Genomic DNA, 55,646 nt, shown 5'->3' on the forward strand with positions numbered 1-55,646 from the left:
CATTTGTAAACCGTTTTCATAAATAGGATCCGGATAATTTTCAATAAAGAAATCTTTCAGAATTCCACTTTTGATGAAATCGTTTTTCTCATAAAATCTGATCTGTTGGAAACCGGTATCCGATGTTCCAACAGTCAGTGTTTTATAATGATTTTCTTTTGCAATTTCTTTTGCTTTATCCATCAGAATCCCTCCAATGCCCTTACTTCGATAACTTTCAATCACTGCAACGTTTTTAATTTCCAGTTCACTATTGCTTTTCTTGTACAATGCCATCACAGCAATATTTTCAGTACCATTCTGCAAAAGATAGATATCAGAATTGAAAATATATTGATTAATCGCTTCCTTGGTTTCATCTGCCAGCAGCAAGAGATGATAAGGGATTTCCGAATCAGAATGTAATAGATTGAAAGTGAAATCTTTCATTTACAGACTCATATGAATAATTGGGTAGTCTTTTCCTGAACCGTCTTTTTCGGATCTCCCAGTCTTTTTGAATCCCATTTTTTCATAAAATCCTATGGCTTGAGGGTTTTGTTCATTCACATCCACTTTGGTTAGTCCGGTTTTCTCTTTCATGAATTGATAAAGCGTTTTTCCATAGCCTTTTCCACGCGTGTCATTATGAATGAAAAGCATTTCCAGATTACCTTCTGCTACGGATGCAAAACCTTTAGATTCATGGTCTTCAGCAATTAAATAAACTTCCAGATGAGGGAGATAGTCTCTTGGAATGGCTTCTTTAAAATAATTGAAGTCTTCCTCGGCAAGAAAATCGTGTGTAGCTTTTACGGCTGATTCCCAAATCTCCATAATTCTCGGGTAATCTTCTGCTGTAGCCAGTCTGATATTTTGTGACATGATTTTTAATTTTGAACAAAAATAGAGAAAATAGAGATGAGATGCTAGCAGGAGCGTAAACTTGAACTATAAACATGATTCGATATTAATCATTCAGATGTTTCATCCATAAGTAAATATCTTCTCCTGGAGGGATATTTAGTTTTTTTCTTATCCTGCTTTTTCTTGTCTGTATAGATTGATGCTGAACAAAAGTATAAGTGGCAATATCTTTAGATGAAAAATTAAGGAAGAGCAATGCACAAAATTTAAGTTCACTGGGTTGCAGCTGGGGATTTATCTTTAGTAATTTTTTAATAATATCCGGATACACTTCCTGGAATCTTGTCAGGAAAACAGAATCATCTTTTTTTGCGAGATCAACTATTTCATCAAAAGCATTATTTACTTTCTGTTTGAGTTCGATAAGTTGAGATTCTTTTTCTACAATTACGTTTTCTTTATGTTGTATTTTTTCTTTTTCCACTTTGTATTTTTTGAATGCTTTATAGCCAAAATAACATAAGAGTACTGATAACAGACAGGTCGCAGCAATGAGAAGGTAGAGTTTATCTTTTTCATTGAGAAAAGTCTCTTCTTTTTCATTGATGATTTTTTGAAAAGATCTATTTTTCAATAACTTGTCAGCCTGGGCCAGGCTGTCATTTAGTTTAGTATATTTAGCGAGATACTCCATCTCTTTTTCTTTGCTTCCTAACTGATGATAGGACTCTTGCATGGTCTGGTATGCAAGTTTTAAAATAACAAGCTGGTTCGTTTTCTTGGAAAGGGGGATTAACGTTTCCAGATAATTGATCGTCTGTTGATAATTTTTCTGTGTAAATGAAGTGTATACTAAACCATTTAATACAACACATTCATTATAGTAATTTTTATCAATTCTGGCCAGATTTAGAGAGATGTTCATGTAATGATAAGCAGAATCAAACATTTTTTTTTCCGCATAAGCAAGCCCTAAATCTGAATAGGCTTTCCCAGAAGAACTATTGCGGGTTTTACTATTTTTAATTTTTGAAAACTCGGTTAATGCATTCTTAACATATTTAAAATAATCCGGAATACGATTGTTAGAATGACCATAATAAGCTATGTCACCTTTAACACTGTATAAATCTCCTCTTGATTCATAGAAATCATCAGGATCAGATATTTTATCAGCAATAGAAAAGGCTTTGGTTAGCATCTCCTGTGCCTCTTCATAAAGCCCCAAGCTATAATAAGAGATTGCAGCCATTCGTAATCCTGTGCAGATGCTTTTATAATCGTTTATATTTGAAGCCTCTTCTTCAGTTTGTTTAGCATATTGAATAGTCTTTTCATAATTACCTCTACTCCAATAATATTTAGAAATGGTAATAAGACTTTTTACCATTCCTTCAGGATAGTTGGCTTTTTGAGAGATTTTGTAGTTTCTATTACTTAATGCAATAACATTATTATCATTTTTTTCAGTATATGCTTTTTCAGTATAACTAATCAAACTATCAATCTGTTTTATTGTATAATTTTGTGCATAACAGAATGGGAAAATCATCACAAAAAAAAGATTAAAAAAGAATTTTTTTTTCATTTTAAAGTAAATATGGATGATCGTTAACACTACTGTAAATATATTGAAATATTTTCATTTTATTTACTATTATGATAGTGAATTACTTCATAATCAATGAAAATGGGATGACTGGAATAATAGTAATGTTGTGTCATTTTGTTGCATTGTGTTTTTTTGCAAAAATAATTAGTTACTTATATATTACCTAATTTCTTAGGTCGAATTAAGTCGAATAAATTACATTTATCATATTCAATTTTTTTATTGCAAATTTGTTTTTAATTTACATATAAAAATAATAAAGGAATAATGAAACAAAAAAAATATACAGGACAGCCTGTAACGACCTTAAATAATGGAGTGGATATTCCTGCTCTAGGCTTTGGAGTATGGCAGATGGAAGATCTGAAAGAATGTGAGAATGCTGTAATCAAAGCTATTCAGACAGGATATAGAATGATTGATACGGCTGCTATTTATCAGAATGAAACAGCAGTAGGTACTGGAGTAAAAAATAGTGGTGTAAACAGAGATGAATTGTTTATCACATCAAAAGTATGGGTTCAGGATCATGGATATGAAAAAACGAAAAGTGCTTTTCAGAGAACATTAGACAGATTGCAGATGGATTATCTTGATATGTATCTTGTCCACTGGCCGTATGGAGATTTTCTGGGTACTTGGAAAGCTTTGGAAGAATTGTATCATGAAGGGAAAATTAAAACTATTGGAGTATGTAATTTTACCGTTGAGAAGCTGGAAGAATTGAAAGCTAATTCAACCGTTTTACCAGTTATCAATCAGATTGAACTGCATCCTGTATTCCAACAGAAAGAATTGCAGGTATACGACAGAGAAAATAATATTGTCACCCAACCATGGAGCCCGCTGGGGAATGGTAATGCCAATCTTTTAAGCAATCCTGATCTGAAAACAATTGCACAAAAATATGGAAAAACAGTAGCACAAATTATTCTGAGATGGCATCTGCAGGAAGGATTTGTAGTGATTCCAAAATCTGTAACACCATCGAGAATTGAAGAAAACTTTAATGTTTTTGATTTTGAACTGACAGAAGATGAAATGAATGTTGTCCGTTCTTTAGATACCGGAAAAAGACTTTTCTTTGATCCTAAGGATCCTGAATGGGAACAAAAAATGTTAAATTCTGTAGCAGATATTTAATTTCAGAACCTAAATAATACTTCCCGCAGCTTTCACAAATTTACAGATCATGAATCTGAACTATTTTGAGATCTGCGGGATTTTTAAATCAATACTATCCCATGACTGCAAAAGAATTTATAGAAACACTTGCATTGTTCAAGAATGAGAAAGAGCTGAGCAAAGTTGACAAGTTTTTCAAAGGAAATGATGGTGTTACCAAGAGTTTTGGAGTGAAATTCGGAGATGTTTTTACTACGGCTAAAGAATTTTCAGAGATGCCTTTGGGTGAAATCAATAAACTTCTTGACAGCGATTTTTATGAAGTAAGAATGGGAGCGGTGAGTATCATGGATTTCCAGGCGGGACATAAAAAAACGTCTGAAGACCATAAAAAAGCCCTTTTTGATTTGTATCTCAACCGCCACGACCGTCTCAATAACTGGGATTTTGTAGACAGGGCAGCCCGTAATATTATTGGGGAATACCTTATCGATAAGCCGAGAGATATTTTATATAAGCTTGCTTATTCTGACAGCCCTTGGGAAAGAAGAACAGCTATTGTAAGTACTCATGCGTTTATCAGGAAAAATGATGTAAAGGATACTTTTGCCATTGCTGAAATCCTTATTCATGATCCTAATGAATTGGTGAATAAAGCAGTTGGAAGCTGGATCAGAGAGGCCGGAAAAAAAGACAAAGAGAAACTACATGATTTTCTCACTACTTATGCTAAAACAATGCCTGCTGCCACATTTTCTTATGCAATAGAAAAGCTTGATGCAGAATCAAAATTATATTATAAACAACTCAGGAAGACAAAATAAATCCTGCTTTGTCCTGTTTGCAAAAGAGGTTTATCTACAACCTTAAACTTTAAACCTTGAATCTTAAACTTTAGTCCACATTCTGAGCAATATCATGTTGTTGAACAAGAAGTATTGCCCGATTCTTTGTAAATTTTAATAAAAATAATTCTTATGTTTTGGCCCGATACAATCAGTAAAAAACTAGGGATAAAATATCCTGTTATTCAGGCTCCGATGTTTGGAGTAAGTACGGTACAGATGGCTGTTGCGGCTGCAAAAGCAGACTGTCTGGGATCACTGGCACTGGCAGATCTGTCAGCTGATCAATCTGTTGAACTGATCAAGGAAATGAAAAAGATGACAGATAAGCCTTTTGCTGCCAATATTTTTGTACATCATATTCCTGAAGTAACTGATGCTTTAAAAGAAAAGTATATAACCACCAAACAGTTTATCGAACAGCTGGCCAGAGAAAACAAGATTGAAGTACAGCTTCCGGATCTTGAAGCAATCAGCGTCCACAGTTATCATGATCAGGTGGATGCTGTCATTGAAGAAAACTGTAAGATATTAAGCTTCACATTCGGAAATCTTGATGATCAGAGTATTCAGAAATTAAAAGAAAATGGAGTTGCTCTTATCGGAACCTGCACTTCTGTGAAGGAAGCTTTATTGCTTGAAAAATCAGGTGTTGATATCATCTGTGTTCAGGGAATAGAAGCCGGCGGACATAGAGGAAGTTTTGAGGTAGAAAATATTCCGCAGATCGGAGGTTTATCTCTTTTGCCACAGATCTATGATCAGGTAAAAGTTCCTTTGATCTATGCCGGTGGAATCTATGGTGCGAAGACATTGCAGGCTGTTAAAGATTTAGGGGCACAGGGTTTTCAGGTAGGTAATCTTTTATTGGCTTCTCAGGAAAGTGCTTTACAGCCTTTTGAAAAGGAAAGACTGAAAAAAGTGAAAGAAGAAGAGATTATTTTAACGAAAAGTTTCTCAGGAAGATATGCCAGAGGAATAAAAAATCAATTTATAGAAGCAGTTGAAGATTCAGAATATATTTTACCCTATCCTTATCAGAATAAACTGACCAATGCATTGCGTAAAGCTGCCAAGAACCTGCGAAATCCAGAATTTGTAGGGATCTGGGTGGGGCAGTCTATTCATCAGTACAGCGATCTTTCTACAGAAGAAATTTTGAAAAAACTGATCAAAGAATGTGAAAGATAGATGAATATACCTTCAATGTGATTGTAATTTTATATTTTCGTGGTCAGGATTATTGGATGTGGTGGAATTTTATTTTTATTGAAAAATTTTTCAGGAACATCTATTTAATACATTATAAAACTAAAATCAACGAAAACATACATGAAATTTTCAGAAGGAATTCAAAGATCACTTCCGTTCGGTTATCTGTTTCTTGTTGTGATGGGAATATTAAAAGAGAGTGTCTTCTATTATCAGATAGGCATTAATATCCTTAAATATTCAACCATCATGGATATCCTGATAAGTCCGATTGCTACCCTAACTTCTCATCCGGTAATACTGATTGCCCTCAGTATCATAGTTGTTTCTTCATTTGCTTTTCCCTCATTTTTGTCAAAACAGGCTAATAAAAATAAGCCTTGGGCATTAAAAATGGCAGCTCTTAAAGAACATGAAACCATGACAAAAGAGGCTATTGAAAATCATTTTACCAATATGTTTGTAAGATTCCTTGCTATGATGTTACTGTCTTTTTTCGTAGGAATAGGATGGGGTGAAGGGATGACTTTGACAAAAAGGATCAAGGAAAACAGACTTAAATATGATTACAAAATAAACTATGGTGATGATAACTCAGATCAGGTACATCTGATAGGATCAAACAGCATGTATTACATCTATCTGGCCAAAGGAAATAAAACAATAAAGATTGCACCGCTAGGCTCCATAAAAAGTATTGAGCTGACCAATAACAAAAAACTGAACGATTAGAAATGAAACACAATAAAAAAGCTTCAGTATATTCTGAAGCTTTTTTTATTTTTTATTCACTGAACTCAATGATAAGCTGGTTCATTGCTGAGCCGGTAAAAGTAGTGGTTGCTCCACTTAAATCATTCCATCTTCTTTCTGCGTTTCCAGCAGTATTGTAAATGTGGGTAGATCCTTCAGTACCACCGGAGTTATTAGGTTCTCCTGTTGCAAACCAGTTTTCTGTGGTTGCAGGGTTGGTAGACCAGTTCATTCTGAACTCTTCTCCGGTAATCCACTGCAGTCTGTCCGGATTACCCGGTCTTTGAATTTTATTAAAGCCAATCCATATATTGTTAGCTAAATTATAGCCTGTTCCTGAAGCTACAATATTGGTTGCAACCCAGATTCTCTCCGCATCATTAGGCATGGTTACCAGATAACCTCCCATTTGCTTTCCAAAGCTGTATGCATTGAACCAGTTGATCCCCTGTGAAAGCTGATATGCGCAATAGGTGTGGTTGTTTCCCGCCCATTGTTTGCACCCGAGCTCAGTAGCTGTACCGCCTCCCGGTACTGCACCTGGTGGCTGTGGCCTTGTAGCTGCTGGTTTTGGATCATATCCCAATATAGAATTATTGAATCCGGATGATGTTCCACCACTAAGATCACTTCTGGCAATCTTTCTTACGTTTCCGTTGGCATCAGTAGAAAGTATATCATCAGCTGCAACGCCCTGGGGTAAAGTACGGGTTCGTAATTCTCCGTTGATGTCAAGTGTTTTTGTAGGAGTATTTGTGTTAATTCCAACCTGAGCACTTGCGAGATAAGGCAAAATAATGAATAGTAAAATTGATTTTTTCATAGGTGATTTTATTATTCATTAAACTCAATAATAAGCTGGTTCATGGAAATACTGGAGTTTGCAGTCAGTGTACCATTTAAATCATTCCATCTTCTTTCAGCATTTACGCTGCCTGCAAATATGTGGGTTGCTCCTTCTACACCTCCTGAGTTGTTGGGTTCTCCGGGATTAAACCAGTTTTCTGTTGTGGCTGGGTTGGTAGACCAGTTGATTCTGAATTCTTCTCCTGTGATCCACTGAAGCTGGTCAGGATTTCCCGGTCTCTGAATTTTATTAAAGCCAATCCATACATTGTTGGCTAAGTTATAGCCAGTTCCTGAAGCTACAATATTGGTGTTGACCCACGTTCTTTCAGCATCATTCGGCATGGTCACCAGATATCCGCCCATCTGTTTTCCAAAACTGAATGCATTGAACCAGTTAATAGCCTGTGAAAGCTGATAAGCACAGTAAGTATGATTGTTTCCAGACCATTTCTTGCATCCAAGCTCAGTGGCCGTGCCTCCTCCCGGCAATGCACCTGGTGGTTGTGGCCTTGTGGCTACCGGTTTCGGATCGTATCCTAGTATGGTATTATTGAAACCGGATGATGATCCTCCGCCAAGGTCACCTCTGGAAACTTTTCTTACATTTCCATTGGCATCAGTAGAGAGAATATCATCAGCTGCTAAGCCAGCTGGCAAAGTACGGATTCGTAATTCTCCGTTGATATCAAGTGTTTTTGCAGGAGTAGTTGTATTAATCCCAACTTGAGCACTCATAGCAGCTGGTAAAACAATAAATAAGATAGCTTTTTTCATTTTTATGCTTTTTTATTCATCTCAAATATATAAAAATATTTGGCGATAATAAATCACAATTTATTGATTATCAGTAAATTAAACGATTGTTTTAAAATGAGATTTATATGTTAATTTATTTATTGATGAATATTTTTTATTAATAATGATTTTATAATAAAATAAATAAAACATATTTAAATTATCGGCTATAAGATATTTTATTCAAAAAACATAAAAACTCCTTTCACTGAAAGGAGTTTTTTATTATGTTGAGAATTTCTTCTGATTAATGAACTTTAAAATCAGTTTGTATGAATGATCATTATTTTGTTAAATCAAGACCCCCAAAATTACCGGAACTCATCATTAAATAAACACCATCTGTTTTATCTAATGTATTCCAATAAGCATGAAGATCTTCAGCATTTGTGAAAACCCTCAAATTTTCATTCTTGAATTTTTCCTTAATAAATTCAGGAGAAATAGGTTCCATTCTCTTGATCTTTAAAGCATCTTCAGAGTAGAAAACAATTGCTTCTTCCAAGCCATCCATAGCGTGGTCATATTGCTCAAGGAAAGCAGGATTTAAACTGGAATACGTATGAAGCTCCAGAAATCCATATTTCTTATCATTTTTAAACTGTTCAGCAAAAGCCTTTACAGCTGCCTTCACTTTACTTGGTGCATGGGCAAAATCTTTATAAAGGGTTCCTTTATCTTCTCTTTCTACTTTTTCAAGACGTTTGGATGCTCCTTTAAAGCTCATAATTGCCTCATAGAAGTCTTCATCCATAATACCAAGCTGTCGGCAGATATGTCTTGCCCCTTCCATATTCAACAGGTTGTGCGCTCCAAAAACAGAAAGTGGAACATCTCCCATCTCAGTTTTTAGATATACTTTACCATTGTTGATTTCATATTCAGGCGTTTTATAAGGAATCTTTCTGAAATAGTTCTCAGCACTTTCCACCACTTTCACTACTTCAGCATCTTCTTCGTTGTATACCAGAACTCCCCCTGCTGTAATGCTTGCTACAAACTTTCTGAATTGATCAATATAATCATCAAACGTTTTGAAAACATTGATATGATCCCAGGCAATCCCACTCATCAAAGCGATATTCGGCTGGTACAGTAAAAACTTTGAACGAAGATCAATAGGGGAAGAAAGGTATTCATCACCTTCCAACACCATAAAATCATTATCCTGAGTCAGTTTTACCATACAGTCGAACCCTTCAAGCTGAGCCCCTACCATGAAGTCCACATCTTTCTGATGGAAATTCAATACATGAAGAATCATTGAAGTAATGGTTGTTTTACCATGTGATCCCGCGATAACCACTCTTGTCTTATTTTTTGACTGTTCGTACAGGAATTCAGGATAAGAATAAATTTTCAGACCCAGTTCTTTTGCTCTTGCCAGCTCAGGATTATCCTGATGTGCATGCATCCCAAGAATAACAGCATCAATATCCGGAGTGATCTTTTCCGGGAACCAGCCCATTTCCTGAGGCAGAATTCCTTTCTTTTCCAGTCGGGATTTTGAAGGCTCGAAAATAGCGTCATCAGAGCCTGTTACCTGATATCCTTTGTCTTTTAATGCAATCGCAAGATTATGCATGGCGCTTCCGCCAATGGCAATGAAGTGGGTTTTCAATTGTATTTACTGTTTTTTAACATTAGTATTTATGATCTGCTGGAAAGCTTCAAGAATGTTGTTCCAGTTAGAATTGTAATTCGGAATAATCATACTGGCATCCGTTTTACTGCCTTCATTAGGACCTTTCTTGATGTTGATGGAAGTTGAAATATTGTCATACAATTTTTTGTGGTCTTCCTGTATTCTTCTGAAATTATTCTGAGAAAGAACCTGATCCAGCTTTTTCAGATCTTCATCAGAAATTTTAAAATCCTGTTTGTATTTTTTGCCCTGCCCTTCAAAAGAGTAGTGTACATTATTGCCTTTTATAAGCATGTTTTCATATACGGGTGCAAAGCCTCCGCTTTTCGAATAACTGATATCAAAATCCGAATATACCTTTTGGCTGTTGCATGAAACTAATACTGTGATTGCGAATAAGATTCCAAGTATTTTGTTCATAATTTTTCTATTTACTTTAATTATTTGAGTCCTTTTGTTCTAATTTTTTAGCTTTAAGTTCTTCATCATAACTGTGTAATAGGTTGAAATCTTCTGTCTGCTCAATGGCAGTCATGATTTTCAATAAAATTTCCGGTGCTTTTTCATTATCATAATCAATATCCAAAGGAGCTTTGAATTCCATCGTAGGTTTTACACCGGTTACCTTTACGCGGAGTCCTTTTTTATCAAAAGCTCTTCTGAATCCGTTTATTTTGATTGGAATTACAATAGGACGCTGATTTTTCACCAATTTGGCTGTTCCTCTTCGTCCTTGTGCAAAAGCTGAAGTAGTTCCTTGAGGGAAAGTCGCTACCCAGCCATTGTCCAATGCTTTCATAATATTATCTACCTCGCTCATGTCTACCATTCTGTTGACATTCTTTCCTTCCGCTCTCCATGTTCTTTTTACGGTTACAGCCCCTGCAATTTTGAAAATTTTAGGAAGAATACCTTTATTCATGGTTTCTTCTGCTGCAACATAGTAAAAATCAATCTTCGGGTTCAGCAGATAGATCGGGTTTTTTATCGTGTTTAGATATCCGTTGTTTACGGCACAGAAGGCATGGTACATTGCTGCCACATCCGCAAAATAGGTCTGATGGTTGGATACAAAAAGTACGTTAGAGTCCGGAAGATCCACAAGGTGTTCTGTACCGGTTATTTTTAACTTATTAAAGCCGTTGAATCTTCTGTATGATACAACTCCTAAAATAAAAATAATAAACCTTTTCAAAAAATAAGGGGTTCCGAATGCATCGGTGAAAATATTTTTCTTCGCCATCTCTCAATTAAACACGGTAGTGCAAAGTTACATTTTTTTCAGCAACTGGCTGAATTCACTTAATATCATCGCTGTAGCACCCCAGATAATGTATCCGTTAAAATTGATCACAGGAACTTCATGCCCGCTTGCGCTGGGCAGAGCCATTAGTTCGGGGGTATCTGACAAATTTAGAAAGGAAGTGATCGGAAATTCTATTGTTTCTACAGCTTCCGTCTGCTGAAGAATGAAGGTAGGATCCTTTTTAGTATAAGAGATATAAGGGTACACATAAAAATTGCTTGGCGGAATATAGATCGGAGACATCTCTCTGATGATCCTTACATAATGTTTGTCTATTCCGATTTCTTCAGAAGTTTCGCGAACTGCGGTTTCAGCAAAATCTCTGTCCATTTCCTCACGTTTTCCTCCAGGCAGTGAGATCTGCCCGCTGTGCCTGTCGTGCTCATTAATCGTTCTTTGGATCAATGGAAAATACCACTCGTTGTCTTTTAAATATAAAACAATATTAACAGCAGCGAATTTGGGATTCTTTGCCAATACTTCATCATAAGTAAAAACAGGTCGGTAAGGAGGTGAGAAAACCCCATGTGCATGTTCACCGGGAAGTTCTACACTTTTTATTTTTCTTAATAAATCTTTTCCAAAATTTTCCATACCTCAAATTTAACAATATATCTTGAAGAAATAAATGCCTTAACATTAATTAACCTATGCAGAAATTAGGATTAAAAGATGGTTGGAATGAGTTATACTTCAAAAACAGATCAGCATGGCCAACGAGAAATAAAATTTATAATCTTAACCTTAAAAACTTAACTCTTTAATTTCAACAGTCAGTTTTACTTCCCGGGTGAATAAAAATGTATGGTGATGGTAAGGAGTTTAAAACCCTGCGCTGTGATGTTTTAATATTATGCTAAAAGTGAAATATTGATTGGTAATAGTGCTTGTAAACCATTTAATATTCACAGTTAACAGACTTACTTTTGGATAATAATTCACTACCGTATTTTCCCGTCACTGAAAACAATGATATCTGTACAACGGCAAATAGTGACCTCTCCAACTATAAACCGTGACTTTTGAAATTTACACTTTGATGGTGGTTTTTCACTTTGGTGTAGAAGCTACCTTTGCCTTACTATTAACCAATTAATTTTTACTAAGATGAAAAATTTACTTACAGGTGTACTTACACTATTCGCCATGAGTTTCGGATTTGCACAATTCAATATTGATGTAACTACCCAAACAGGAAACTTAAACGTTGCTACTGTGGACCAGACTGGTCTTTTGAACATCAATTCTCTTACACAAACAGGGAATCGTAATACTGCAGATATTGATCAGGTTGGAATTTTAAATGTCAATAATGCGCAAAGTATCGGAAACAGAAACTCTATAGATGTGGATCAGGTGGGTATCGGAAACTCAAATGAAGTAATGCAGATGGGTAACAGAAACTCGGCTTCAACATGGCAGCTTGGAGTACTTAACTCTACAGAACAAACTCAGATCGGAAGAAGAAATGATGCTTCTTCGGTACAGATCGGATTAGGAAACTCAGTCGTTCAATATCAGGACGGAAGAAGAAATGATGCTTCGGCTATTCAGGTAGGTAGCGGTAATGAAGCGTATCAGATTCAGCTTGGAAGAAGAAATGATGCCACTGGAGTTCAGGTAGGTGCTAATAATATTCTTGTTCAGTATCAGGATGGTAATGATAACAGCGCTACTCATGCACAGGCAGGAAACGGTAATATCGCCGCTTCAGTTCAGGTAGGAGATGATAATACTTCTGTAGGAGTACAGACTGGTAACGCCAACCAACTTTATCAGTTCCAGATAGGAGATTCTAACACTGCTATTGACCTTCAAATGGGTAACGGTAACTTTACCTGGGTATCTCAGAGCGGTGATTCTCACATCCATGTAGGAACTCAGATGGGTAATGGAAACTCCATGGTTGTGAATCAATCCAATTAAGCCCTATAACACATACTGTAAATCTTAGAAAATTGTAAAGGAGAAACTGCAGTGTTTCTCCTTTTTTACCTTCGCTTTTCTCTGGCTTACATGAATGTATAATACAAAAAAACAGGTTATGTCTACTTTAAAATGGAGTGCATTTGCTCTTTTCGCAATCATGCGATTGCAGGCACAGGAAATAGACTGGGATAAGGTAAACAGTAATACAATCTTTAATCTTATAGCCAGGCAGCAGACAGATCAGAGTTCCTATGGTTCCAATATCATTCAGATGGGTGATTATAATAATGCTGAACTTTCTCTTAACGCCCGAACCAATATTGTAGTAAAACAGCTGGGAGATTTCAATACCCTCTATTTTATCAATTCATTTACAGATAAAGAAACGAAAGCTGCCGTTACTGCACAGGGAAACAACAATATCATTGATGTTACGGGAAGCAACAGTATTTCAGACGGAATTCAGATCAATGTAAAAGGGGATAACAAAACGGTTTTCATGCGAAACTACTAAAACACAAATGATGAAACTTTTATATTCCCTAAGCCTGAGCACTTTTTTTGCCTTCCTGTCTGTATGGGTATATGGGCAGGAAGATAAAAAAGTAAATGCAAGAATAGAGAGCAGCCTCCTTGAAAATCAAATTATACTGAAAGCTATTGTCATGAATAATACTACTGTTTATAAGGAACTGAATTACCTTTTGGTTTCTATTAAAAAAGGAAACGGCGGGAATCTTTCAAACAATCAGCAGAGTGGTAAATTTTCTGTCAACCCGAATGAAGTCAAAATATTATCAGAGATCAGTGTAAACCTTGAGTCAAAAGATGCTTTGAAAGCCTTTCTTTATGTCAGGGATGAAGAAACACAAAAGCTGGTAGCCAAGGACAGCCTGGAACTGAACAGTGATCTTTTTAAAAAGAAAACAGCAAAGATAGAAGAAGATGCTGCCTATGAACTGAGAGGGCTTACTATTGATGAAACCAAAACCAAGGTGGGAAAAGATTTTTATGATCTGTTCTATATGCAGTACAGTCAGCTTCCGGATAAAAGCAGCAGCGCTGTTACCATTACAGAACTTCCTCTTCGCGGGACAAGCGGCCAGATCAATATCCAGATTGAAGATAAAATTATTTACAGTTTTATGACCAATCCCGCTGAAGACTATTTGAAAGAACAGCTGGCCTACAGCTTAAAATATATCAAGGAATTTAATGCTAAGAAAAACCTTATTAAAAATGAATTTATCTACTAAAAATGTCCGCCATGAAAACCTTTATGATTATTTTGACCTTTATCGCGGGTATTTTCTACGGAAAATCTCAGCAGCTCGTCTATAAACCGGTGAATCCGGCTTTCGGAGGAGATACGTTTAATTATCAGTGGCTTTTAAGCTCTGCTAATGCACAAAATCAATTTGATGAAAAAAATGATTACAGCAATTTGCTGGATCGTGTAAACTCTCTTGACAGTTTTACCCAGAGTCTGAACAGACAAATTCTCAGTGAACTTTCAAGAAAACTGTTTGATGAACAGTTTGGTGATGGAAATTTAAAGCCCGGAAACTATCTTTTTGGATCACTTTATTTACAAATTACCAATACTAATCAGGGACTTTTAATCAATATTTTGGATACCAGCAATGGCGATCAGTCCGAGATCGTAATTCCGAAATAGGAAATAACTAAAAATAAACTTACCATGACAACCTACACTTACACCAGAATCTTTTTCTGTAGTTTCCTGCTATGTGTTCTGCAGGCTTGCAGTTCAATATTTGGTTTACCTTCGGATCCCGAAAAACCAACGATGGGAGAGGTTACCTCTTCTACCGCAGAATTGAAAAATCTCCCGCTTCCTAAAGAGAAGATTGTAATAGGAGTCTACAAATTCAGAGATCAAACCGGCCAGTACAAACCTTCCGAAAATGGGAACAACTGGAGCACGGCAGTTCCTCAGGGAACCACTACCATTCTCATTAAAGCATTAGAAGACAGCCATTGGTTTATCCCTATTGAAAGGGAAAACATTGCCAATCTTCTCAACGAAAGACAAATCATCCGCTCCACACGTCAGGAGTATATAAAGGATGCAGACAAAAACAGCCAGGCACTTCCTCCTCTTTTATACGCCGGAATTCTTCTTGAAGGCGGTGTCATTTCCTATGACAGTAATATTCTTACAGGAGGGCTTGGGGCCAGATATTTCGGTATCGGGGCTTCTACACAGTATCGTCAGGACAGAATTACCATTTACCTTCGTGCAGTTTCTACGCTTAATGGGGAGATTCTTAAAACTGTTTATACCTCCAAAACTATTCTTTCAACCAGCGTAAACGGAAGCTTTTTCAGATATATTGATACGGAAAGACTTCTTGAAGCTGAGGTAGGTCTCACTCAGAATGAGCCTGTGCAGCTTGCTGTAACCGAAGCTATTGAAAAAGCGGTGAAATCTTTGATCGTAGAAGGAATCAGAGATAAAATTTGGGGCAAAGCAGTAGATCCTAATGGACCCTACCAAACTTTAATCAATGAATATAACAATGAACAGGAACGAAATGACGGAAGAGTAGTTGGTGGTCGATATCCGGATAATTACAGACAGAAATTTTCCATGTTTGCCAATATTGAAGGACAGAAAGTACGGGATGATTATGTAGGTCCTAAAATGAACGTAGGAGGAAAAGTGGGATTCAAATATTTCCTGACTCCTTACCTGAATGTAGAAATAAATGGCAATTATTTTACTCTTGAAAATTCAAATATTGTAAAAAGAAACTATTACGGTCCTGAAGTGAATCTGGAATATTTGCTTTTTCCAAAATACAGATTCAGTCCATACGTGTACGGTGGAGCAGGAGCGATGTATTCAAAATACAAACCTCAATATAAAGCACAATTTGGAGGAGGGCTGGAATATATGATCAGCAGGAATGTTTCTCTGAGAGCTTCCGCCCAATATGACATGGGCTTCAAAGATAATTGGGAAGGCCTTGTGAACGGAAAAAGAAAAGATCAGGCTTTACGCTTTGGTATAGGAATCAATTTTTACTTCGGAAACAAATAAAAACACGAATTATGAAAACTTTAATTAAAATACTCAGCATATTCATCTTTGCTTTTTGTCTGTTTTCATGCAATGAAGACCTTGTAGAACAGGCTCAAACAGGAATGTTAAAAGGAAAAGTCGTAAAAAGAGGCAGTAATGTGCCGATTCCTAATGTGAAAATTTTCACAAATCCTACGACACAGACGGTATTCAGCGGTACAGATGGTTCATTTGAAATCGCAGCCATGCCGGTGGGAAATTATTCTGTGAAAGCAGAACTTTCAGGATATATCACAAGCTTTCAGTCAGTCAATATACAAAACGAAAACCAGGTGGTAACGGTAGTTTTTGAGATGGATGATGATACGTCATTGAACTCTCCTCCTGCTACACCACAGTTGTTAAGTCCGATAGATAACGCAGTAAATCAACCTTTAAGCGTCGAACTAACCTGGAGCGCAACAGATCCGGATACAGCGGATGTTTTAAAATACAGTTTAACAATTAAAAATAATCTTGACACTAATGTGATTCAGGTTAATGATTTGACAGCTAACCACTATACGCTTTCAAATCTGAAGTTTGGTGTAAGTTACTTCTGGCAGGTGTCTGTTTCGGACGGCATTCACCAGCCAGTTTTAAGCTCTATCAGTAAATTTACCACCAATACAGTTCCCGCCAACAGGTATCATTATACCCAAAAACAGAATGGAAACTTCGTCATTATTTCCAGTGATGATCAGGGAAATAACTTTCAGTTTACTAATTCTTCCTACAACAGCTGGAGGCCACGTAAAAACAATAATGCAGGTCTTATAGCATTCCTTCGTACAGAAGGTGGAAGTACTCATATTTATACAGCCAATCCAGACGGTTCCAATCCTTTTAAAGTAACAACGGTTCCTGTAGCTGGTTTTAACAATTACGAAATGGATTTTTCCTGGAGTACAAATGGTAAGGAGATTATGTATGCTAATTTTAATAAACTGTATAGGATCAATAAAGACGGAAGCGGTCTTACGCTGGTATATACCACTCCGGACGGAAGCATGATCTCCGAATGCGACTGGAGCTATGACGGTAGCAAAATAGCATTGAAAACCAATGATTACAACGGTTATAACACCAAAATTTATGTTATAGATACTACGGGAAATGTTCTTAAAACCGTATTATCCGGTTCTGCCGGAGCGAGTGGCGGCTTGAATTTCTCTGTAGACGGACAGCTTCTTCTCTTTACCCGGGATATTTCAGGATATATGGATGGAAGCGGAAATTACCGTCAGCTGGATTCACATATCTTTATTTATAGCCTGGCTACTGATGTTGTAAGTGATATCTCTTCTCAAAGCGAAAAAGTGATGGGAACCAATGATCTTGATCCAAGGTTTTCACCAAATAATGCGCAGATCATTTTTATGAATACTTCCAATGATAATATTTCGCAAAGAAACGTGATGGTCATTGATTTATCAAGTAGTCTTACAGATCTTACCCGTACCTCGCTTTTCAGTAACGGAGAAATGCCGGATTATGAATAAAGTTGAATGTTTTTAAGTTTAATGTTGTTTATCATTTTCATTGACATTTAATTGATGGACTTTTCAAATAAGACATGATTATTACCACTATAAAGTCCAGGTTTTAAGGTTTAAAGTTCCAGAATGTAAGCTTGAGATTGGAAATTCGGGTTGTTTGCAAATGAAATAATAAGGTCTAAGCAATATACGTTTTTAGTAGTCCGGTTTTCAATCTCTTTGTCTCACTTCCAGCCTTAAATAAAGTTTATTAATGAGTTGTCTGTCTGATTCTGAGTCACAAGACCGAATTCAGGCGCAAAAAAAATTCCAGACTGTAAAGTTTGGAATTTTTTCGAGTTGTTCATGGAAGAATTTCAGTCGATGATATGATTTTCTATAGCATATTTTACAATTCCGACCGAGTTTTTTGCATTGAGTTTCAAAAGAATTCTTTTTCGATGTGTTTCTACCGTATTGATACTTATAAAAAGTTTTTCAGAGATATCTTTACTGCTGTTTCCGTCACATATAAGCTTAAGGATTTCCATTTCGCGGCGGGTAAGAGGTTCTCTGATATGAGGATTGGGTTTTTCCTGTTCGCTGCTGATAAAGCTGATCATTTTTTCCTTGGCATGATCGCAGATATAGATTTCATTAAGGAGTAGGATATTGATGGATTTCAGGAATTCATCATATGTACAGTTTTTGTCCAGATAACCTTTGATGCCTTTGTTGAAGAGTTTCCGGATGTCAATCACATCATAAGAGCTTCCTATGATAATGATTTTCATATTTCCATGTTCAGAAATGATATTTTCTGTCAGTTTGCAGAGTTCCGTCAGCATAAGCATGTTGGAACTCATGATAAGCATTTCCGGAGGTTGATCTTTTAAACGTTTGGTGAGGGGTTCTAAAGAATTACAAATGTCAATAGTGCTAAAAATATTACTTTGTGAAAGTAGTCTTGATAATCCCTCTGTATACAGCATGGGTTCATCAAAAATGGTCAATCTTGGTTTCATCATGGTCTGTTTTGTTTATATAAAAATAGGAAAAAAACTTTACATTTTGAATAAAATTGATAAATATTTTCAAATTATTGTGTTTTTATTGATAGTAAAACATTATTTTTATTGATTTTTCATTAAATAATTCTCTTTTTGTGGAGTTTTTGGGAGTTATTGTTGTTAAAATCTAGTATTAATCATTGTTTTGGAGATGCAATTTGAAATGTGGTACTATATAACTAACGTGGTAGGGATATGCTTTACGGGAAAATTAACCGAGTTGGCAATGAAACAATATTCGTTAGCTTTATGATGAAGCTGTTCTGCTTTTTCTTTCATAGATTCCTCTGCAACGGTTACCGTAGGATGCAAAATTACTTCTGTAAAATACCCGCTTCCATTAGGTGTTTGTGCCATTATACCTGTTGCTTCATCAGTATAATCTGTTACAATAATGCCGGCTTCGGAACAAAAATGCAAATACCAAAGCATATGACATGATGAAAGTGAAGATAACAGCATGTCTTCCGGATTGTGCTTCGTTTTATCACCACGGAATGCGGGATCAGACGAACCCTCAATAATGACTTTATTTTCTGCTGAAATAGTATGGTTTCTTTCGTAATCTCTGTAGCTGCTGGTTCCGGTTCCCTGGTTTCCTGTCCATTGGACGGTGATTTTGTAATGGTGGTTTTTCATAATTAAAATATAAAAGATATTATTAGCGTTCAATAGGGGGGGGGCTTTAGCCCGCCATTAAAAATAAAAAAATCATCAGCTTTAGCCAAAACTTAAATTATAAATCATATTCTATACTTATAAATGCACAATAAAAAAACCTTCAGAAAACTGAAGGTTTTAAATTTTTTAATTAGAGAATTCTATCAATTCTTCTTTTTTGGCATTGTAGATTTTGTATTCTAAATATTTAAAAGAATCCCTTGGTACAATGGTTACCCATTTTTTGTATTTGATAAACCATTTCATCTGGATACTTTTGATGCCTTTTGTAAGGTAGGCTTCCACAAATGGATGTACATGCAGGTAGATTTTTCCTTTTTCTTTCTGCAGGATGTTTCTTAAGGTTTCACCCATTCTTTCCACGATAACAATTGGAGCTACAATTTCTCCGTCTTTGTTCGGGTTTTCTTCTTTGGTGTCGATCTGCTTTTCCGGACGGTTTCTTTGTCTGGTGATCTGGATCAGACCAAATTTACTAGGAGGAAGGATTTTGTGGCGGGCTTTGTCGCGCTTCATTTCCTCTTTTAGATGCTCGTAAAGATCTCTTCTGTGATCAGAATTCGGCATGTCTATGAAATCGATTACAATGATACCTCCCATATCGCGGAGGCGAAGTTGTCTTGCGATTTCAGTAGCAGCCATTTTGTTCACTTTCAGTGCATGCTCTTTGTTGACGGCTGTTCCGGTGGTGATATTATTACCGGAGTTGACATCAACAACGTGAAGGGCTTCTGTGTGTTCAATAACAAGATAGGCTCCTTTAGAACTCGGAATGTTAACGTGTTTTCCGAAGCTCTGTTTAAGCTGTTTTTCAACATTATAATATTCCAGAAGAGGAATATGGGAATCGTAAAACTGGACAATATTTTTCTTTTCAGGGGCAATTACTTCCACGTAATTTGTCATTTCATTTACCATTTGCTCGTCATCGCAGATGATGTTAACGAAATCCTGATTAAAATTGTCTCTTAAAATAGCTGAAGCTTTGTCTTCTTCGCTTAAAACTTTAGACGGAACTTTATTTCTCTGGATGTTTTTAAAAGTGCTTTCCCATTTCTGAACCAGCTGGTTCATATCATTATGAAGGTCTGCTACTTTTTTTCCTTCGGCTACAGTTCTGATAATGACTCCGAAACCTTCAGGCTTAATGCTGTCGATAAGAGTTCTCAGTCTTTCTTTTTCCTCAGTACTTCTGATTTTTTTGGAAATAGAAACTTTATTGTCGAAAGGAATTAAAACCAGAAAACGTCCTGTGAGTGAAATCTGGGTAGAAATTCTTGGACCTTTTGTAGAAATTGGTTCTTTGGTAATTTGTAACAGAACCAGATCATCTTTGGCGATTACTTTATCTACTGTTCCGTTTTTGTCTATTTCGGGTTGTATCTCGAAATTCTTTAAGCTTGAAGTGCTTTGTTTTTTAGAAATAGTGTCTTTTAAAAACTTTCTGTATGTAAGATACTGAGGCCCCAGATCCTGATAATGCAGAAATGCATCCTTGTCATATCCAATATTGACGAATGCCGCATTCAGATTGGGTGCTAGTTTTTTTACTTTTCCTATAAACAGATCTCCAACTATAAAATCGCTTTTGTCCTCTTGCTCATGAAGTTCACATAGTCTTCCGTCTTCCAGCAGTGCAATCTTTGTAAGATCATCTTCATGCGAAACTATTAGTTCTTTCTTCATTTTTATTAAGATAAAATTGTTAAGATTATAGGAAGTGGATGTTTTTCTAGATTAATTCATCTATTAAATATAAGGATTTTGAATGAAAACCATTATATGTTTATTAAAATAATATTTGAAAGTTTCCGTTTTCCGAGGAATCTTATAGTTGCAAACAAAAATATAGTTAGTGAACTTTAAGAATTTAAATCCACCAACTATATTATTATATTGTAAATCTCGAAAAGAGGAGATTATTTTTTCTTATGTCTGTTTGCTCTTCTTCTTTTCTTTCTTTTGTGAGTCGCAACCTTGTGTCTTTTTCTTTTCTTTCCGCTTGGCATAATTTTAATTTTTTAGTAACTAGTTAATATTCAGTTAATGTTCTTATTTTACTGCAACTTTAGTTTTTACTTTCTCTACAAAAGATTTTGAAGGTTTGAAAGCAGGAATGTTATGAGCAGGAATCTCAATTGCAGTGTTTTTAGAAATATTTCTTCCTGTTTTAGCAGCTCTTGTTTTAATGATAAAAGATCCAAAACCTCTTAGATAAACGTTATCCCCATTATACATAGAAGTTCTGATCTCCTGCATAAAAGCTTCTACAACTTTCTGTGTTTCATTCTTTTCTGTTCCCAACTTATTTGAGATGGTGTTTACCAATTCTGCCTTTGTCATTTCCTTATTTTAATTTTAAATTTTAGGTGTGCAAATTTAGTTAAAAAAATTGAATACTAGCAAATTAGTGGCAAAATATTTTTATTCAAATAGTTGAGCTTTTAATGTATATACTATATTAAGGCGGGCTCGCAATAATTTAACAATAAAATAATGTAACGGGATAAAGATACAAAAAATCAATGAACAAAATTTAATAAATACCAGTAGGAGTAGGCTCAGAAGGTTTTTTTCTCTTTTATTTTAAAGTTAACATACCTTTGTATGCCCCATCTCTTACACGAAATTTAAGATCGTAATGTAATAACAGAATTTTTTTACAAGCTGGAGTTGTAATATCCATTTTCTACACAGAAACGGATAAGATGAAGCTTGGTTTTTAGTCCCAGCTTTTCTGTAAGCCGGTTGATATATGTGTCAATAGTTCTTGTGCTCAGGTTCAGTTTTTCTGCAATTTCTTTATTACTGAAGCCTTCATAACAGAATCTCATCAGCTGTATTTCAGCGGGAGAAAGCTCTTCCTGCCCCTTTTTCTGCCTGTCCATATATTCCTGTACAGCAAGCGGCTGCTGCTCCCATTCCTTGGAATAAGCTTGATAATCAAAGTCTTCGGAAACAATGCTTCCTTTAATGATATCCTTTATAATTGTACTTTTTTTCTGGCAGTAATAAATATTGGGAATTTTGGAAAGAATTTCAGCCATATCCTCCTGGTAAGTACCGGAATAGGTGATGATAGGAGTTTCTGTATTGTTTTTTCTGATGTATTTGATAGCCTCAATTCCGCTTAATACCGGCATAAAGAGTTCGATGATGAATACATCTTCCTGTCTTCTGTAGATTCTGTTTACAAGTTCGTGTCCATTGTTACAGTCGTTCAGAAGCATATAAAAAGGGTTTTCCATAAGTGTTTTGATCATTATTTTTTTAAAATAAAAATCACTGTCAGCAATAGAAAAACGCACGGTATTAGATAATATTTTACTCATTCTTAATATCGATTTGGCGAATGATATTTAAAATTTAGAGGTCTAATGTATGAAAAACTTATCAAAGAGGAAATTAATATTAAATTAATCAGGGTTTTCACGAAACAAGCGTAGGGAAATTACGTATTGCGCATAAAATTTTTTTTTTATACTTTCACAGGCCAAACAAATCGCAAATTATGTCTTCTAACAGGGAAAAAAAATTAAACAAATCTGACGTCAGAGTAGGCATTTGGAAGTTTATTCTGTCTTTTGTCGTTTTGTCGGTTGTCACTTTTTCGTGCTTATTTCTCTTCTTTAAGAGTTATGATATACAGCGGGAAGGGATCAGCCGGGAAGCTGAAGCCTATAAAGAACTGATGCTTCGAAGTGACGTACTGAGAGACCACATTGATGATATTTACGACAAAATGAACCAGCTTAGTATTAATAAGGTGGAGAATGACGTGTTCCTCAGAACCAGTATTATGGATAACGTGAGAGATGCTAAAAATATTATGGGAAAAGACAGTGCCCAGAGTTTTAAGCATTATGCTGTATTGATGAAACAGATCGTACCGATGATGACTTTAAAAGCTAAAATCATCGAAGTAGAATACCAGAAGAAAACGGTATTAAGGGATCTGGATGAATGTATGGGTAAAATAAAAGTGACCAACAACGAACTTCGAAAAGACCCTACGAGAAATTTTACAGGAAGTAAAAGAAGAAGATAAAAAAGAAAAGAAATGCAAGGACAAATCACACTATCTAAGAAAGAAAGGCATTATCAGTTTTTTTATTTAATACTGATGCTTGTGACTGCTATGTTATTTTTGGGAGTAATCTTTTTAAAAGGATTTGTATCTCCCTTTTCTGATGAAGATGTAAGAGGAATTCAGAATCTGGAACAGAAAGCTGAATTTGAACAGCATCAAAAAGTTGTTTTACCGATCATGGACAGTACTTATTCCATGATTACCAAGCTTACCAATGATGGCCCACAGCCTTTTGTGGAAAATAATATTCAGCTTGGAGTCAATGACCTTAACAGTTATTTTAATGGCACTGATGTAGTAGACATCCGAAAAGATGCTTACCCTCAGATTGCTAAATTCTATAAAATGTATTTTGATGACAAAAAAGTCATCTCAACAACTTCTGAAGACATTAAAATTTTCCAAAAGCAGGTAGATGAATGCAGAATCGGATTCAAAGACAAGCAGAATAAGCTTTATCAGCGTGAGCAGGATCTGAAAGCGAGAATGCAGTAAGCAAGTAAATACTAGGAACTTTACATAAAACACATCACAATTACTAACTATGAATTATTTTCAAAAGAACAAAAAGAACATTATTATTGGTGTAGTTGCAACGCTGCTCATTGCGGCACTGGTTGCACTATGGCTGCAGAAAAAGGTAATCCATTCTGCCGATGATATTGTTGGAGTGGTTTATCCGTCTTCACTGGCGGTAGGAGACACGCTTTTATTCGAAGATAAGACCCAGTTTGCGAAAACCAAAAGATGGAATTTCGGAGATGGTACTACTTCAGACAAAAACAGCGGAATTCACTTCTATAACAAACCGGGATACTATCAGGTAAGTTTGATCGTAGACAATAAGTACACGAAATCTTTCCCTGTAATGGTAAGCGCAAGAAGCGTTCAGAAAGCAAAAGATACAGCAAAAAGCACCACTACTATCGAAGCGGCTTCTCAGGCTATGCAAAATGAAAACGTACCTTTCCGTGCCGTTTCTGAAGCAAAACAATTTGCATGGAAATTTGGAGAAACAGGAAATACAGATTCTAAAGATAAGTTTACATTCTATTCTTATAAAAAACCTGGTGACTACGTAGTAACTCTATATACTGAAGAAACTCAGGAGCCTATTTACCACCGTATCAAAATTCTTCCGGCTTATGATGCTCTTGCAGAAGAGGAAGTATCCGTAGAAGATTCTTATGCAAAAGTAGATAACGATTTCAAATACCACCTTCAGCAGATTGCCAATGGTAACAGCTTCAATATGCATTACAATTATCTGTTGAAAACCTACCTGTGTAACAATGAAAATACAGTGGTAAAGGTGAATGAAAGCAAAGTGAATAACTTCTACATGTATTGTGCAGGTCTTCAGTTTGACAAAAATACGGTGATTCAGACAGTAAAAGTAAATCTGGATGATACACAGAACTGTGTAACCAAAGTAGAAATCAATCAAAGCAAATAACATCATCCGGTTTTACGGATGCGCCAATCATTAAAGATAAAATAGGATGAAAAATAAATTTCCTCTAGCAGCATATTATATAGGGTTATCAGTATTATTGACGAGTTGCCAGGTAAAACTGCCGTCAAAGAAAACCCCGGAGCCATCACAGTATGGGCAGGTGGACGCTTCCCCTGTCGTTAACGGTTACCCTAAAAAGTCAGTTCCATGGATCGTTATCTCAGACAGATCCAGAAATACGGCTTATTTGGATAAAGATGACGAGAAATCTTACAAAGAAGTGAAATTCCTTGAACCTTTAATGGTTTTAAAACATAGAGACGGAATGGTAAAAGTAGCAGAATATGTACCTGATGCTTTAATGAAAAAAGTTTCGTCAAAATCAATCAAAACATACGGATGGATTCCGGAATCTGATCTTCTTCTTTGGAACAATGCCCTGAAAAGCGAAAAAACAGGGTATCCTGTAAGAGTAGCTGTAGTGCCTAATAACAGTGAAGTGATCAGAAGTGCTGAAAGATATTACAAAAATGACTCTATCATGGTGTTCAATTCACCGAGTCTTATCGAAGCAGCCAATGTAAAGATTCCAAACGGACAAATTGTATATGTCTACAAACAGGCAGAAAATAACAAACGATTCTTAGTAGGTAAAAAACCTTCAATTGATATAGACAGCATTGGCAAAGGACTTTACGGATGGGTAAGTTCTAACGTAATTTCCAGCTGGGGAGAGCGTTCTGCTATCAAACTGAAAAATACTACAGGAATCAATGATTCTGCTTTAGGAATCCATGAAGGACATCCGGGAGGATCTGCGTCAGATGCAGAAAATAAAACAGCTATCCTTCTCACTGAGGTCAACAAAAGAACACCTCTAGAGAATATTTTCCCTGTAAATCTTCCATTAGAAGAAACACCTACTCTGGATACCAAGACAAAATATTTTACCAACATTTTAGATTACAGCAAAAACTTTGTATCCAATGTTTTAGGTGAACCAATTTATTTTGACCGTTACAGAGAAATCACAGAAAGAGATAAAAATATCAATATTGTTTTTGCATTAGACGTAAGTTCTGCCAATGCACCTTATGCACCTATCGTAAAATCATTACTACAGGACCTTCAGCTTAGATTCGAAAAGCCATCTTATTTTAGCAATGTTAAATATGGTGTGGTTTTATACAAAAACAATCCTTGCGGGAATAATGTTTCTGTGTCCAACTTAAGTGCAGACTACAGCAAGATCACTACGTTTATTGATCAGAAAACGAATGAAATGAACTGTGCAAGCAATAACGGTTACCAGCCGGTAGGAGAGGCTCTTACTGCAGCCGGAAACCTTCTTTCAAACGTTGCAGATGAAACCAATATCGTAGTAACAGTAGGTACCTCTGCCAGTCAGAGCGGGAATATGTACAGTGTAATCAGCTCGCTGACGCAGGCTCAGGCAAGACTGATCATGTTCCAGACCAGTGCAAGATCATCTGATAACTATAATGATTATGTATTGATGGCAGAAAATATTGTTACCAATACAGCCAAAAACATTGCAGAACTTAAAAAACAAAAGATCATCAACCAAAATGATGTTCTGACTAAGAATAATTTCAGCTTAGTAGAGGGCGATGAAGGATTCTTCTCATTGGCTTATCCTAAGCAGAGTATGTCTCAGGGATTCGTTATTTTCCCTAAGAAAGGCGATATTACCACTCCTGGGTTCCTGAAAAAATCTGTGGACAGTCTTATTGCCCAGGTTACTTTAGACAATCAGACTGTTGATAAATCACTGAATGAATATTTCCATTCTTCAGTAGGAGCAGGAAGAACAGATGTTGATTTGAAATATAAATATCTGTATCCGGGACTTACCAATCCGGTTTCTGCGGGAATTGCAGCTCAGCTGATCAATTACGGAAGCCCGTTCCTTGTAAAAGGATATATTCCAAAAGATCTGAAAGAATTTACTCCGGGAATAGAAAAAGGAATCCTTATTTCTGAATCTGAATATGATAATCTGAAAGCTTTCTATACTGAAGTTTACAGAAATACTCAGGCGGATCGTCCGGACTTTAATCAGGCAAGAGCAGTGAAAGAGTATGTGAAGCTGCTGAAGAAATATAATCCGACAATAAAATTCTTGGATAAAGGAGCTCTTTATGAATTACCAATGTCTTACGCTATTGGGATGAGTACAGGATTTGACCTTTCTGAAGAAGAATTAATGGCAAAATATAAACTGAAAGGCTGGAAAAAATCAAAAGTCGTTCCTAATGAAACGGTGAAGAATTATTTCCATCACTATAAAAATTTAGCAGACAGATTGCTTGCCAACAGAAACAATCCTGCTGTAAAGATTCAGCAGAACGGGCAGACTTTCTACTGGCTGAATGAATACTTTACGCCATCAAGAATTCCGACAGAACAACCGGAATATACAAAGCATTAAAAATTCTTTTTTATAATATTAAAAAGCAGAAGTACACACTTCTGCTTTTTTTGTGCTGTAAAGTGAGGCTGCATATATTAATCAATTTTAAACCTTAAACTTTGAATTTTTAAACCCTAAACTCTGTTTATTTCTCCTTGCAGTGTAAAATTATTTTTTATCTTAAAAATGGGATTTAATTTAAAATGTTGTTTTGATGGGCTTTACGGAAAGGTATATAAATCTATTATAGTAGAATTACGACAAGAAGTCGTAGAACTACTACAATTTCTCAGATTTGTATTGAAAAGTTTTTTTTAGCGGAAAAGAGCCTCTATATTTGCTGTACAATCACTGAATCACAAAATATTACTAACGATTAAATTTACTAATCATGGCAGAAAGAAATTCAAGAGGAATCTTAAAATTCAACAATGGTGAAGGGCAAAAGCTGTTAAAGATGAATTACAGCGTATCCAGATCTACAGACGTTTCCGGACGTGTAGCATCAGATCCTTCTAACGCACTCATCAAGGTTACAGTAGAAGCGACTGAAAAATCTGATATTCTGGAAAGCTTGCTAAATGGTAAATACAAGCCAACAGTAGGAGAAATTACATTCAATAAGTCTCACGAAGAAGGAACATTGATTACTTTGAACTGGCAGAACGGATATGTAATTCAGCATCAGGTTGATTTTGATGCCATTGATAGCGACAGTATGCTGATCAGTTTCGTAATAAGTGCGGAAACCATCGACTACGGTACTTCTCAGTTTGCAGGACTTTGGCCGTCCACCTAAAATTTATACACATTATCAACATTCATAAGAAAAAAGACTGTCCCTATTTAAGGCGGTCTTTTTTTGCCTGGATAAAAAACTATACATGAGAATTTTATTCTATAACCTATTTATATAATGTCTGTTATGTAAAATATTGTTATCTTTAAAACTAAACACAAACACAAAGTATATGAAAACCGAATCACAGACAAGAGGATCTTCCTTCCGTCCGTCACAGAATGCAGACGGAATATCCGAAAATCATCATGCAGGAATCAATCGGCTGGTAAAGTTGTCACTGGTTGTGGAGGGAAAAATTATTAAGTACTATAAACATTTTACTCTTAAACAAAAAGCTAGTCATCATCACGAATTCAGTCTTATCCTCGCTCACGATGCATTGGGAGACAGACAGACCCATACCCTTGAAGACGCTAATAAGTTTTTAGGAAAACGGCTGACGGCTGTCATTTCTTATAAGGATATTGAGAAAAGTCCTGAGAGAAATTTTGTGGGAATCATTACGAAAGTAGGATTCAGTCAGGAAAAAATGAGCCTTGGAAATATTGTACTTTCCGGATACAGTCCGACCATTTTACTGGATGGAGCTCCACATATCCAAAGCTTTGGGGGTGGACAACCTGTTAATATGGGAATTATTGCTGAAGAAGTAATCAAACAGGGAATTGATAAAGACAGATTCGATATAAGAGTAGATACGAATGATTATTCACAAATTATTTACAGCAGCCAATATAACGAAACCCATTACAATTATCTGGCGAGAATGGCAGAAGCGTATGGAGAGCAATTTTATTATGATGGTGAAGTATTGCATTTCGGGAAGCTTCCGCCACAGAATAAGCCTATAAAACTGCTGTACGGAAGCAATGCAGATAATGTTAGAGTAGAACTGAAAGCTGTACATACAAAACCTCAATATTATGGCTACAACAGCAGTAAAAATGAAAAACTGACTTCAGGAGAAACTCCGGTAAATCATTTAAGTGATCTTGCCCGTACATCATACAGTCATAACGATAAAATATATAAAACTCCAGCCCTTCAAATGGCTCCGATTAAAGCTACTACTCATCTGGATGTAGAGCATTCGCAAAGAAGTACTTCAGGAAGTGAAGCAGTCAATGTGTTTTCAGTTTCCGGATCTACAAGCGTTCCTTTTCTGCATCCGGGATGTATTGTTGATATTCATATGAGAAAACCGGATAGCAATGAAACGTCCTATTTTACGAAGGTAATGATAACAGAAGCTGTTCACGAAATTGATACCATCGGACATTATACCGGAACTTTTGAATCCATTGCCGCAGACACAGGTTTTCTTCCCAAACCTGAATTTACTATACCATCAGCACAGCCACAGATCGCAACTGTAATTTCTAATACAGATCCGGAAGATCAGGGAAGAGTTCAGGTGAGATTCGACTGGCAGATGAATGATACCACGCATTTTGTAAGAGTAATGAGTCCTGATGCCGGGGGAACAGATCAGATTACTCAAAACCGTGGCTATGTAGCCATTCCTGAAATAGGAGATCAGGTGATGGTTAATTTCGTACACAGCCATCCGGACAGACCTTTCGTGATGGGAGGAATGTTTCATGGTGGGATTGGTCTTGGCGGAGGAGCGGACAACCGTGTAAAATCCATTCAAACAAGAAGTGGCCACAGAATTGTTTTCACAGAAGATGAAAGCATTATTATTACAGATAAGAGCGGTAATGAAATTCATCTGGATACCACAGGAAGTAATATTAATATCACAGCACCGGAAACGATCAACATCAATGCAAAAAATATAAATATAAATGCTTCAGAAAATATTACTTCTACAGCTGGACTCAACATTACAGAAGGAGCGGGAGTAAATCATATGAGTACCGCCGGAGGAATGATGATGCAGAACGCTGTATTGGATTACTCTTTAATGGCAGCCAATATTTTAAAAGTAGCAAAAGGAGACATATCTTCTGAATCTACAAATGTAAAAAGAAATGCAAGTAAAGACATTGAGGTAATTTCTGCTGAAGGTAATATTCATCATAATGCCCAGAAAGAAGTTAAAAATAATAGCGGAGAAAAAGGAGCTAACTATTAATCTGATAACATGGGAAATATCACAGAAATAGCAGGCGGAAAGATCTCTGAGCTATCAACCCAGGAGATTGAAAATAATGCCGGAAACTTTATAAGTAATTTTGCTTCAAAATTTGTTAAACAAAAAGGAGATCAGGGAGGTGTTACTTATGCCAATCCTCCGGGCGATGAAAGAAAAGTTAAAAACTCAATAAAAGGGCTGGCCATTTTTCGAAGAAAAAGCAATTATGCTAATAAACCAGACTTTGGTTTTGATTGGTATGCTGGAGAAAACTATGAGACAACTTATACTGAGCCGCTTAATTATGAAAGTCTGGTATTAGATGGGGTTGACAGTCTTAAAAAAGAATATGCTCCCCATTCAAAATATATCTCTCTGGGAGAGTTTGGGTATATAAATGCAGGAGGAAACAATGAGAAGTCAGGTTTAAACATAAATGGCAAACCATATTATGTGCCTTGGTTTTCTGGTTTTGCAAAAGATGAATCAGAGAGCAGTAAAAGCTATGAACTTGATGTTTTTTTTAATATCGAAGAACCTGTGGAAGGGAGGATAGAAATAGGTAGTAAAGATGAAGGAATAGAAATAGAATTTACTGATGAAGGCAGTCCCAGCTTTGAGATTTCAGAAAGTACTCCAAAGCAGTTTACTAAAAATATTAAAATAACATTTCTAGATTATATCAAGGAAAGCACATGTATAATCATTACATTTCATAAAAAATCTGAAGAAGAAAAAGCAGAAGAAAAACAACGGAAAGAAGATATTGCTGAAGGGAAAGAGGTGAATTCAATGCAAACCATTTATATCACTGCAGGTGAATTGATGGGAGTGCTTAATGTATATAATAACAGTATTGAATATGATTTGAATGTTCGTTATGTAAAAGTCCACTTTAAAGGTTGGATCAAAGTGGATGGATATGATGAGAAAATCTATTTGTCAAAAAGGAATCCTGGAACCACATCTGATTATTTTGAAAATAATGATATCATTAAAAAGCGGCAGAAGCTAGAGAAACAAAAAACTGAACTTGAAACAGAATTAGCTGAGGTACAAAGTGGCAAAACAGGTTGGTTCAGTAGCAGTGAAGAAACATTATTAAGAAAAATTGCAGAGAAAAAAGAAGCTCTCCTTAAAATTGATGTTCAGAATAAGGCAAGATTAAAAATAAATCAAGAGCTGAATGCTTATGAATTTAATACATTGGAGACCAAATTCAGCAGCTCATTTCTGAAAACTTATGAGCAAAAAATTAAAGATACTTTTGCCCAGACATTAAGTCATTTTATAATAGATAAGGATGAATACTTGGAGGTAGATTTTGATGATATGGATGATGATTTGTATTTGAAAAAAAATGGATCAACTTGGGAATTGATGGAAGACGGAATATTTTCTGATAAAGGAAATGCAGGATATGTTCAGAATTATTTAGAAGAAATATACCGTAAAAATAATTCGGATTATGAAGATACAATCGTATTTTTTGTTCCTTTCGATATTGATGATTTATTTGGTAAATCTGAAAGCATATTTGCAAGTGCTGATAATGTAATCGTAGGACCTGCTATTATGGCAAAGAAAGACTGGATAACGATTCCTCATGAAGTAGCACACTCTTTAGGTTTGGCTCACTCTTTTCCTGATATGGGATCAACAAAACTTGCAGGCTTTTTGGAAGATGCAGTAAAAGCAGGACATTTATTTAAAAAAGGTACAACAGAAAATGTAATGGACTATATTTATGGAGATGTATTGATCACTTTTTGGAAGTGGCAGTGGGACAGAATTCATAAAGACACAGATGATATGAAAGCAATAGATAAATCGAAAAAAAATGAAACTGAAAAATAAGAAGTCAATAATCTTTAAGATGCTGGTTTTTGCTGGTATTATAATAAGTTGTCATTCAAATAGTCAAAATATGCAGGAATACAATAAAGAAGTTGAAAAGTTTAATGCAAATGAGCTGTACCCAGATCATAAGAGTGCTTATGAGAAACAAGGAGGTCAGATGGTATTTTATTCACCCGGCAAAAAACATGAAATCTACGCAAAAGTTGATTTAGAATCACATATTTTTGATGTAAGAAATTCAGATATGTTCAATACTGATGATTTGCTGGAGATCAATCACTCCAAATACTTCTCTCCCAAGAAGTATTCTACTTTTTATAAATATCCCATTGGAAAAAGCGGAACTGCAGGAGGAGATTTCTTTACACTTGTAGAATTTAATGAGCTTGGACTGATTAAAAGTATCGAAAAAAATCTCCCGGATGCTAAAAATAAATACCTCTATAAATATAATAAATACGGGCAGTTATTGCAGATATTGGAAGATAAAATGGTTGATAAAGTATTGGTGGAGAATATTTATGATGAAAATGGAAGACTTATTTCGCAAAAGAAAGATTATAAAAATCTAAAATCTGCAAGAGAATTTTCTTATGATAAAAATGGTAATATTCTGAAAGAAGATATCAAGGAAAAAGAAATAGCACCCAATGATAAAATAGTAAAAGATGAAGCCTATACATTACTTTATCAATACAATAATAAAGGACAGATCGTAAAAAAATATACTGAAGACGAAAATCATGTTATTGAATTTCAATATGACTCAGCTAATAAACTCACAAATATTGTGGAGTATTATGGAATTTCAGATAAATCTGATGTCAAAAAATGGGTAAATCATTTTACGAAAACAACATATAATTATAATAAAGAGCAGGTTACGGAAGAAAAAAAGTATGATTATACTATTGTAAATGCCTCAGTGCTTGTAGATAAAAAATGGACTCCAATAAGTCTTGATGAACAAAAAAAAATAGGCTGGCAAAAATTTAAAGATGGATCTGAAACCCCACTATCAGGATTCGAAAAAAAATATCAATACAGGTCTGATGCAATTAGTGTAGAAGTCAATACATACAATTTTTCCAACCAGTTTAAAAATGGAAAAACTGAAGTAAATAAAGTACTTACCAATGCAGAAAATATAAAATTTAAGTTAGACGATAATGGAAAGATAATTCATAAAGAAATTAATAATATTCAAAAAAATATAACAGAAACACAGGTGTTTTACTATTAAAATAATTAATCAAAAAACTGTTTTTTTCACAAAAGATATTCCTGAAAACTAAGTAACCTCGAAACATTCATGAACAAAATCACTGATCATCTGAAATACCTTTCCAAACTGTCTGCAGTCTTCATCATCAATATATTGAAAATTTATGCTATTGGAGCCATTTCCACCATTATTGTACTCGTCCTGGGAATCTATATCTTATCAGAAAAGCTGGGACCGTCTTTAGGGCACAGTGGTGCAGGAGGATTTTTGATAACCACTATTACTGCTAAACCTCTTTCAGCAAGCCTTTTCTACCTGCTGATTATTATTGCTCCGTTTTTTACGTTTGCTTTTGCTACAAAATATGCAATGTCCGTAGTCATTAATAAACTGCTTCAGGATCATTCCAAAACAATTGTAGTACCTTTTATTGATAAAGTAATCTCTGTATTTAAAGCGAAACAGCCAACAGTAATCAGAACAAGTGCAGATTTTGCAATAGCTAAAGTAAAGCTATTGAATGAGTTTAAAAACAGTTCAGAAAACAAAATACTCAAAAAAATAATAGGCTATGCCCTCGGCAAAATAAAATTTGATGAACTGAATCTGGGAGATGAAAACGCAGACTTCTCAGAAATTATTAAAAAGACCCTGATTGAGAAATTATACGAACTGGCAGAACCTTCAGCCATGTTATTCTATATCTACATAGGACTTCAATGGTTCAGTTTGATTTTACTATATTTTTTGAATATTTAAAGGAAAACAGAATTTAGAACAGCAATTTGTTATGAAATTGTAATATACGAATCGTGCTTAAAAACAAAAAAATACCGTTATTACTTCTCTATTTGAAGAATTAACTATCTTTATCTCGTTTAGAATAAAATATTTAAATTTAGCTACACAAAAAGAAAGATTTTTGATTCTCTGAAAATAGAGAGGAAAAAACAGATCAATACCATCAAATCTGAATCACATACAACAGAACGCAAATATATTAATATAAGAAAATTATAAATGGGAGTACTAGTAACCAACGAAACCGTAAAGCAGCTATTTCACATCGCTCAGTCGATAGCGAAAGAAAACTATAATGGAACTTATGGAGGGCCGCACATTCTGCAGGCTCTGATGCATAAAGATATCGGACTCAATGAATTTCTGAAAAGTATAGATAAAGATCCCGGCTATTTCTACGAATGGGCAGATGTCCGCATTGAAGAATATCCAAAAACAAACCACCTTCCCGATGAAGTAGGGCAGGATGACGCCATAGATACTTTAATTGAAGAAGCTGATGATATCCGTTTAAAATTAGGATTGGATGAGATTACACCCATCTGTATTCTTACAGCTATCGTAAAACCACAGGTTGTATTTTCGCTTCAGCAGCTGAAGTCACTTCCGTTGAGAGAACATGAAATTTTTAACCTGTACAGAAAAGACACACCCTTTACCGTTTCAGAAGATGGCGATTTTTCATCATTATTTTCAAATAACGGTTCAGACTATTCAGACAATTCATTTCCTTCCATTAAAAGCTATTGTGTAGACAGAACAGCACAGGCAAGAAAGGGTGAAATTGAAAATATTATCGGTAGAGACAAAGAACTAAGAATGCTGGTTGAAATTCTTTGCCGAAGAAGCAAACCCAATGTCATCATCATTGGGGAACCCGGAGTTGGAAAAACGGCTTTGGTCGAAGGATTTGCTACAGAAATCATTAAAGGAAACGTCCCTGAAATGCTTAAAAACGGGACTCTTTTAGAACTGGATACCGGAGCTCTATTAGCAGGAACTTCTTATAAAGGTGAAATTGAAGACCGACTGAAAAAAGTAATCAATGAATGCAAGAAAATTGAAAAAGCCATTCTTTTCATTGACGAAATTCATACCCTTTTAGATCCGAAAGGAAGCATCGGAAACGTTGCCAATCTTCTGAAACCAGAGCTTGCCAGAGGTGAAATTACCGTAATCGGAGCCACAACTCAGGAAGAATACAGAAAAATTATAGAACCGGAACAGGCGTTCAACCGTCGTTTTGAAGTTCTAACAGTTCTTGAACCGGATGAAAAAACCTGTGTGAAAATGATTGATGTCCTTCTTGATGGCTACAAAAAACACCACGGGATTGAAGTAGAAAAAACTTCCCTTCCCGAATGTGTACGTCTGGCAAAAAGATATGCAAAGGGTAAAAAATTACCGGATGCCGCTATTGATCTATTAGACAGAACAATGGCTGCTATCAAAATGCTTGATGAGTTGTCAGAAAAAGAACTGGGCAGCTGGAAAGAAAGCTACAATGCTATCTTAACGGAAGAATTCGCAGACAGTAAGGATAAAGCCGATGAGCTTATCTGGACTTACAACCTGCTAAGAGATAGAATAAGTCCGATTCTATGGGGTTCATTGAGTGAGCAGCCTGCAATAGACAATTCTATGCCGGTAGATCAGATTCAGAAAATTATTGAAGATACTTATGAAGAGCTTCTGCAGCATGCCGCGAAGAAAAGAGAAAAAGTAGACAGATTGGAACTGGCAGCTGTAATGGCCGCTAAAACGAATATCCCGATTGGTAAAATTCAGGCCCAGGAAAAAGAAAAACTCCTGAATATGGAATCACTGTTATTGAACAGAGTAGTAGGGCAGGATCACGCATTAAAAATCCTTTCCGATGCTATTGTTGAAAACCGAAGCGGATTGAATAAGCCAGGACAGCCCATCGGATCTTTCTTCCTTCTGGGACCTACCGGAACAGGAAAAACAGAGCTGGCAAAATCAATGGCGGAATTACTTTTCAATGATGAAAAGGCGATGGTACGCTTTGATATGTCAGAATTTAAAGAAGAACATTCAGCAGCTCTGCTATACGGAGCGCCTCCGGGATACGTAGGATACGAAGAAGGAGGTATGCTTGTCAATAAAATCAGACAACAGCCTTATACCGTTGTTCTTTTTGACGAAATTGAAAAAGCCCACCATTCCGTTTTTGACGTATTCCTGCAAATCATGGACGAAGGAAAAGTTCATGATAAACTGGGTAAAGAAGGAGATTTCAGCAACGCCTTAATCCTTTTTACATCCAACATTGGAAGTGAAGAAATTGTAAAACAGTTTGAAGAAGGGAAAATTCCGGAATCATCTTCATTGATGCAGATTATGTCAAATTCAGGACGATTCAGACCAGAGTTCTTAGCGAGAATTACAGAAATTATTCCTTTTGCACCGATCACAGAATCCATTGCAGAAAGAATCTTTAATATTCAGTTGAAATCACTTCATACTTCATTGACCAGATTAGGAATTGCCCTGAAAATCAGTGATGATGCCGTAAGAAATCTCGCATTAGGAGGATTTAGCAGTAAGTATGGAGCAAGACAGATCTCAGGAGTAATCCGTGCACAGCTTGCAAGACCCATCTCCAAAATGATCGTTAGAGAAGAAGTAAAATCCGGCCAGACCATTCATGTAGATTGGAATAATGAAGAAGATAAAATAAACTGGAAAGTAGATTAATGATGAAGCAGAAAGACAAATTTGCGAAACAGCTTTTTTGTCTTTTTGCTCACAAATACAATTAAAATGAAAACAATTGTCAGAAATATCTTTACAGGTTTTCTATTATTAGGATCCGTTATTATGATAAACGGGCAGTTTCTTGCCGCTTCCGATACCTCGGAAAGCAGTGTGAAAAAATACAAAGGCATTATTAATGCCAATAAAGATCTGGTAGAATTTATAGAACAGCTGCTTCTTCAGAAAGGGCTTCCCAAACATTTAAGAAATCTGGCTCTGATAGAGTCCCATTTTGACAGAAATATTACCTCCGGAGCCGGAGCAGTCGGAGTCTGGCAGTTTATGACAGCGCATGCCAACCAGTACGGACTTACAGAACAGGGACGTACCGATCTTTATAAAAGCACAAAAACAGCTGCTATTTCTTTAAGCAACCTGTATAAAAAATATAATAACTGGGTAACAGTAGTAGCCGCTTACAACTGTGGTGAAGGAAATATTGCCAAAGCAATGCAGGCTGCAGGTTCGTCTCAATACCACGAGTTTTCCAAGTACCTTCCCTTAGAAACAATTAATCATGTGAAGAAATACCTTAATGCATGCTATGCAACAGGAGAACTTCAGAGTGTATTAAACAACTATAATTCATCAAGAATTAATAAAGTTTTCTTTGAAGGAGACAGAAAAGAAACTGCAGCAGCACTTTCAGAAACAGAAATCAATGCAGGATTCAATCTGAATGTGGTTGCTGATGAACTCAATATAGACGTGGATAAAATACTTGCCTGGAATCCAGGGATTATAGACGAACTGCAAAAAAAAGGAGAAAGCCCTTTTTATCTTCCCATTGATTTAATGCCTGATTTTCTGCTTAGAAAAAACAAAATATTGGTTCGTTCCATAAAAGAAGGAGCCAATACGCAGCAACAGTAAAATAATCTCAGATTAAAATAAAAATAGCAATCAGTTTTTGACTGGTTGCTATTTTTATGGTAAAGAAATAGTATTTCAAATATGCTTTTTATAGGATCGCATGTAATCAAATTCTTGTTTTTATCCAAATTCTCATTCAGATTGTATTAATTTTTTAAATAATGTATAGTTTTTTCCTAAAAATTTAAATTCAATTTCATTTTATTATTTTCAATCTATGAGGCATTATTAAGCTGTATTTGATGTCAATGTAATACCTGTGTAATACCTTGTTTTTAACACGTGTAATACCAGTGTACTACCTAATTCTTGTTTATGTTTTTAGACGGAACATAACTTTGTATCCGAAAAAGAGATCCTGTGATTCCTCGATCAATTTAAAATATAAAACATAATAAAATGACAAAAAAGAACTTTACAATCTTAGCACTATTGTGTTTCATCAGTGTGTTTTCCCAGGTTGGGATTAATACATCTAATCCACAAGGAACCTTTCATGTGGATGGAGCAAAAGACAATCCTTCTACAGGAGTTCCTGCAGTCTCTCAGCAGGTTAATGATTTTGTAATGACATCTACAGGAAACGCAGGAATTGGAGCTGTTACTCCAACTAATAAATTGGAAATCGTTTCAGGTACAGCAGGAACTTCCGGTCTTAAATTGACTAATCTGACTGCTGCTGGTTATCTTGGTACTGATCCAAGTGGGAATATTATTAATGTGAATTCTGCAAGTGTCGGAGTTTCCGTTACTAAACAGTCATTAGCTCCAGCTACTAACGCTGTTGTAATGACGAGTCAAAATGGATTATATTCTTTTAGATATAGTTCAAATGCAACCGGAGGTTTTTGGCAATTTAAATATAACGGTTCTGGAAGTAGAGATATTTCAACATTTGTTATTAAATTCTTGTCTCCAACGGCATATACTGTCACTACAGGTATTGGAACACTAACACCAACGGGGGGATCATTTGGCTGGTATAATATTTCTGGAGGTACAGCTGTGACAACAGCAAATGAGTTGAATAGATTTAGAATATATGATATTACTGATGGAACGACTTATCGTTTCGAAGGAAACTTAAAGAATGTTGGAAGTCCAGCTGTATTAAACGAAGCTATGATTGTTGAACAATTCTAATGTTTCTATACTAAGGGTAAAGGAAATGAGTTGAATGTTTTCTGGTGTTTCAAAATTTTGAGTTTGCCATGAAATACGAATCCATTTATGAGGCATTACTAAGGATATATGTAATAAATATGCCTATGTAACACCTGTCTGACATTCATGTACTACCATGCTACCTGATATTTTGAAACAGAATATAACTTTATATCCGAAAAGAGATCCTGCGATTTCTTGATCAATTTAAATACTAAAACATAATAAAATGGAAAAAAAAATTTTTACAACTTTAGCACTCTTATCCTTCGTTAGTGCATTTTCCCAAGTTGGAATTAATACAACTAATCCACAAGGAGCTTTTCATGTTGACGGAGCAAAAGACAATGCCTCTACGGGAGCTCCTACAGTCTCTCAGCAGGCTAATGATTTTGTGGTGACATCTACAGGCAACACAGGAATTGGAACTGTTACTCCAACCAATAAATTGGAAATCGTTTCAGGTACGGCAGGGGCTTCCGGTCTTAAATTGACTAATCTGCCTGCTGCTGGTTATCTTGGTACTGATTCAAGTGGGAATGTTATTAATGTAAATTCTGCAAATGTAGGAGTTTCAGTTACTAAACAAAAATTAACTACAGCTCTTAAGAGTGTTGAAGTAATGAGTCAAAATGGATTATATTCTTTTAGATATAGTACAAATGTGGTCGGAGGCATGTGGCAAATTAAATACAACGGCACCGGAAGTAGAAGTATTTCAACATTTATTAATGAATTCTGGACGAATCCTAGTCAAGGATATGGTGTATTCGCAGGTACTGGGTCATTACCACCTACGCCAAATCCAGATTTAGGCTGGGATAATATTCCTGGAAGTACAGTTGTGGGATCAGTAAATGAATTGAATATATTTAGAATATATGATCCTACTGATGGAACGACTTATCGTTTCGAGGGAAATTTAATTAACGTAGGTTCTCCAGCTGTATTAAAAGAAGCTATGATTGTCGAACAGTTCTAATGTGTTTCTATACTAAGCCTAAGGAAAATGAATTAGTTTAAAATATAAAAAGGAAGAATCTCTGAGAGGTTCTTTTTTTTTATGTTATAATTCAGCAATGTTTTCCGTTGTTTCAAACTTTTGTTAAATCATGCTAATTTTATACTAAAAAAATCTTAATATTTCTCATTTGAGTGGGAAATTATTGTTTTTGTTATTCTTTTTAAGGAAGTTAAAAATCCTTTATTAATAATATTTTGAATAGATTTATTAAATCCATTGTCGTAGAATTACGACAAGAAATCGTAGAACTACTACAAATTTTCAGATTTCTATTCAAAAGCTTTTTTTAGCAGAAAAGAGCTTCTATCTTTGCTAAACAATCACCGAATCACAAAATATTAACGATCAAAATTTACAATCATGGCAGAAAGAAATTCAAGAGGAATCTTAAAATTCAACAATGGTGAAGGACAAAAGCTGTTAAAAATGAATTACAGCGTATCCAGATCTACAGACGTTTCAGGACGTGTAGCATCAGATCCTTCCAATGCATTGATCAAAGTAACAGTAGAAGCTACTGAAAAGTCAGACATCCTAGAAAGCTTGTTAAACGGTAAATACAAGCCAACAGTAGGAGAAATCGTTTTCAATAAATCTCACGAAGAAGGAACACTCATCACTCTGAAATGGGAGAACGGATATGTTATCCAACACGAAGTAGACTTCGACGCTATTGACAGCAACAGTATGCTGATCAGCTTCGTAATAAGTGCAGAGACTATTGACTATGGTACTTCCCAGTTTGCTGGGCTATGGCCTTCAGCAGGTAAATAAGCCTATTCATCATCTTAGTAAAAATAAAATTGGTACAGAACAGTACACTCATCTGAGTATACTGTTCTGTTTTTTTATGTAATCCCAACCTGGGTAGCTAACTTATGGAAAATGGGTGGCTTTTTGCTCCTTTTTAATATGTTTTTTTAAGATATTATTTCTCTTTAAAGTGTAATAAATAGCAGGTTTTTATTAATTTAAAAATTTGTTTAATGTATTTATTTGCAGTGTATTATATGTCGTTTTAAATCTTTTGTCGTAGAATTACGACATGAAATCGTAGAACTACTACACTTTTTCAGATTTTCATTCGAATGCTTTTTTTTCAAAATCAAGTGGGGTATATTTGTTATATAATTATTGAATTACAATTTATTACTAACGATTAAAATTTACAATCATGGCAGAAAGAAACTCAAGAGGAATCTTAAAATTCAACAACGGTGAAGGACAAAAGCTGTTAAAAATGAACTACAGTGTATCAAGATCTACAGACGTTTCAGGGCGTGTAGCATCAGACCCTTCTAACGCATTAATCAAGGTTACAGTAGAAGCTACTGAAAAGTCAGATATCCTTGAAAGCTTATTAAACGGTAAATATAAGCCGACTGTAGGAGAAATCACATTCAACAAATCTCACGAAGAAGGAACATTGATTACTTTGAAATGGGAGAATGGATATGTTATCCAGCACGAAGTAGATTTTGACGCTATTGACAGCAACAGTATGTTGATCAGCTTCGTAGTGAGTGCAGAAACTATCGATTACGGTACTTCTCAATTCGCTGGACTATGGCCTTCAGCAGGTAAATAATCCAATACAACTTAAATAAAGAAAGGAACAGCATGCTATTGGTATGCTGTTCTGTTTTTTGAAGAATTAGCAGTAAGCAGAAAAAATGGAAAACTACTACTGTTAAAAAGTTATTTCCATATCCCGCGCCTCGCACCCCGTACTTTGTACCCCGAATCCCACAACCCGATATCCCGAAACCCTTCCTCAGACTACCAACTTTTACGCCTATTTTCATATATTTGTTCATTATTCAAAATATGGACGCAACAAAAGATAAAAGGCTGTTTCTCATCGATGCCTATGCGATGATTTTCAGAGGATATTATGCATTAATCAGGAATCCGAGACTCACCAGCAAAGGACTGGATACTTCTGCCATCTTTGGTTTTACCAACTCTCTGATCGAATTGATCAGAAGAGAAAAACCTACCCACCTGGCAGTAGTTTTTGATGTAGGGCAGGCTAGTGTAAGAACTGATGACTATTCAGAGTACAAAGCCAACAGAAGCGAAACTCCTGAAGCAATCAAAATTGCGGTTCCATACATCCACAAAATTCTGGAAGCAATGCATATTCCACGCCTGGGAGTAGAAGGATATGAAGCTGATGATGTTATTGGGACTATTGCATGCAAGGCAGAGAAAGAGGGCTATACCACTTTCATGGTAACTCCGGATAAAGATTTTGCACAGCTGGTTACTGATAAAATTAAAATCTATAAACCAGGATTAAAAGGTGGGGATATCGAGATTCTTGGAGTAGATGAGGTAAAAGCGAAATATGAAATTGAAGATCCGAAACAGGTGATTGATTTCCTTGCGATGATGGGAGATGCTGTGGATAATATCCCTGGACTTGATGGAGTAGGAGAAAAAACAGCGATGAAGTTCCTTAAAGAATTCGGTAATATCGAAACTTTATTGGCCAATACAGATCAACTGAAAGGAAAACTGAAAGAAAAAATAGAAGCTTCTGCTGAACGTGGAATTTTGTCTAAAAAACTGGCAACCATTATCTGTGATGCTCCCGTAGAATTCCATCAGGAACAGTATGATCTTGAAACTCCGGATTTTGAAAAAGTAAAAGAAGTCTTCGATGAAATTGAATTCAGAAGACTGTACGAAAACCTTTACCGAGCTTTTGCTCCGGCCGCTGCAGAAACGGTAGTTGTGAGTGAGGTGGAAGTGAAGCAGACTTCAACAGGAACAGAAGTGAAAGGACAGGCGATGCAGCTTGATCTTTTTGCTAATTTTGAAGAACTGGAACAGGCTACTTCTACAAAATCTACCATCGAGAATAATGATCATCTTTATCAGTATATTGACAATCCTAAGGCTCAAAAAAAATTAGTAGATAATTTATTACAGCAAAGAGTGGTTTGCTTTGATACAGAAACCACTTCATTAAATGAGCTGGAAGCCGAATTAGTAGGGATGAGTTTCTCTTATAAAAAAGGACTTGCTTATTACATTCCTCTCTCTGAAAACAGAGAAGAAGTGTTGCAGACTTTGGAGATTTTCAGACCGTTTTTTGAAAAAGAAGACCTGCTGAAAATTGCTCACAATCTTAAATACGATTATAAAGTTTTAAAACAATACGACATCACCGTGAAAGGTGCTATGTTTGATACCATGATTGCCCACTACCTGCTGAATCCTGACGGAAGACACGGGATGGACTACCTTTCAGAAGTGTACCTGAACTACAAGCCGGTATCTATTGAAACCATTATCGGGAAGAAAGGGAAGAAACAAGGCAGCTTCAGAGATGCAGATGTGAGAACACAGACAGATTATGCTGCTGAAGATGCTGATGTAACTTTCCAGTTGTATGAACTTTTTGCACCACAGCTGAAAAAAGAAAATCTGGAGGAACTTTTCTTTAACATTGAAATGCCTCTGATGGAAGTGCTTGCAAAAATGGAATTGGCAGGGATTTCCTTGGATGAAAAATGGCTGGCTCAGGAAAGTATTGATCTTGAAAATGATTTGAAACAGTTAGAAACTAAAATCTTTGAACTTTCAGAAGAAGAATTCAATATGAATTCACCAAAACAGCTGGGAGAGATTTTGTTTGAAAAAATGCAGCTTGATCCGAAAGCTAAGAAAACAAAGACCGGGCAGTATGCAACTTCCGAAGATGTTCTTCAGAAACTATCATCAAAGCATGAGATCATCAAGCACATTCTTGAATACAGAACGTATCAGAAATTAAAATCAACCTATGTAGACGCTTTGCCTTCACAGATTGAGAAAAAAGATAACAGAGTACATACCAACTTCTCACAGACCACAGCCGCTACAGGCCGTTTGGCGAGTGTAAACCCGAACCTGCAGAATATTCCGATCCGTACTGTGAGAGGACAGCAGATTCGTGGAGCCTTTGTTTCAGGAGAAGGAAAGAAGATTATTTCTGCCGATTATTCACAGATTGAACTTCGTTTGATTGCTGAAATTTCAGGAGAAGATAACATGATCAAAGCTTTCCAGGATGGTGAAGATATCCACGCTTCCACAGCAGCCAAGCTTTTTAAAATTCCTTTGGATGAGGTTTCCAAAACCCAAAGAAGCCAGGCCAAAACTGTAAACTTCGGGATTATCTACGGACAGGGAGCTTTTGCTTTGGCTGAACAAACCGGATTGTCCCGTACAGAAGCCAAGCAGATGATCGAAGCCTATTTCGAAACCTATCCGAAACTGAAGGAATATATGGCAGAACAAGTGAATAAAGCACGTCAGTTAGGCTTTGTAGAAACCATATTAGGAAGAAAACGTCATTTGAAAGATATCAATTCCAACAATTTTGTGGTAAGAGGTCACGCAGAAAGAAATGCCGTGAATGCACCGGTTCAGGGAAGTGCCGCAGATGTTGTAAAGCTTGCCATGATTAAAATAGACAGGGAACTTGAAGAACAACAGTTAAAAACAAAAATGCTGCTTCAGGTGCATGACGAATTAATATTCGAATCTCCGGTAGACGAGATTGAAACCGCTTCAAAACTGATCAAAACTGAAATGGAAAGTGCCTTAAAAACACAGGTTCCGTTATTGGTGGAAATTGGAGTAGGTGATAACTGGTTAGAAGCGCATTAATAAATACGATTTATTCTTAACGATAAAAAAACTTCCGTCTTTTGGGCGGAAGTTTTGTTTTTTAATACAAAATGAATTGTCTTACTTTATCACTCTTATTATTGCAAGATCATCTGCAGGCCTTACCCCAAAGTGATGTTCCAGCTGTTTAAGTTTTCTGTTGAGCATATCTTCCGTATCATTATTTTGATTGTCAATCATCAAATAGTCGATGACGTTGATTGCTTCATAAGAATCTGTCTTTTTAATTTTTGAAAAACTTGAAATACCGTCAGTAGCAATTGAAATATCATTTAAATGATCAAAAAATATTTTCTGCGATAGACCAGAATACCAGTCTTCAAAGTCTTCATGAAGGTGATAAGCCAGATAATCTGGCTTGTTATTGCGTTCGAATTCTGTGATGATTCCATTGATGCAAATAACTCCGTCACCAATTGCTAAGACTAATCCTTCGTCTGATTTGATATCATAAACTAAAATAATAAGAGTGGTCAATAACTCTTTTTCATCCAGCATCAGATGATTTTTAACAAATTTGAGTTCTTTGAATAAACCTTTTATGATTTCCTTGAGCTCTTTTTCCAAACTGTATTGGCTGTCTTTTTCATATAATGTTTTGTAACCAGCTTCAATAATGATTTTCCGTAAAATTTTTCCAAAAAGTGTTGATGCAAAATGGCTGTCCAAAGCGGTAGAACAACCGTCCATGACAGCGCATACTATTTTTTCCGAATTAATTTTTTTGATTAGAAGATCATCTTCACAATGGTTACTATGATAATCTCCGATTTGTAGGGTAGAATATAAATTCATGAGAGGTAAAAATAGTTGTTTTTTTAAGATATAACCTCATTTTTCCTGATTATAGAATATAAAAATGGCAACAAATGATCACATGTACAATGAAATCACTTGTTGCCAGACAGGAAAACAGTTTGGTCTCCCGATATTAAATATCATATTCTATTTCACCCACATAATGCAATGAGTAATCATCATTCTCTACAGAAACCGGATTGGGAATCACAAATCTTGTTGCGAAAATGATAGCATTCACAGGAGTGTCCAGACTTAGTTCATTCAGTTTTCTTTCCAGAACCGGAATCCATTGGTCAGCATAAGAATATTCTGCAAACTTGTCATAAAGACTAAGACTTTCATCCTCGAAGCCATATTCTATAAAATCATCGTCAAACCACTTGATGTTCTGGGATTCTGCGAACTTAGAAACATACTGATCATCAGATTCTTCTTCTATATAATAATTTTCATCCTCTTCTACGAAACTGTAAAAATCTTCTTCATTCTTGAAATATCCTAACCAGAAGTGTGAAATTTCTTTATCCATAATACAATTTTTTTATTCTAATCTTTTTGATTGTTTACTTATATCTATGACTTTTTCCAGTCGGGAAAATCTTGTTTTTTCCTGCTTGGCGCTCGTGATCCAGTGGATAATCACCTTTTTATAGGATGGAGCCTGACTTTCAAAAAAATCCCAGGCAGCTGGATCATCCATAAACTGTTTTTGATAAACCGGATCAAGAGATACATCCGCCTTTTCATGAGAATAAATCCCGGATTTGTGCTCTTTTCTGAGATCAAATGCCTTTTGACCGGCAGAAGTCATCAGTCCTGCTTTGGTGAGCTCTTCCACTTTTTTTATATTGATATTGCTCCAGATACTGGAAGACTTTCTTGGAGTAAAGCGTATAGAATAACTTTCGTGATCTATTGACTTTCTTACTCCGTCTATCCATCCAAAGCACAAAGCCTGATCTACAGATTCAGACCAGCTCATAGAAGGTTTTCCACTACCGGTTTTGTAGAAGCCCGTTAAGAGTTCTTTCTCATCTTCGTGATGCTTCTCAAGCCATTCTCTGAATTCTTCTTTTGTCGAAAAAAATGTAGGTTTCATAACTCCGGTACTTGCCTTTTCCATTTAATCTGTAATATTACGAAAGTTTTTCAGTCCAATAAAATCTTCTTACCCTAAACAAGTTGATTGATCGCTTTACAGATGAATTTTTTGTCGTAATTTTATTCTACGCTTAAATTGAAAAAAATGGATTTTCTTCAGGACCATTACGCTGTTAAAAATGAATTGCTGCTTATTCTTATTTCTGTTATTTTAGGACTGTTCATTGGTGCTGAACGAGAATACCGTAATAAATCTGCCGGCCTCAGAACCTTTATTCTGGTGTGTTTCGGAGCCTGTCTGTTTACGATACTTTCCATCAAAATAGGAGTAGCCAATCCGGATCGTCTTGCTGCCAATATCATTACCGGAATCGGATTCTTGGGAGCAGGCGTTATTTTTAAAGGAGATAATAAGATTGAAGGAATTACCACTGCAACCACCATCTGGGCTACAGCATCCATAGGAATGGCAGTAGGTTCCGGGTATGTTTATATTGCACTACTAGGAACTGCTTTAGTATTAATCATTTTAAGTGCTTTAACGTATCTTCAGAGTTTTATTGATAATTATAATAAAATAAGAGAATACAGAATAGCCGTCAACAGTTCAGGGGATATTAAATATTGTGAGAATATTTTTAAAGAAAATCGTTTAACCTATCTGATGATCAGACAACAGTATTCACAGGAAGGTTTTACGGTTATCTGGAGAGTTACTGGAAAAAATAGTCATCATGAAGGATTAACCAGACGTTTGGTAGATGATCCTAAGATTAAGGCTTACCAGTTTTAATAATGTAAGACAAAAAAATAAAGGCGGAAGCCTTTAATTTTATTTTTTCTTGAATACATAAAGATCCTTGTTTGGACCGTCAATTTCTTTTCCTTCCATATCCAGTTGGATCAGCATATTTTCACCCACTTTATACTTATAGTTAGCAGATTTTCCTTTTAAAGTAATCATGCTTCCCGTAGCATCCCATGCAAAAGTTCCTTTATCCTGATTTTTTGAATTTCTGTCAAGATATTCTTCAGCAATGCTGAATGTTTTATCATTATTCAATGTTAAAGAAGTCTTGATTCCCGGGCAGTCAGCACAGGGAACTGTCGCTTCATAAGTACCTGCCCAGTCTAAAGCATTTTCAGAAGTGTCACCTGCTGCTGTAGGAGTTGCTTTAGTGATACTGTCTGTGGCAGGAAGTTGCACAGCAGTTGCAGAATCTGTTGTTGTAGCAGTTGTTTCGATAGTTTCTTTTTTAGTACATGAAGCAAGAAATAGAGTGGAAGCCATTCCCAACATGAGCATTTTGCTTTTCATCATAATAATTAATTTAAGGATGTTTTTTAATAATAATTTGACTTCCAAGGAACAAAAATTACGCCAGAGGGAAGAATAAGATGATTGAATGAATCGTGAAACAGTCAATAGTCAATTCGCTTTACTTGTCAATTTTTATTTTTAGTGAAGTGCCATCTGATCATAAATACTTACCATTCACTTGCGAAGCAAGATTCACTATTGACTATTCATTATTGTAAAAATAGCTCCATAATAACTTTTCCACGTGTTTTATAAAGCCTATTCCTATTTTTCTTTGTAAATTGGGGCAAAATTTTGATTATGACAAAAAAGATACTTTTATCTGTATTTCTTTTGCCTGCTGCAATGGCATTTGCACAACAATATGGCGGAATGTGGATCCCTACAGAGCTGAATGAAAAGGAAATGAAGGATTTGGGAATGAAGATTTCTGCAAAAGATATTTTCAACCCTCAGAAACCAAGCATTAAAGATGCAGTAGTACAGTTTAATGGCGGATGTACTGCAGAAATTATTTCGCCTAAAGGATTGCTTTTAACCAACCATCACTGTGGTTTCGGTCAGATTCAGGCACATTCTACCGTTCAGAATGATCTTCTTTCTAACGGATTCTGGGCAAAAAATACAGAAGGTGAACTTCCAAACCCGGGAGTAAAAGTAGATTTTATTGTAGATATAAAAGAAGCTACTGATCAGATTTTAGAAGGGACAGATAATCTTACAGAACCTGAACTGACTAAAAAGATCAACAACAATATTGAGGTATACAAAAACGCTCAGAAAATCGAATCTTATCAGTCCATCATGGTAAAGCCTATGTATTATGGAAACAAATACTATGCTTACACCATCGAAACGTATAAAGATATCCGTCTTGTAGGAGCTCCGCCTCAAAGCATAGGGAAATTCGGAAGTGATACGGACAACTGGGTTTGGCCCAGACATACCGGAGATTTCTCTATGTTCAGAATCTATGCAGACAAGAACAACAGACCTGCAGAATATTCAAAAGACAACGTACCTTACGTTCCAAAACACTACTTACCGGTTTCTATAAAAGATAAAAACGAAAACGATTTTACTTTTGTATTCGGATTCCCGGGAAAAACCACGGAATATCTTCCTGCAGTTGGTGTAGAGAAGATCATGAAGGATATTGATCCTGCAAGAATTGCTGTGCGTGATGTTGCGTTGAAAACTCTAGACGAAAAAATGCGTGTTGATAACGAAACGCGTATTAAATATGCTTCAAAATATGCTTCAGTAGCCAACTATTGGAAAAAGTGGATCGGTGAAGTGGAAGGGTTGAAAAAATCCAATGCGGTAGAAAAGAAAGTAATGTACGAAGGTTCTTTAGTCGCTAAAAATCCGGAGATCAAAACTACTTTGGATCAGTTGAATAAACTGTACAATGATCAGGCTCCTTACGCATTAAACAATGCTTACTACACTGAAGTCGTTAGAAATGCTGAGACTTTGAAGCTTGCAGGAGATTATTATGATTTCGTAGCCTCTGTAGAAGCAGGGAGAATGGATGAAAAGGAACTTTCAAAGTTAAAAACGAAACTAACTTCTTTCTACAAAGATTACAGTGCAGAACTTGATGCTAAGGTAACAGCAAAACTATTGGCTTTATATGTGAATAAAACAGCGCCACAGTTTTTACCCGCAGGATTCAGCAAATATAAAGATGAGAATGCTAATATTCCTGTCATTGAAGATATGTCTAAAAACTCTGTCATCACTGGAAGAACAGCCGTAAACGGAGGAGTATTGACTACAGATATTGATAAAGCATTTTCTAATCAGGATAAATTAATCAAAACTCTAAAGAAAGATCCAATTTACCAATTGTATGTTTCCATGAAAGAAACGTATATGAAAACTGCAGATCCTCAATATACTTCAATGCAGGCAAAAATTGATGCTTTGCAGAAGAAGTTCATGGCTCAGCAGATGCAGACGGATAAAGACAGAAAATTCTTCCCGGATGCCAACTCAACACTTCGTGTGACATATGGTAAAGTAAAAGGTTCTACGCCTAGAGATGCCGTTTCTTATGGTTACCAGACTCACCTTGCAGGCGTAATGGAGAAATATGTTCCGGGAGATTATGAATTTGATGTTCCAAAAAAACTGATTGATCTTTACAACAAAAAAGATTTCGGAATCTATAAAGATAAAACAGGCGATGTTCCTGTAGGATTCACTGCTACCAACCACACTACAGGAGGAAACTCAGGAAGTCCTGCTCTTGATGCCAACGGAAACCTTGTCGGATTAAACTTCGACAGACAGTGGGAGGGTACAATGAGTGATATCAACTATGATCCGCGTTTCAGCAGAAATATCATGGTAGATACAAAATATATCCTTTTCATTATCGATAAGTTTGCAGACTCAAAGTGGCTTGTTGATGAAATGAAGATTATAAAATAATTTTTAAAAGTTATACCTTTAAGAATCTATTTGAACTGAGTTTTGAATAGATTCTTTTTTATTTTAAATAAGATGAAAGATAGGATCATTAGTGTTTTGGCAGCTTTCGAATCTGAGGATATCGGGAAATCTTTTCCGCTGGATTACTGTTTGCCGCTTTATCACAGTGTTTCAGACAAAGAACTTTCCCATATAAAACACGTGATCCGTTATAAGACTACCAAACAGTTTGAAGACGATCTGGATCATCTGTCAAAGAATTTTCAGTTTGTAGACTGGCAGGAGTTTAAAGAATTTACTTCTGGGAATTTTAAACCTAAGAAAAAGATTGCTTTGTTAACTTTTGATGATGGCTTCAGAGAATTTTATGATGTTGCAGCTCCCATTTTGGAACGAAAAGGAATTTATGCCTGTAATTTTGTAAATCCGGCCTTCATAGACAATGAAGACATGATGTTCAGATGCAAGGCAAGTCTTCTTGCTGACGCTGTTGAGAAAAATAAAACCTTAGATCCGGAAGTTTATCGGATGTTTTCTCTTAATAATGATGTGGAGAAAGGTGTTTTACAAAAGAAAATTTTATCCATAAATTATCAGGAAAAAGATACTTTGGACTGGCTTGTAGAAAAACTTGAGTTAGATTTTAAAGCATATTCAAAAGAATATCAACCTTATTTAAGCACAGAAGAATTAAAAGAACTTACCCGAAGAGGTTTTGGAATCTCTTCACACAGTTGGGATCATCCTAAATACAGAGACCTATCCTTGAAAGAACAGATGGAAACAACAGATAGAACCTTTGCTTATTTAAAAGAAAAAGGTTTCCTATACGAAAGTTTTGCATTTCCGTTTACCGATTTTGAAGTACGGAAAGACTTTTTTGATGAGCTTTTTAAAAATAAGGAAATCTATTGCAGTTTCGGATGCGCAGGAATAAAACAGGATAGTGTAAAAAGAAATTTCCAAAGAATACCAATGGAAATGGGAGAGAGCGGAGCACAGATCCTGAAAAAAGAAATCGCTTATTTCAGACTGAAAAAACTGATTAATAAAAATACGATTGTAAGAGAATGATAGTGCTGAAAACATTCAACAGAAAAGAACTGGAAGATTTTATATCCTCTGGTGCTTTCCAGCAATATGATTTTCTTCCAATTACAAAGCATCGTGCGTTATCCCACCTAAAAAATCCTAAAGCTGCAGATGAAGATACACTTCTTATTCTCGCTTTTTATGAAGAAAAGCTGATTGGTTACGTAGGATGTTTTCCAGACCTTTTTGTGATAGATGGAAAAGAAATCCGTTACGCGTGGCTGAGCACTTTATATGTAAATCCCGAATACAGAAAAAAAAAGCCAGCAAAGGCTCTGTTGAAGAAGGTTTTTGAAGAATATGAAGGCAGAATTGCCATCACAGAATTTACCAAAGAAGCAGAAGCACTCTACAATATTATGGGTGTTTTTGAATATGTCTTTCCTAAAAAAGGGAAGAGGTATTACTTTAAAACCGATGCTGCCAAAATGATTCCTGAGAAAAAACCGGAAACCAAGGCTTTGAAACCTCTTTTTCAGACTTTGGATGCCGCTGCCAATTTGTTGCTCTCTATAAAGAATCTACCAACCCAGAAACCTGATTTCAAATATGAGGTTTTGGAAAGAATTGATAAAGAGAGCATTGATTTCATGACTGATTTTTCAGGAGTACGTGATGCGGAAGAAATCAATGCTTTTATAGATCATCCATGGGTTTTGGAAGGGAGAAAAGATGAAAGATATCTCTTTTCAAGCTTTGCTGATACCTTTAAATATTTCTGGATTAAGATTTTCGATCAGAATAACAAACTCAAAGCTTGTCTGCTGTTACAGCTTCGCGATGGATATCTTAAAATTCCTTACCTCTTTTCAAATGCTGATTTAGATGAGGTTGTGCGGTTTCTCAATTATTTCATGATTACCAATAGAGTGAAAGGTTTTACAAGTTATCAAACCCAACTGAACAAGGCAATACAGCAATCTAAAACATTCTCCCATATCTATGAACGTGATTTTCACAGAGAATATCTTTTTCATAAAGATTTACTGGAACTTCTTCCGAAGAATTTTAATCCCAATTACCAGGATGGTGACGGAGACTGCATGATGACGTAAAAAAATTATGAATTATAAATGATGAGTTATGAATGATCATTGATCAATTATCATTTATTAAAAAACAAACCGCCTGATAATTCTATCAGGCGGTTTGTTTTTTTAATGTCCAAAGATGTCTTTCAGACTGACTTCTTTAAATGTTCCCATTTTATTGACAGCGTTCATATCAAGGTTTTCTTTTTTACCAATAATGGCTGTATTGAAATGGACAGATTGGATTCTTGTTTTATAAAATTCTTTCAGATCTTCAAATTTCAGATTCTGGATCTGCTCATAGATATTCTTTCTGAAATCATGATAAATATTCAGTTTCTTCAGATTCAATGTATTGAAAAACACATTTTCACGGCTTACTCTTGTAGAAGCAATCTGTTTAAGAGCAGCATTTCTGGCATTTTCAAACTGAATAGGCACTTCAGGAAGTTCTTCCATAAGCTCATTCAGCGTATCAACAGCAATCATAAGCTTATCAGGCTGTGTTCCGATATAAGTGGTGACATAATCAGGGTGCTTCAGCTCAGAATTGGCTGCATAAGAAACATAGGCAGAATAAGCAAGACTTTTGCTCTCACGCATTTCCTGGAAAACAATGGAAGATAATCCTCTTCCAAAATATTCATTAAATACATTTACTTTACCAAAATACTGAGGATCTACCTCACTTCCTTTTCCGATTTTGCTCATTTCCACCTGAACCATATCATAACCAATGAAATAAACATTTCCGCCTGTATCAGGCTCAGGATATTGCTTAGCTTCAGGGATTATAAGACTTTCTGTTTCAATATATTTCTCAATGTATTGGTTGAAGTGTTCAAAGTTTTTACCATAAAAGAAGATCTGATAAGAAGCTTTAAACAGATTTTTCATTCTGTCAGTAAATACTTCTGCAGTGCTGCTTTCAAATTCTTCTTTAGAAATAACATTGGTAAAACGTGAGGTACTACCCAATTTTGTATAGTTGGTAAGGGCAGTCATGATACGGTTTTTATCCTTTTTAGTGGCCTGGCGGTTTTCTATAACACTCTTCACAAACTGACTGTAGATATCCTGGTCGGGCTTTACATCATTCATCCAGTGCTGAAGAAGAGCAATTCCTTTTTCTATATTCTCTTCCAGTCCGCTTAAAGTAATGGTCAGCTGATCATGCAATGTTTTGAAATCATTAGTAACTCCAATTTTGAAGAATTCCTTCTTTAAATCTTCAGGAGAAAATTGATCTGTTCCTAAATATTGCAGCAGCTGGGTTGAAATGGCCAGATCTCTGTCATTATCACTTCCAAAAGGGAAAATAAAATGTACCTGGGCAATATCGTTATATTTGTTTTTAACAAAACTCAGTTTCTTTCCTTTCACTTCACCAGTAGTAATCGCTTTCTGATAATCGATGAATTCAGGTTGGATATCTTCTGTTTTATCAGATAAAATTTCCGTTAAAAACTCAGACTGAGTATCACGGTTAATCTTCACAGGCGTAATTCCTGGATTTTCAACTCTGATCAATCTGTCATTAACCCCTTTTTCCTTATCAATGATAACATAGTTTTCTTTGAAGAATTCATTAGCAAAATTCACGATATCTTCTTTTGTAAAAGAAGCGTATTCATCCATTTCATTCAGTTCCTGTTCCCAGGTTCTTCCTTTTATATAGGTGTCATAAAGATTAGTAGCCAGTCCTTCTGAGGTTTCAAGGGATTTCATTCTTTGAAGTTTGAAATCATTAATAATAGCAGATAACATCCAGTCTGGGAAATCTCCTTTTTTGATCAGCTCAATTTCTTCCAGTACAATGTCCTTTGCTTCCTCCAGAGTTTGATTTTCCTTTGGAACTGCAACGATGGAGAAATAACCATATTGTTTCAATCCCACAGAAAATGCTTGTGCCCAAAGCATTTTTTGAGTCTGATTGATGTGCAGATCCAGTAATCCGGCTTCACCTCTGTTGCTGAGGATATTGGCCGTGATATCTGCCAGCATGGCCTCGCGGGTTCCATAGCTGTCTGTTCTCCATGCCAGCTGGGTACGTGGAGTAGTAGGGCTTTTTACGGTTCTTTTTATTACTTCTGTAATAGGTTTTTCAATAATAGGAGTCTTCTTAGGAAGTTCCTTATAAGGTAAGCTGCCAAAGTACACGTCAATTAATTGAATGGTTTTTTCAAAATCAAGATCTCCTACCAATACCAAAGCATAATTATTAGGAACATAATATTCGTCAAAATATTTATGAATAGTTTTCATAGAAGGATTCTTCAGATGTTCAGGTTTTCCTAATGTTGTTTGCTGCCCGTTGGGATGAGTAGGAAAGAGAGCGTCCATTAATTCATAATTAACGAGTCTTGAATCATTATCCTGTGCTCTGTTGAATTCCTCATATACGGATTCCAGCTCAGTATGGAAAAGACGAAGTACAATTTCAGAAAACCTTTCCTTTTCTATCTTCAGCCATTTTTCAAGTTCATTATTGGGAATATTGTTTTTATATACCGTTTCATCAAACCATGTATGGGCATTTGTACCACTGGCCCCCAGAGAAGAAATAGCTTTGTCATATTCATTGGCGATAGCATATTGACTTGCTTCCCGAGAAACTTCATCAATCTTTTTATAAATCTCTTTTTTCTTTTCAGGATCCTGTTCTGCCTTATGTTCTTCATAAAGTTCCGAAATCTGACCAAGAAATACCTTTTCCTTTTCCCAGTTTTGAGTCCCTATCCTGGAAGTACCTTTAAACATCATATGTTCGAGGTAGTGAGCCAGCCCGGTATTATCGGATGGATCATTATTGCTTCCTGTTCTTACCGGAATAAAGGTCTGTATTCTTGGAGAAGTGAGATTCTGAGCAAGAAAAACCTTCAATCCATTTTTCAGGGTATAAATTCTGACGTTATTTTCGTCGTGGGTGACCGTAATATATTCGTAGTTGCTTTTATCAGTATGTACCGTTTCCTTATATTTTCTGTCTGTCATATAAAACTCATTTCATTCCTTAGAATCCGGAATGCACTACAAATGTAAGCAATCAAAAAAAGATGATGGCCGGTTTTTCTTACTATTACATCTATTCTTATAGTTGAAAACTTGAATCATAAAAATAAAAACCCCTGTTAGAAGTGGATTAAGATAGATCACTCTGGCTTATTTTCATATATATATTATAACCTTTATTACTCTCTCCCCAATCCTCCAACTTCCAAACCCTCTCACTCTCCAACTCTCAGACTCTCTCACTCTCGAACATTCTCAGGAGCTTCATCCTGCTATCCATTCATACTCCTCGCGCCAGTGCTCTCCGACGCTCAAACCCACCCGGCT

Annotated in this window: 49 protein-coding genes (1 of these 49 only partly in view); 30 read left to right on the forward strand and 19 right to left on the reverse strand. The window is 35.8% G+C overall.

The annotated features are described in order from the left end of the window. The 3 genes from LKL37_RS19525 to LKL37_RS19535 all read right to left on the reverse strand — a co-directional run. Positions 1-429: the 5' portion of a GNAT family N-acetyltransferase gene (locus tag LKL37_RS19525; protein ID WP_431612110.1), read on the reverse strand. The gene continues 39 nt to the left of window position 1, outside the view; only the first 429 of its 468 coding nucleotides appear in the window; the start codon lies at positions 427-429; the stop codon falls past the left edge of the window. Continuing rightward, on the reverse strand, positions 430-864 hold the full coding sequence (locus LKL37_RS19530) for a GNAT family N-acetyltransferase (RefSeq protein WP_431612111.1): 435 nt from the start codon (positions 862-864) through the stop codon (positions 430-432). 85 nt (positions 865-949) lie between these two features. After that, the gene (locus LKL37_RS19535) at positions 950-2,434 is read right to left on the reverse strand and encodes a tetratricopeptide repeat protein (protein WP_431612112.1); all 1,485 of its coding nucleotides are present in this window, start codon (positions 2,432-2,434) and stop codon (positions 950-952) included. A gap of 291 nt (positions 2,435-2,725) precedes the next feature. Here LKL37_RS19535 and LKL37_RS19540 point away from each other — a divergent pair, with 291 nt between their 5' ends. The 4 genes from LKL37_RS19540 (at position 2,726) to LKL37_RS19555 (ending at position 6,372) form a co-directional block, all read left to right on the forward strand. After that, entirely contained in the window at positions 2,726-3,601 is an 876-nt protein-coding gene (locus LKL37_RS19540; RefSeq protein WP_431612113.1) for an aldo/keto reductase, read from the forward strand. A 101-nt stretch (positions 3,602-3,702) separates the two neighbouring features. Continuing rightward, positions 3,703-4,407, forward strand: coding sequence for a DNA alkylation repair protein (locus tag LKL37_RS19545; protein WP_431612114.1), 705 nt, complete (start codon positions 3,703-3,705; stop codon positions 4,405-4,407). 153 nt (positions 4,408-4,560) lie between these two features. Beyond that, positions 4,561-5,619: an NAD(P)H-dependent flavin oxidoreductase gene (locus LKL37_RS19550; RefSeq protein ID WP_431612115.1), complete on the forward strand. Its 1,059-nt coding sequence runs from the start codon at positions 4,561-4,563 to the stop codon at positions 5,617-5,619. A gap of 141 nt (positions 5,620-5,760) precedes the next feature. Continuing rightward, positions 5,761-6,372 (forward strand): hypothetical protein, encoded by a 612-nt coding sequence (locus tag LKL37_RS19555; protein WP_431612116.1) that lies wholly within the window; start codon positions 5,761-5,763, stop codon positions 6,370-6,372. A 52-nt stretch (positions 6,373-6,424) separates the two neighbouring features. Here the strand turns inward: LKL37_RS19555 and LKL37_RS19560 are convergent, their stop codons facing one another. The 6 genes from LKL37_RS19560 to LKL37_RS19585 form a co-directional block, all read right to left on the reverse strand. Then, positions 6,425-7,216, reverse strand: coding sequence for a C-type lectin domain-containing protein (locus tag LKL37_RS19560; RefSeq protein ID WP_431612117.1), 792 nt, complete (start codon positions 7,214-7,216; stop codon positions 6,425-6,427). 11 nt (positions 7,217-7,227) lie between these two features. Continuing rightward, the gene (locus LKL37_RS19565) at positions 7,228-8,016 is read right to left on the reverse strand and encodes a C-type lectin domain-containing protein (protein ID WP_431612118.1); all 789 of its coding nucleotides are present in this window, start codon (positions 8,014-8,016) and stop codon (positions 7,228-7,230) included. A 304-nt stretch (positions 8,017-8,320) separates the two neighbouring features. Next, the gene (locus LKL37_RS19570; RefSeq protein WP_431612119.1) at positions 8,321-9,658 is read right to left on the reverse strand and encodes a UDP-N-acetylmuramate--L-alanine ligase; all 1,338 of its coding nucleotides are present in this window, start codon (positions 9,656-9,658) and stop codon (positions 8,321-8,323) included. A gap of 6 nt (positions 9,659-9,664) precedes the next feature. Beyond that, a complete protein-coding gene (locus LKL37_RS19575) occupies positions 9,665-10,102 on the reverse strand; it encodes a hypothetical protein (protein ID WP_431612120.1) in 438 nt (145 codons plus the stop codon). A gap of 16 nt (positions 10,103-10,118) precedes the next feature. Next, positions 10,119-10,925, reverse strand: a complete 807-nt coding sequence (locus LKL37_RS19580) for a lysophospholipid acyltransferase family protein (protein WP_047373745.1) — start codon at positions 10,923-10,925, stop codon at positions 10,119-10,121. A 27-nt stretch (positions 10,926-10,952) separates the two neighbouring features. Next, entirely contained in the window at positions 10,953-11,582 is a 630-nt protein-coding gene (locus tag LKL37_RS19585; RefSeq protein WP_431612121.1) for an NUDIX hydrolase, read from the reverse strand. Positions 11,583-12,095: 513 nt separating this feature from the next. Between LKL37_RS19585 and LKL37_RS19590 the strand changes: the two genes are divergently transcribed. The 6 genes from LKL37_RS19590 to LKL37_RS19615 all read left to right on the forward strand — a co-directional run bounded on the left by LKL37_RS19590 (position 12,096) and on the right by LKL37_RS19615 (position 17,507). Beyond that, positions 12,096-12,914, forward strand: a complete 819-nt coding sequence (locus tag LKL37_RS19590; protein WP_431612122.1) for a hypothetical protein — start codon at positions 12,096-12,098, stop codon at positions 12,912-12,914. Between the two features lie 118 nt (positions 12,915-13,032). Then, positions 13,033-13,431, forward strand: coding sequence for a hypothetical protein (locus tag LKL37_RS19595; protein WP_431612123.1), 399 nt, complete (start codon positions 13,033-13,035; stop codon positions 13,429-13,431). A gap of 10 nt (positions 13,432-13,441) precedes the next feature. Then, the gene (locus LKL37_RS19600; protein WP_431612124.1) at positions 13,442-14,173 is read left to right on the forward strand and encodes a CsgE family curli-type amyloid fiber assembly protein; all 732 of its coding nucleotides are present in this window, start codon (positions 13,442-13,444) and stop codon (positions 14,171-14,173) included. Positions 14,174-14,184: 11 nt separating this feature from the next. Beyond that, on the forward strand, positions 14,185-14,595 hold the full coding sequence (locus LKL37_RS19605; protein WP_121490108.1) for a curli production assembly/transport component CsgF: 411 nt from the start codon (positions 14,185-14,187) through the stop codon (positions 14,593-14,595). 24 nt (positions 14,596-14,619) lie between these two features. Beyond that, entirely contained in the window at positions 14,620-15,984 is a 1,365-nt protein-coding gene (locus LKL37_RS19610; protein ID WP_431612125.1) for a CsgG/HfaB family protein, read from the forward strand. A gap of 11 nt (positions 15,985-15,995) precedes the next feature. After that, the gene (locus tag LKL37_RS19615) at positions 15,996-17,507 is read left to right on the forward strand and encodes a carboxypeptidase-like regulatory domain-containing protein (RefSeq protein WP_431612126.1); all 1,512 of its coding nucleotides are present in this window, start codon (positions 15,996-15,998) and stop codon (positions 17,505-17,507) included. Between the two features lie 353 nt (positions 17,508-17,860). Here the strand turns inward: LKL37_RS19615 and LKL37_RS19620 are convergent, their stop codons facing one another. From LKL37_RS19620 to LKL37_RS19640, 5 genes are all read right to left on the reverse strand, one after another. Then, positions 17,861-18,511: a response regulator transcription factor gene (locus LKL37_RS19620; RefSeq protein ID WP_431612127.1), complete on the reverse strand. Its 651-nt coding sequence runs from the start codon at positions 18,509-18,511 to the stop codon at positions 17,861-17,863. A gap of 213 nt (positions 18,512-18,724) precedes the next feature. Beyond that, the gene (locus tag LKL37_RS19625) at positions 18,725-19,192 is read right to left on the reverse strand and encodes an OsmC family protein (RefSeq protein WP_431612128.1); all 468 of its coding nucleotides are present in this window, start codon (positions 19,190-19,192) and stop codon (positions 18,725-18,727) included. Between the two features lie 168 nt (positions 19,193-19,360). Then, complete coding sequence (locus LKL37_RS19630) at positions 19,361-20,920, reverse strand: Rne/Rng family ribonuclease (protein WP_121489982.1); 1,560 nt, start codon at positions 20,918-20,920, stop codon at positions 19,361-19,363. Positions 20,921-21,286: 366 nt separating this feature from the next. Beyond that, on the reverse strand, positions 21,287-21,577 hold the full coding sequence (locus LKL37_RS19635; RefSeq protein WP_002984212.1) for an HU family DNA-binding protein: 291 nt from the start codon (positions 21,575-21,577) through the stop codon (positions 21,287-21,289). 317 nt (positions 21,578-21,894) lie between these two features. Beyond that, positions 21,895-22,566 (reverse strand): response regulator transcription factor, encoded by a 672-nt coding sequence (locus tag LKL37_RS19640; protein WP_431612129.1) that lies wholly within the window; start codon positions 22,564-22,566, stop codon positions 21,895-21,897. A 179-nt stretch (positions 22,567-22,745) separates the two neighbouring features. Between LKL37_RS19640 and tssO the strand changes: the two genes are divergently transcribed. The 16 genes from tssO to polA all read left to right on the forward strand — a co-directional run bounded on the left by tssO (position 22,746) and on the right by polA (position 44,501). Further along, positions 22,746-23,282, forward strand: coding sequence for a type VI secretion system TssO (tssO, locus tag LKL37_RS19645; RefSeq protein WP_431612130.1), 537 nt, complete (start codon positions 22,746-22,748; stop codon positions 23,280-23,282). Between the two features lie 12 nt (positions 23,283-23,294). Next, a complete protein-coding gene (locus LKL37_RS19650) occupies positions 23,295-23,819 on the forward strand; it encodes a type VI secretion system transmembrane protein TssO (RefSeq protein WP_431612131.1) in 525 nt (174 codons plus the stop codon). 49 nt (positions 23,820-23,868) lie between these two features. After that, complete coding sequence (locus tag LKL37_RS19655) at positions 23,869-24,780, forward strand: PKD domain-containing protein (RefSeq protein WP_431612132.1); 912 nt, start codon at positions 23,869-23,871, stop codon at positions 24,778-24,780. 46 nt (positions 24,781-24,826) lie between these two features. Continuing rightward, positions 24,827-27,232, forward strand: a complete 2,406-nt coding sequence (gene tssR / locus LKL37_RS19660; protein ID WP_431612133.1) for a type VI secretion system protein TssR domain-containing protein — start codon at positions 24,827-24,829, stop codon at positions 27,230-27,232. 373 nt (positions 27,233-27,605) lie between these two features. Then, positions 27,606-28,013: a type VI secretion system tube protein TssD gene (gene tssD, locus LKL37_RS19665; RefSeq protein WP_431612134.1), complete on the forward strand. Its 408-nt coding sequence runs from the start codon at positions 27,606-27,608 to the stop codon at positions 28,011-28,013. 172 nt (positions 28,014-28,185) lie between these two features. Continuing rightward, positions 28,186-30,114 carry a type VI secretion system Vgr family protein gene (locus LKL37_RS19670; RefSeq protein ID WP_431612135.1) on the forward strand — a complete coding sequence of 643 codons (1,929 nt, stop codon included), beginning with the start codon at positions 28,186-28,188 and terminating at the stop codon, positions 30,112-30,114. Positions 30,115-30,123: 9 nt separating this feature from the next. After that, positions 30,124-31,971 carry a hypothetical protein gene (locus LKL37_RS19675; protein ID WP_431612136.1) on the forward strand — a complete coding sequence of 616 codons (1,848 nt, stop codon included), beginning with the start codon at positions 30,124-30,126 and terminating at the stop codon, positions 31,969-31,971. 70 nt (positions 31,972-32,041) lie between these two features. Further along, on the forward strand, positions 32,042-33,217 hold the full coding sequence (locus LKL37_RS19680; RefSeq protein WP_431612137.1) for a hypothetical protein: 1,176 nt from the start codon (positions 32,042-32,044) through the stop codon (positions 33,215-33,217). 69 nt (positions 33,218-33,286) lie between these two features. Continuing rightward, complete coding sequence (locus LKL37_RS19685; protein WP_431612138.1) at positions 33,287-33,958, forward strand: hypothetical protein; 672 nt, start codon at positions 33,287-33,289, stop codon at positions 33,956-33,958. 261 nt (positions 33,959-34,219) lie between these two features. Continuing rightward, positions 34,220-36,718 (forward strand): ATP-dependent Clp protease ATP-binding subunit, encoded by a 2,499-nt coding sequence (locus tag LKL37_RS19690; RefSeq protein ID WP_431612139.1) that lies wholly within the window; start codon positions 34,220-34,222, stop codon positions 36,716-36,718. Between the two features lie 66 nt (positions 36,719-36,784). After that, positions 36,785-37,651 (forward strand): lytic transglycosylase domain-containing protein, encoded by an 867-nt coding sequence (locus LKL37_RS19695; RefSeq protein WP_431612140.1) that lies wholly within the window; start codon positions 36,785-36,787, stop codon positions 37,649-37,651. A 447-nt stretch (positions 37,652-38,098) separates the two neighbouring features. Beyond that, positions 38,099-38,794, forward strand: coding sequence for a hypothetical protein (locus LKL37_RS19700; RefSeq protein ID WP_431612141.1), 696 nt, complete (start codon positions 38,099-38,101; stop codon positions 38,792-38,794). 250 nt (positions 38,795-39,044) lie between these two features. Then, positions 39,045-39,797 (forward strand): hypothetical protein, encoded by a 753-nt coding sequence (locus LKL37_RS19705; RefSeq protein ID WP_431612142.1) that lies wholly within the window; start codon positions 39,045-39,047, stop codon positions 39,795-39,797. 402 nt (positions 39,798-40,199) lie between these two features. Further along, positions 40,200-40,613 carry a type VI secretion system tube protein TssD gene (gene tssD / locus LKL37_RS19710; protein ID WP_105704353.1) on the forward strand — a complete coding sequence of 138 codons (414 nt, stop codon included), beginning with the start codon at positions 40,200-40,202 and terminating at the stop codon, positions 40,611-40,613. A gap of 400 nt (positions 40,614-41,013) precedes the next feature. After that, entirely contained in the window at positions 41,014-41,427 is a 414-nt protein-coding gene (tssD, locus tag LKL37_RS19715) for a type VI secretion system tube protein TssD (RefSeq protein ID WP_105704352.1), read from the forward strand. 239 nt (positions 41,428-41,666) lie between these two features. Beyond that, on the forward strand, positions 41,667-44,501 hold the full coding sequence (polA, locus tag LKL37_RS19720) for a DNA polymerase I (protein WP_431612143.1): 2,835 nt from the start codon (positions 41,667-41,669) through the stop codon (positions 44,499-44,501). 81 nt (positions 44,502-44,582) lie between these two features. Here the strand turns inward: polA and LKL37_RS19725 are convergent, their stop codons facing one another. From LKL37_RS19725 to LKL37_RS19735, 3 genes are all read right to left on the reverse strand, one after another. Further along, positions 44,583-45,317 carry a protein phosphatase 2C domain-containing protein gene (locus LKL37_RS19725; RefSeq protein ID WP_431612144.1) on the reverse strand — a complete coding sequence of 245 codons (735 nt, stop codon included), beginning with the start codon at positions 45,315-45,317 and terminating at the stop codon, positions 44,583-44,585. Between the two features lie 136 nt (positions 45,318-45,453). Beyond that, positions 45,454-45,852, reverse strand: coding sequence for an immunity 22 family protein (locus LKL37_RS19730; RefSeq protein WP_431612145.1), 399 nt, complete (start codon positions 45,850-45,852; stop codon positions 45,454-45,456). A 12-nt stretch (positions 45,853-45,864) separates the two neighbouring features. Then, positions 45,865-46,422: a YdeI/OmpD-associated family protein gene (locus LKL37_RS19735; protein WP_431612157.1), complete on the reverse strand. Its 558-nt coding sequence runs from the start codon at positions 46,420-46,422 to the stop codon at positions 45,865-45,867. Positions 46,423-46,569: 147 nt separating this feature from the next. Between LKL37_RS19735 and LKL37_RS19740 the strand changes: the two genes are divergently transcribed. After that, positions 46,570-47,217: an MgtC/SapB family protein gene (locus LKL37_RS19740; protein ID WP_431612146.1), complete on the forward strand. Its 648-nt coding sequence runs from the start codon at positions 46,570-46,572 to the stop codon at positions 47,215-47,217. 39 nt (positions 47,218-47,256) lie between these two features. On the opposite strand, the gene LKL37_RS19745 is transcribed toward LKL37_RS19740, so the two are convergent. Further along, positions 47,257-47,745, reverse strand: a complete 489-nt coding sequence (locus LKL37_RS19745; protein WP_431612147.1) for a copper resistance protein NlpE — start codon at positions 47,743-47,745, stop codon at positions 47,257-47,259. Positions 47,746-48,045: 300 nt separating this feature from the next. On the opposite strand from LKL37_RS19745, the gene LKL37_RS19750 reads away from it, so the two are divergent. The 3 genes from LKL37_RS19750 to LKL37_RS19760 all read left to right on the forward strand — a co-directional run bounded on the left by LKL37_RS19750 (position 48,046) and on the right by LKL37_RS19760 (position 52,331). Beyond that, entirely contained in the window at positions 48,046-50,184 is a 2,139-nt protein-coding gene (locus tag LKL37_RS19750; protein ID WP_431612148.1) for a S46 family peptidase, read from the forward strand. Positions 50,185-50,256: 72 nt separating this feature from the next. Then, positions 50,257-51,258 carry a polysaccharide deacetylase family protein gene (locus tag LKL37_RS19755; protein ID WP_431612149.1) on the forward strand — a complete coding sequence of 334 codons (1,002 nt, stop codon included), beginning with the start codon at positions 50,257-50,259 and terminating at the stop codon, positions 51,256-51,258. Next, positions 51,255-52,331 carry a GNAT family N-acetyltransferase gene (locus LKL37_RS19760; RefSeq protein ID WP_431612150.1) on the forward strand — a complete coding sequence of 359 codons (1,077 nt, stop codon included), beginning with the start codon at positions 51,255-51,257 and terminating at the stop codon, positions 52,329-52,331. The genes LKL37_RS19755 and LKL37_RS19760 overlap by 4 nt, the downstream gene beginning before the upstream one ends. A 102-nt stretch (positions 52,332-52,433) precedes the next feature. Here the strand turns inward: LKL37_RS19760 and LKL37_RS19765 are convergent, their stop codons facing one another. Then, positions 52,434-55,301 (reverse strand): M16 family metallopeptidase, encoded by a 2,868-nt coding sequence (locus LKL37_RS19765; RefSeq protein WP_431612151.1) that lies wholly within the window; start codon positions 55,299-55,301, stop codon positions 52,434-52,436. Positions 55,302-55,646 lie beyond the last annotated feature (345 nt).

This window comes from Chryseobacterium sp. 'Rf worker isolate 10' (assembly GCF_050753305.1).
GTDB lineage: Bacteria > Bacteroidota > Bacteroidia > Flavobacteriales > Weeksellaceae > Chryseobacterium.

What these genes read in the sequence shown, in the direction of transcription:
- LKL37_RS19750 (WP_431612148.1), top strand. Translation starts at nt 48,046, where the DNA reads ATGACAAAAAAGATACTTTTATCTGTATTTCTTTTGCCTGCTGCAATG.
- LKL37_RS19575 (WP_431612120.1), bottom strand. Translation starts at nt 10,102, where the DNA reads ATGAACAAAATACTTGGAATCTTATTCGCAATCACAGTATTAGTTTCA.
- LKL37_RS19670 (WP_431612135.1), top strand. Translation starts at nt 28,186, where the DNA reads ATGAAAACCGAATCACAGACAAGAGGATCTTCCTTCCGTCCGTCACAG.
- LKL37_RS19585 (WP_431612121.1), bottom strand. Translation starts at nt 11,582, where the DNA reads ATGGAAAATTTTGGAAAAGATTTATTAAGAAAAATAAAAAGTGTAGAA.
- LKL37_RS19555 (WP_431612116.1), top strand. Translation starts at nt 5,761, where the DNA reads ATGAAATTTTCAGAAGGAATTCAAAGATCACTTCCGTTCGGTTATCTG.
- tssD (WP_105704353.1), top strand. Translation starts at nt 40,200, where the DNA reads ATGGCAGAAAGAAATTCAAGAGGAATCTTAAAATTCAACAATGGTGAA.
- LKL37_RS19560 (WP_431612117.1), bottom strand. Translation starts at nt 7,216, where the DNA reads ATGAAAAAATCAATTTTACTATTCATTATTTTGCCTTATCTCGCAAGT.
- LKL37_RS19610 (WP_431612125.1), top strand. Translation starts at nt 14,620, where the DNA reads ATGACAACCTACACTTACACCAGAATCTTTTTCTGTAGTTTCCTGCTA.
- LKL37_RS19640 (WP_431612129.1), bottom strand. Translation starts at nt 22,566, where the DNA reads ATGAGTAAAATATTATCTAATACCGTGCGTTTTTCTATTGCTGACAGT.
- LKL37_RS19550 (WP_431612115.1), top strand. Translation starts at nt 4,561, where the DNA reads ATGTTTTGGCCCGATACAATCAGTAAAAAACTAGGGATAAAATATCCT.
- LKL37_RS19580 (WP_047373745.1), bottom strand. Translation starts at nt 10,925, where the DNA reads ATGGCGAAGAAAAATATTTTCACCGATGCATTCGGAACCCCTTATTTT.
- LKL37_RS19605 (WP_121490108.1), top strand. Translation starts at nt 14,185, where the DNA reads ATGAAAACCTTTATGATTATTTTGACCTTTATCGCGGGTATTTTCTAC.
- polA (WP_431612143.1), top strand. Translation starts at nt 41,667, where the DNA reads ATGGACGCAACAAAAGATAAAAGGCTGTTTCTCATCGATGCCTATGCG.
- LKL37_RS19730 (WP_431612145.1), bottom strand. Translation starts at nt 45,852, where the DNA reads ATGGATAAAGAAATTTCACACTTCTGGTTAGGATATTTCAAGAATGAA.
- LKL37_RS19735 (WP_431612157.1), bottom strand. Translation starts at nt 46,422, where the DNA reads ATGAAACCTACATTTTTTTCGACAAAAGAAGAATTCAGAGAATGGCTT.
- LKL37_RS19760 (WP_431612150.1), top strand. Translation starts at nt 51,255, where the DNA reads ATGATAGTGCTGAAAACATTCAACAGAAAAGAACTGGAAGATTTTATA.
- LKL37_RS19620 (WP_431612127.1), bottom strand. Translation starts at nt 18,511, where the DNA reads ATGATGAAACCAAGATTGACCATTTTTGATGAACCCATGCTGTATACA.
- LKL37_RS19630 (WP_121489982.1), bottom strand. Translation starts at nt 20,920, where the DNA reads ATGAAGAAAGAACTAATAGTTTCGCATGAAGATGATCTTACAAAGATT.
- LKL37_RS19740 (WP_431612146.1), top strand. Translation starts at nt 46,570, where the DNA reads ATGGATTTTCTTCAGGACCATTACGCTGTTAAAAATGAATTGCTGCTT.
- LKL37_RS19745 (WP_431612147.1), bottom strand. Translation starts at nt 47,745, where the DNA reads ATGATGAAAAGCAAAATGCTCATGTTGGGAATGGCTTCCACTCTATTT.
- LKL37_RS19705 (WP_431612142.1), top strand. Translation starts at nt 39,045, where the DNA reads ATGGAAAAAAAAATTTTTACAACTTTAGCACTCTTATCCTTCGTTAGT.
- tssD (WP_105704352.1), top strand. Translation starts at nt 41,014, where the DNA reads ATGGCAGAAAGAAACTCAAGAGGAATCTTAAAATTCAACAACGGTGAA.
- LKL37_RS19615 (WP_431612126.1), top strand. Translation starts at nt 15,996, where the DNA reads ATGAAAACTTTAATTAAAATACTCAGCATATTCATCTTTGCTTTTTGT.
- LKL37_RS19655 (WP_431612132.1), top strand. Translation starts at nt 23,869, where the DNA reads ATGAATTATTTTCAAAAGAACAAAAAGAACATTATTATTGGTGTAGTT.
- LKL37_RS19765 (WP_431612151.1), bottom strand. Translation starts at nt 55,301, where the DNA reads ATGACAGACAGAAAATATAAGGAAACGGTACATACTGATAAAAGCAAC.
- LKL37_RS19690 (WP_431612139.1), top strand. Translation starts at nt 34,220, where the DNA reads ATGGGAGTACTAGTAACCAACGAAACCGTAAAGCAGCTATTTCACATC.
- LKL37_RS19600 (WP_431612124.1), top strand. Translation starts at nt 13,442, where the DNA reads ATGAAACTTTTATATTCCCTAAGCCTGAGCACTTTTTTTGCCTTCCTG.
- LKL37_RS19545 (WP_431612114.1), top strand. Translation starts at nt 3,703, where the DNA reads ATGACTGCAAAAGAATTTATAGAAACACTTGCATTGTTCAAGAATGAG.
- LKL37_RS19695 (WP_431612140.1), top strand. Translation starts at nt 36,785, where the DNA reads ATGAAAACAATTGTCAGAAATATCTTTACAGGTTTTCTATTATTAGGA.
- LKL37_RS19625 (WP_431612128.1), bottom strand. Translation starts at nt 19,192, where the DNA reads ATGAAAAACCACCATTACAAAATCACCGTCCAATGGACAGGAAACCAG.
- LKL37_RS19675 (WP_431612136.1), top strand. Translation starts at nt 30,124, where the DNA reads ATGGGAAATATCACAGAAATAGCAGGCGGAAAGATCTCTGAGCTATCA.
- LKL37_RS19535 (WP_431612112.1), bottom strand. Translation starts at nt 2,434, where the DNA reads ATGAAAAAAAAATTCTTTTTTAATCTTTTTTTTGTGATGATTTTCCCA.
- LKL37_RS19635 (WP_002984212.1), bottom strand. Translation starts at nt 21,577, where the DNA reads ATGACAAAGGCAGAATTGGTAAACACCATCTCAAATAAGTTGGGAACA.
- LKL37_RS19590 (WP_431612122.1), top strand. Translation starts at nt 12,096, where the DNA reads ATGAAAAATTTACTTACAGGTGTACTTACACTATTCGCCATGAGTTTC.
- tssR (WP_431612133.1), top strand. Translation starts at nt 24,827, where the DNA reads ATGAAAAATAAATTTCCTCTAGCAGCATATTATATAGGGTTATCAGTA.
- tssD (WP_431612134.1), top strand. Translation starts at nt 27,606, where the DNA reads ATGGCAGAAAGAAATTCAAGAGGAATCTTAAAATTCAACAATGGTGAA.
- tssO (WP_431612130.1), top strand. Translation starts at nt 22,746, where the DNA reads ATGTCTTCTAACAGGGAAAAAAAATTAAACAAATCTGACGTCAGAGTA.
- LKL37_RS19755 (WP_431612149.1), top strand. Translation starts at nt 50,257, where the DNA reads ATGAAAGATAGGATCATTAGTGTTTTGGCAGCTTTCGAATCTGAGGAT.
- LKL37_RS19530 (WP_431612111.1), bottom strand. Translation starts at nt 864, where the DNA reads ATGTCACAAAATATCAGACTGGCTACAGCAGAAGATTACCCGAGAATT.
- LKL37_RS19685 (WP_431612138.1), top strand. Translation starts at nt 33,287, where the DNA reads ATGAACAAAATCACTGATCATCTGAAATACCTTTCCAAACTGTCTGCA.
- LKL37_RS19650 (WP_431612131.1), top strand. Translation starts at nt 23,295, where the DNA reads ATGCAAGGACAAATCACACTATCTAAGAAAGAAAGGCATTATCAGTTT.
- LKL37_RS19595 (WP_431612123.1), top strand. Translation starts at nt 13,033, where the DNA reads ATGTCTACTTTAAAATGGAGTGCATTTGCTCTTTTCGCAATCATGCGA.
- LKL37_RS19725 (WP_431612144.1), bottom strand. Translation starts at nt 45,317, where the DNA reads ATGAATTTATATTCTACCCTACAAATCGGAGATTATCATAGTAACCAT.
- LKL37_RS19680 (WP_431612137.1), top strand. Translation starts at nt 32,042, where the DNA reads ATGCAGGAATACAATAAAGAAGTTGAAAAGTTTAATGCAAATGAGCTG.
- LKL37_RS19565 (WP_431612118.1), bottom strand. Translation starts at nt 8,016, where the DNA reads ATGAAAAAAGCTATCTTATTTATTGTTTTACCAGCTGCTATGAGTGCT.
- LKL37_RS19540 (WP_431612113.1), top strand. Translation starts at nt 2,726, where the DNA reads ATGAAACAAAAAAAATATACAGGACAGCCTGTAACGACCTTAAATAAT.